This is a genomic window from Leptospira harrisiae (genome assembly GCF_002811945.1).
Lineage (GTDB): Bacteria > Spirochaetota > Leptospiria > Leptospirales > Leptospiraceae > Leptospira_A > Leptospira_A harrisiae.
This window is the reverse complement of the sequence record NZ_NPDX01000001.1, coordinates 980,172-1,037,842: the sequence shown is the minus strand read 5'-3', so window position 1 is coordinate 1,037,842 and position 57,671 is coordinate 980,172. Positions and strand designations below refer to the sequence as shown.

Below are 57,671 nucleotides of genomic sequence, written 5' to 3'. Positions count from 1 at the left end.
AACCACCCTTCCACTTCATATAGAAATGTTATACAATGAATTTGATTCCGTAGGTGCCTTTTCCTGCGCCACCTTACTAGTGTTCCTCTCTCTACTCACTCTCATCTTTAAATTGATTTTGGAAAAACGAACTGCGAGCAAGAAAAATGCCGATTGAAATAAATAATGTAAATAAAACCTTTGGGTCGTTCACCGCTCTAAAAGATGTCAATCTTACGATCCCTGATGGAGAACTCGTAGCCTTACTTGGTCCCTCTGGATCAGGAAAAACCACCTTACTTCGAATCATCGCAGGTCTCGAAGAACCATCTTCGGGAAAGGTGGAATTTGTAGGAGAAAACCTCTCCACTTCCAAAATCCAAAATGGAGAAGTGGGATTTGTTTTCCAACATTATGCCCTCTTTCGCCACATGACCATTGCTGAAAATATAGCCTTTGGTTTGGAAGTCAGACCAAAAAACCTGCGACCTTCGAAAAAAGAAATTGGGGAAAAAGTTTCGAAACTGCTCACCCTCATCCAATTAGAAAAATTCCATAACCGTTACCCTCACGAATTGTCTGGGGGCCAACGCCAACGAGTGGCCCTTGCCCGTGCCCTTGCGATTGAACCAAAATTTTTATTACTCGATGAACCTTTCGGTGCACTCGATGCCAAAGTGAGAAAGGAATTAAGAAACTGGTTACGAAGACTCCATGACGAAATCCACATAACAAGTGTTTTTGTAACTCATGACCAAGAAGAGGCTCTCGAAGTCAGTGACCGTGTTGTCATCCTCAACCATGGCCAACTAGAACAAGTGGGAAGTCCTGACGAAGTGTACAACAAACCCAAGTCTCCTTTTGTTTTTCATTTTCTCGGCGATGTGAATCTATTTCACGGAAGGATCGAAGAAGGAAAAACAAAAATTGGAAATTTGGCCTTAGATAGCACGGAACACCAAGATGTAAAAGAATCGGTGGCCGTGGCCTATGTTCGCCCTTATGATGTGGAAATTGTCAGAGAGTCTGACCAAGGGATCGCCGCCGAAATCCAATACATCCATTCCACGGGAAGGAATGTGCGAGTGGAACTGAAACGTGTGGACACGGGGACACTCATCGAATCAGTTCTCGAACAGGAAACCTACCGTCTTTTGAACCTTTTGCCTGGCGAGACGGTCTACCTAAGGATTAAAAAAGCAAAAGTATACGTAGAAGACTTCTCTATCTAGTATTTTCCGCTAATATAGTTTACAAATCGTCCAATATACAAAACATTGGACGGTAGGATTGGAAAAAAATGGGAAATTTGGAAGTTTTGACAGAAACCTATACCTCCCTCTCCCTGGAACAGGGATTACGACAACTCAGTCTGGACTTCTCCGGAAAAGTTGTTTTCACGACGAGTTTTGGATTGGAAGACCAGGCCATCACTCATGCGATTCTCGCAAACCAAATCGACATTCGGATTGCGACCCTCGATACAGGCCGCCTCTTCCAAGAAACCTATGATGTTTGGCAAAAAACAAACATTCGTTATGGGGCAAAAATTGAAGCCTTTTATCCAAACGAAAAAGAAATTCAAAACTTTGTGGAAGAGAATGGTCCGAATGCCTTCTATGATTCCCAAGATTTACGAAAAGAATGTTGTCGGATTCGTAAACTTGTTCCCCTCGATGCGATTTTAAAAAACACAGAAGTTTGGGTGACAGGACTCCGAAAAGACCAATCCGGATTTCGAACAGAAATGTCTATTTTCGAATCTGATCCTCAAAGAAATTTAATCAAATACCAACCACTACTTTTATGGTCCTTTGAAGATACTTGGAAGTATATCAGAGAACATAACATACCATACAACCTATTACACGATAAAGGTTTTCCAAGCATCGGTTGTGCTCCCTGCACACGTGCCATTGAACCTGGGGAAGACTTTCGTGCCGGAAGATGGTGGTGGGAACAAGAATCTAAAAAAGAGTGCGGCTTACACTGGGTAGACGGCAAACTCACACCGAAAAAAGGATAATACCAATATGACCGATTTACATCGACTTTCACACCTAGACCAACTAGAGTCGGAAGCCATTTATATTCTAAGAGAAGTAGCAGCCCAATTTGAAAGACCTGCACTTTTATTTTCTGGAGGCAAGGACTCCATTTGTCTCGTACATCTTGCACTCAAAGCTTTTCGACCAGGTAAATTTCCTTTTCCTTTAGTTCATATTGATACAGGGCATAACTTTGATGAGGCGCTTAAATTTAGAGACGACCTTGCCGAACGAACTGGCGAAAAACTAATTGTTCGTTATGTACAAGACTCTATCGACCAAGGAAAAGCGGTCGAAGAAAAAGGAAAGTTTCCTAGTCGTAATGCCATCCAAGCTGTGACACTTCTTGATACCATTGCTGAATTTAAGTTTGATGCTTGTATTGGTGGGGCTCGTCGAGATGAAGAAAAAGCTCGTGCCAAAGAAAGAATTTTTTCAGTAAGGGATGAATTTGGATCTTGGGATCCCAAACTCCAACGCCCAGAACTATGGAATATTTATAATGGAAAAATCCATGTAGGTGAAAACGTTCGAGTATTCCCAATCAGTAACTGGACAGAACTTGATGTTTGGGAATACATTCGCAAAGAAAAAATCGAACTCCCTTCCCTATATTTTTCACACCAAAGAGAAATTGTATGGCGAGAAGACTTAGTGTTTCCGGTATCAAAGTTCATCTCTTTAGACAATACCGACAAAGTAGAAACTAGAACCGTTCGTTTCCGAACTGTGGGTGATATGACTTGTACTGCGGCTGTAGAATCAGAGGCCAATTCCATCGATGATATCATTCGTGAAATTCAGATTTCTAGAACCACGGAAAGAGGATCTCGTTTGGATGACAAACGTTCTGAAGCCGCGATGGAAGATAGAAAAAAAGGCGGATACTTTTAATGGATATTTTACGTTTTATTACAGCAGGTAGTGTGGATGATGGGAAATCAACTCTCATCGGACGATTGTTATACGATAGTAAATCAATTTTTCAAGACCAATTAGAAGCCATTGAAAAAGCAGGACAGGTAAATGGTCAAATCAACCTAGCCCTGCTTACAGATGGATTAAAAGCGGAAAGAGAACAAGGAATTACTATCGACGTTGCTTATAAGTATTTTTCAACTCCAAAAAGAAAGTTTATCATTGCCGATGCACCGGGCCATGTCCAATACACAAGAAATATGGTAACAGGAGCCTCTAACTCGGATCTTGCGATCATTTTAATTGATGCGAGAAAAGGTGTGATCGAACAAACCTATCGCCATTCCTACATTGTCTCTCTACTTCGTATTCCCTATGTAGTCGTATGTGTAAACAAAATGGATTTAGTGGATTTTTCGGAAGAAGTATTTTTAAATATCCAAAAACAATATTTGGAATTTGCCAAAGACCTAGACCTAAAATCCATCCACTTCCTTCCTATCTCAGCACTGAACGGGGACAATGTGGTGGATTTATCAACGTCCATGCCATGGTGGAAAGGAAAATCCCTTCTCGGATTTTTAGAAGGAATCGAAATCCATACAGAAGAAGAATCCCCAGCACCTAGATTTCCTGTCCAAAATATAATTCGTCCTCAAACAACAGAATACCATGATTACAGAGGTTATGCGGGACAAATCCGTAGCGGCCACTTTTCAGTTGGTGATTCCATTACGGTTTTACCAAGTGGACTTAAGTCCAAAATCAAAGCCATTGATACCTATGCCGGTTCTATTAACACGGCGTATGCCCCAATGTCTGTGGCCATTCGATTGGAAGATGAAATTGATGTGAGTCGAGGAGATATGCTTGTTGTCACAGGGCAAGAACCAACCACCTCACAAGATTTGGAAGCCCATATCTGTTGGATGGACCAAAAAGCCATGACACCAGGTTCGAAGTACTTGCTGCGCCAAACCACGAATGCAGTGAAAGCATCCATTCGTTCTTTGGAATACCGAGTGGAAACAAGCACCCATGAAAAAAAGGAACAGACAAGTCTCGGACTCAATGAAATTGGAAAAGTGACCATCCGAACGGCAAAACCCGTGGCCTACGATCCTTATTCCAAAATCCGAGGGACAGGTAGTTTCATTTTAGTGGATGAAGGTACCAACCAAACTGTGGCAGCTGGAATGCTATTGTAGAAATATAGTCCAATATAACAGATTTTTTCTTGATTTAATACTGTCGGGTTCGTTAAGCTGACAGTATTATGAGCCAATCAACTGCTGTTAAAACACAATGGATCCGCAAATCATTCATCGGGGAGACGAAACTTCCCATTGTTTACGAACCTTCTGAAGATAAGGAATTACGAGACCTAACGCAGTGGGTTCAAAAAAACCAAAAGGAATGGCGAGAGGATCTCAAAACCTACGGTGCAATTCTCTTTCGTGGTTTTCCTGTGCATGAAGCAACCGACTTCCAATCCATTCTGTTTGCGACCGAAGAAAAAAAATTGGGGGAATTTTATTTAGGAACTTCTCCGCGGGACCAAGTCGTCAAACATGTGTTTACTGCAAGTGAACTTCCCCCGCACTACCCAATCATGCAACATGCTGAGATGAGTTTTCTAGACAATCCTCCTAAACTTTTATTTTTTTATGCAGAAAAAGCTTCAGAAACTGGTGGAGAAACTCCTCTCACGGATCTTCGAGAAATTTATAAAAATATAGATCCAAAAATAATAGAAAAAATAGAGAACCACGGAATTCGTTATAGAAGGCGTTACGATGGCCCATCCAAAAAAGCCAGGTTCTCCCTATGGAAAACGAAACGTTGGGATGAAATGTTTGGTACTACAAACTTAGAAGAAGTAAAAAAAATTTCTAATCAAAATAGATTTCAATTGGATTGGTTTGGAGAGGATTCCTTAAGCATAACCAATGAACAATCAGGATTTCGAGTTCATCCAGAAGCAAATACAATCGCTTGGCATAACCATTCACAAACTTTTCATTACCAAGCTGCCGTCAGTGAAGTATGGAAAATTTTTAAAAAACAAAAAACACTGCGTTCTTTTGGTGTGGCAATACTACTCACCCTCCTGACAACCATCAAAAGAATTTCAGGTCAAGAGTCACATGATGTGCATGTAACTTATGGAAATGGTGAAGAAATCTCGGCAAATGAAATGAAATCTATATCAGATGTATTTTGGAAAAATCTAGTAGCCATTCCTTGGCAAACAGGAGATGTCCTTATCATCGATAATCTTTCTGTTTCTCATGGTAGGCTTCCTTTTACTGGACCAAGACGAATTCTTGTAGGATGGTCAGATTAAATGGATATCAATTCAGTACGTCTTAATTTCAACAAAGACTCAGTATATTTGATCAATGCACTCATTGGTTTCATTATGTTTGGAATAGCTTTGGAATTGAAACTCCAAGACTTCAAACATTTGTTACGTAATCCCAAACCTGCGTTTGTTGGTCTTTTTAGCCAATACGTTCTTTTGCCACTTGCGACTCTTCTCATCATTTGGGTGATAAAACCCCATCCAGGTCTTGCCCTTGGTATGGTACTTGTTGCCGCATGTCCAGGTGGGAACATGTCCAATTTTTTTACGCATTTAGCAAAAGGTAATTTAGCACTTTCTGTAAGCCTCACTACCTTTTCATCAGCCTTAGCATTTATCTTAACGCCACTTGGATTTTTCTTTTGGGGAAATTTACTCCCTGTGACTCGCGAGTATCTCAAATCAATTTCGGTAAGTCCCTATGAGATTTTGGTTTCAGTAACCTTACTGTTACTCATTCCACTTGTCATCGGAATTCTCTTTCAAAAACTATTTCCGAAACTCACTCATACGGTGAAACAAGCTGTACAAAGGATATCCGTATTGTTACTTGGTTTTTTTATTATAGGAGCTCTTGCCACCAATTGGAAGTTCTTTAAGGAATACATCCACCTTCTCTTCGGACTTGTGTTTGTTATGAATTTGGCAGGGCTTTCTCTTGGATATTACTTTGCCAAACTATTCCGTTTGCCACAGAACGACCGAAAGACAGTTGCGATTGAAACAGGAATTCAAAACTCAAGTCTTGGTCTTGCCATTGTTTTTAATTTCTTTGATGGGCTCGGAGGAATGGCAATGATTTGTGCTTGGTGGGGAATTTGGCACCTAATTGCTGGTGCCGCCATTGCCACTTATTGGAACAAAACGACTCCATTGGAATCTTAATTTAAGATTCCAATTCGATTGATATAATCTCCAAAAGACTCTTTGGAATTTCTTTCTTTAGCGAATCTTCCAAAGAGACCATCCAATTCAGATAAGATGGCTGCCTCATCTAAATCTTCTTTATATTTACGATTGAGTCGGTATCCTTCGGCATCCGCACCTAAGTGCAAATTATATTTCCCGTAAGAAGTTCCAACAAGACCAATCTCTGAAATGTATGGCCTTGCACATCCATTGGGACAACCTGTCATCCGAATGGACACAGGTTCGTCTGCGAGTCCATGTTTTCCAAGGATGGGTTCAATTTTATCAATTAAACTTGGTAGGTATCTCTGGCCTTCCGCCAAAGCAAGCGAACATGTGTTTAATGCCACACAAGCTATGGAATTTTTACGGATTTGTGAAATTTCACTTGTTTTACGATGGATTCCAAACTTAACAAGAATGGATTCTATGAGGTCCTTATCTTTAGGAAAAATATCCGACAAAATAAGATTTTGGTTACAAGTAAATCGAAATGTAGCTCTTCTCGTTTTGGATACTTCCAAAAGAGCTGTTTTTAAATTATAACCGTGTTCATCGCAAACACGACCATTTTCAACAAAGACAGTATAATGCCAGTTACCTGCAACGTCTTGTCTCCAACCAAAATCATCGGATCTTTGTGTGAACTGGTAATCCTTCGCTGGTTCAAAACTGATCCCAACTCGTTTTTCCACTTCACGTTTATAAAATTCAACTCCTAGACGATCCAAAGTATATTTCAACCTTGATAATTTTCTATCCTCACGGTTTCCAAAATCTCTCTGGACGGTCACAATTTCATATACCACTTTTAAGATATCTTTTTTAGGTATAAAACCAAATACAGTTCCTACTCTTGGGTAAGTGTCTGGATTTCCATGAGTGGTTCCAAGACCCCCACCAACTGCTACATTAAAACCGAGAAGTTGCCCATTTTCAATGATCGCAATGAGTCCAATATCGTTCGTAAAAAGATCTACATCGTTATAAGGTGGGATCGCAATCGCAATTTTAAACTTACGCGGAAGATACACATCTTTATATAATGGATCTTCTGGTTCTTCTTTTTCTGCTAAAAGATTTTCATCCAGCCAAATTTCGTAATAGGCTCTTGTTTTTGGTAATAATGATCTGCTGATTTCACCTGCGTAACCAAACACTTCTTTGTGTAATGGACTTGTTGCTGGATTGGAAGTACACGTTACATTACGATTTACATCACCGCAGGCAGCAATTGAATCTAAAAAAACAGAATCAAAGGCTTTGATCGTTGGTTTGATTTTTGATTTTAAAATTCCATGGAGTTGGACTGTTTGGCGAGTCGTGATTTTGATAGTTCCTGTTGAATTTTCCCCTGCCACATTGTGTAAAGCTTCCCAATGCACAGGCCCAATCATTCCACCAGGAATCCGTAGCCGAATCATAAATGAATACAAACGTTCTAATTTTTTAGCCGCTCGTTCTTCTCTACGATCTCTATCATCTTGTTGGTACATTCCATGAAATTTTAACAGTAGTTGGTCATCAGAACGTAAAGACCCTGTATGTTCATCTTTCAAACTTAAAGATAACGATCCTCTTAAACCACGACTTAGGCGTTTTACTTTTTCTGCTATAGTTTCTTTTTTCTGTTCTGCCATGATTTCCTCAGTAAACGTCTTTAATGTAGCGACCGGCTTCTTCTAATTCTTTTAGATAATCGGAAGCTTCTTTTCCTGTTTCAAATGTTCTTTCGGATAAAATCTCAATGAGTTTGCGGTCGACATCTTTACTCATTGGATCTTTGGAACCACAAAGATAAATCACAGCGCCATTCTCAATCCACTTCAAAAGTTCTGCAGCATTTTCGCCCATCCGATCTTGTACATATACTTTCTGTTTTGTATCACGAGAAAAAGCAGTATTTAACTTATGTAAGACGCCCGTATCCATCAGTTCCAAAAGTTCTGTTTGGTAGTAAAAATCAGAGACAAAGTTTCGTTCTCCAAAAAATAACCAATTTTTCCCGTTCCCAGAATTTTGTTCTCTTTCAAATAAAAAACTTCGGAAAGGAGCAATCCCAGTCCCTGGCCCAATCATGATGATGTCTGTATCTGGACTTGGAAGACGGAAAGAATGATTTCTTTGAATGAAAAAAGGAACAATATCACCTTCTTTTAATTCTGCTAAATAACCAGAACAAAAACCTGTTTTGATTCCGGTAAAGGTTTCAATTTCAACTTCCGCTACAGTTAGGTGGACTTCCTCTTCCCCATGTGATGAAGGACTAGATGCGATGGAATAATACCTGGGAACTATTGGTTCTAAAATATCAACTAAGGATTGAAGTTCTATTAACTTTTCAGATGGATTTAATGTTAACAAAACATCTAAATCCAATTTCCCTAGATTTATTTCTTTTCCAATGAGTCCTGCATATTTTTGAATCACCCGATCTGGTAAAAAACGAACCGATACTTTTTTACGAAATAAATCATAAGCCATCCATGTTTCCCCTTTATAGGTAACACGCGTTTCACGGTCTGTTTTCAATAAAGATAATATTCGATTTACTTCTTCATCCCGATTGTATGCAAGAAATCCTGCACTGTCTCCGGGAAGATAATCAATTGGCACTGACGTTTTGATTTCTATATGTCTTGTGGATTTACTGGCACCAATATCATTTAATACAATATTAGTAATCACAGTACCTTCGTACACAACCTTACCACCGGATGTAGGTTTTGTAGTTTGGTTTTGTCCTGGTTTTGCACTTTGAGTGGTGGCTGTTTTTGAATGAGCATTGAGTTTCGAAATCAGTTCACTCATCCAAGGTTTTGAAACTGCCTCAAAATCTACATCACATTTGCCTAATGGTTGGATACGTTCTGCACCTAATTTTGCCAACATAGAATCAACGTCTTCACCTGTTTGACAAAAAAGTGGGTAACTTGTATCACCTAACCCTAGCACAGCGAATTTAACCTTTGCTAAAGAATCTTTGGTATCAGTTAAAATTTGGATAAAAGGTTTCGCAGCCTGTGGCGGTTCTCCGTCTCCATGTGTGGAGACTACTACAAACAAATACTCCTCTTCCTTCAAGTCTTTGGCTTTGTAAGTATCAGTGCTTTTTAACTTTGCAGAGACACCCAGCTCTTTTAATTTTTTGACAAGTTCTGTTCCTAATTTCTTAGAGTTACCAGTTTCTGTTCCGTACACAACGCTACATTGGATCGGCTGGGCTTTTAAATTTCCGTGTGAAGGGTCTGTTCCCGAATCAATACTCACTGGAGGTGTGAGAGAAACATCCACACTTCCACCAATGCTTGCCTGCGTGAGAGCAGACAAATACCCTGACATCCACACCCATTCATCTTTTGTGGATTCCTTCAGTAACTGTAAAAATCGATTGCGTTTCTCATCGGATAGCATAAAAACCTATATTTGATTTGGATTCCAGTAAAACATCCAAAAAGTCTGATAAATTGAATCTTTCCCCAGATATACACCCCAAGTAAATCAAAAAAATGGAGATTTTGTAGAAATAATTAGCCATTCACTTGACTATTTCTAGCAATATCGCAAGGTATAACAGATATGTCCTCCAATAAGACAGAACATGGATTTGTCAGTTTTGTGAGTGGTGGCCCTGGCCCCATTGACCTTTTGACCCTCCGCGGACGGAGTCGTATCGAAACCGCCGAAGTCATTCTCTATGATGCCCTCCTCGATCCCGGCTTTTTAGACATATTTCCCGAAGATGCTCAGATTCTGTATGTGGGAAAAAGAGCAAAGGAACATGCACGCACCCAAACAGAAATCAACAACCTTCTAGTTGAATTTGCCTCTGAAGGGAAACGGGTGGTTCGATTGAAAGGGGGAGATGCCTCCATTTTCGGTAGACTGGCGGAAGAAATAAGCAGCTTGGAAGAATTTGGAATCCCCTTTGAAGTGATCCCTGGAGTGAGTTCCGTGACAGCGGGAGTCGCTGAATTAGGTGTGTCGCTTACCGTTCGTGGCATCTCAAGGCAAATCATCGTTTTGGACGGCCACACCATTTTGGAAGATGAACGCAGTTGGATCGGAATGGAGAATTTTCTCGGAACCATTGTCATTCTAATGGGAAGTAAAAAGACAAAGGAACTGGCAGAACGATTGATCCAAAAAGGAATCAAAGAATCCACTCCCATCGTCCTTGCTGAAAATGTTGGGAGAGAAAATCCCATTTATTCTACATCCACTCTCGCAAAGACTGCATTAGGTGGGATATTAAAACAAACCAATGGACCAGGAATATTATACGTAGGCGAAGCAGTAAGACCATTACTCAATCGGAAAGAAAAATTGAATGCCCTCACTCTACAGAGTTTGTTTTTCGAATGAAATTAAAAAAATATCCAATCTTTTTAAATTTAGAAAACAAAAATATTTTAATTGTGGGCGGAGGGAATGCCTGTCTTGAAAAGTTAACTGGCCTTGAGTTTACAGGAGCCTATATTCATGTCATCGCCATTGAGTTTAGTGACGAAGTAAAAACTTTTTTAACAAAATACCCTAGTATCAAAGTTGAAAAACGTGCAGTCCAAGAAGAAGATTTAAACAATCGAGATATTATTTTTTTAGGTACCAGTGACCCCAATACAAACCAAAAATTCAGAGCCATCGCAAAAGGAAAAGGAATTTGGGTTAACTCAGTCGATGATCCAAAAAATTGTGACTTTTATTCCTCTTCAACAGTCAATGTTGGCCCTATTCAATTTGCCATTTCAACTGATGGAAAGTTTGCTGGAGTATCCTCGACTCTCCGCAAACTTTTCGAAGAGATTCTACCCGAAGAAGATCATGAATTTATGGAAACAGTTTTTGAAATGAGACGAAAACTAAAAGAGATCCTTCCGGATCCGGAAGAAAGAAGACTTGCCTTAAAGGAAATCATTCAAAACTTAAATTCAAAATACTTTCATAAACCCTAGTTCGAATCAGGATATATCTGAATCGTTGTTAACTGGTGTTCGTTTGCCCAAACTGAATGTAAGGGAATATTCACAATCATCTTTTCATTGCTATCTAACCTTGCTGTCCACTCACCCGGAGTTCTTGGATCGGCAAACTTTACTTTTTTAATTGGGAATGGAAACTGAATTTCGAATTGTATAAATTCAACTAATGTATTAAAACGAAGTAAGTCATCTCGTAGTTTTGCTTCGTTGAGAATAGAATTGATTTCTTCTTTATCAATTTCAAGTGCTAACAAAAGTGGAGATGTTTTACTTGTATCGATCACAAGTTGGATTTCATGAATTTGCTCTTCGGTAAACTCAATCAATCGAAATCCTGGAGGAAGAATATGTGTATAATCTTTAAAACGATACGCCCTTTCCTTGAAACGGATTTCAAGTTCTCCTGTTGCAACAAGCCCCGTTCCAAATGGCAATCCTGAAGTTTGTTTTGTGATCTTTTTCTGATACAAAACCAATTCCCCCGAACGATCTGGTTTGATCTTTATTTTAATATTCCCACCGGCGCAGGCACAAAACAATAGGCAGAAAAATAAGGTTAGTGGTATCAGTTTCATATCACCATTGGAAACTCTGGCACTCAGTTTACAGAACTAAAAAATGATTTATCCAAAACAGTTTCACGGAAAAGCGAAAGATATTTCGCTTGAATCCCATTTTTATACCCGTTTTTCCGAAGAAATTCGCATAAAATGTAATATCTATTATTCCATCACCCTTATCACTCCTGATGTACCAATGCGAGAAATCGACTTCCTCGTGATCTCACCCTATGGAGTGATTACGATCGAACTTAAAAATGGTAAGTGGAGACAGAAAAAAGGAGAATGGGAATTTTATAATGTAAGGGAAAGAGATTGGAAACCTGTAGAAGGAAAGTCTTATTCAAACCCAATCGAACAAGTGCAAACCCAAAGAGATTTGATCCGCGAATTTTTCAAAAACCACAACCAACTCACAGACTTGTTTCCAGTCGATTATTATGATAGTGCTATATTTTTTTTGAAAAACGAAAGAAAAGAATTCCACTTACCAAATGACAGGCATCTCTATGTATTTGGTGGCAAAGAAGTAGATGATGATGTAGATTTAAATTCTATATTAGAATCAGTTCTTTTTCGTTATAACCGAGAGCCATTGCCAGAATCTGTCTTAGTAAAAGCACACGAAATTATCAAAAAAAATCTAAACTTCTTTCAAACGTTTCGATCACAGAAAGAAAAAGAGGAAGAGAATTTATTATTTTTCACGAAAGAACAATTTCAACTTGTGGAAGGTATCAACAATTACCCTCGTAATATTGTTTTTGGTAGTACAGGTTCCGGAAAATCAATTCTTGCTGGTGAATTGGCATTACAAAATGCTAGAATGGGTAAAAAAGTTTTATTATGGCAAGGTGCCAAAGCACTTTACGAAATATGGAAAGATGAATTAACGAACATTCCAGAAAAAAACAATATCGAACTGATTACAAACACCAGCGAAATCAATCATAACAATTTTGATCTTTTGATCGCGGATGGAATCGAAGATATTTTAGATCAAAAGCCAGAAACAGAAGTATTATTATTTTTATCAAAATATTTTTGGGAAAATAAAAACTGGATTTTATTTATCTCACGCCAATTTAAATATATGGCTTCACCAATGTTAGATTACTGGAATTCTTTACCTGTTCATGTATGGGACATCAAACGAAACATCAGAAACTCGCCAGAAATTGTCAATTTTGCGAATGTATTACTCAATGATTTTTCTGAATCACCCTCCCAAAACCATCTTTCAGATATTCAATTTATAAAAAATGACGAAGACCTAACAGACCAGATTCGGTGGTGTTATGGATATGCAAAAAAAGTTTTAGAAGTCGAAAACGATGAAATAGTAGTTATCTATACTTCAGAGGAATATATAATACGAACGGGACTAAAACAATTTTTGAATGAGAATGGTATGCGCCATTATTCTTCAAATGAATTTATTGGAATGGAAGAAACCTGCGGAATTCTCATTGGATTTGAAAATTGGAATCTAACGGAAACTAAAACGGCAATTGCGGAAACCATTTTGAAAATTAGAAGTTTAGTTTGTGTATTTTTTCCACCTAACGAAGAAGAAGTGATACAATCGATTTTAAAAAAAGGTGACTCTGGCCCATAAGCCGGATTCTGTTCTATGCGACCATTTATCTGATGCTCTCTACCCACAACCTGGCGGGACATGCTCGTAACGGTTGTTTACTTGAGATTGCACATCGGAGGGTTTACCCGCCTCTATCCTTACAGATAGAGCGGTGGGCTCTTACTCCACCATTTCACCCTTACCTACCAAAGGCAGGCGGTTTCCTTTCTGTTGCACTTTCCGTCTTCCGAATTCCATTTCTAGAACCCAAAAGCCCAAGTGTTACTCGGTCCGATTGTCCCCTAGTGTCCGGACTTTCCTCCCCTTCCACTCCCAGAGGGGAGGAAAAAGGCGATCGCTCGGCCAGAGTCAGTTTCATTGGAAAGTCAGGTTCGATATCGTCTATGAGTATTTATTCCAATTGGCACAAATTATGCAACCTAACGGTCTTAGGGAGTCAGTGAGGCACCCATTGTATGATCAAATACCAAATTGCTATACTATTCATCATTTCCTTTGGTTTGCATGCAAATCCCATCTTAGAAGATTCTGCCGAAGATATCCTTCGGAGTACGAGGCTTTCTCGGATCCCATCGGTCATCGTAAGCCTGGAAGAACGTGCCATTGTTAAAATGGAGAGTAATGACTTACTCTCAGCTAGGGAAGACCTAAAAAAGGCCATACAATTAAAACACGCCATTGGAATGAAAGAGTCAGAAGGAAATGCAAGCCTCCTCTTACAGATTTCTAAGTTAGAATCTAGATTAGGGAATCGATGTGAAGCCAACCAATACTCACACTTGGCCAAACGAATCGCTCTTCGTATTGGTGTAAACCTTGGGGCAGTGGCTTTTGAACGACCCGTAGTCCCAGACAATAGAAAACCAGATGGCTGTGTCGAAGTTTCTTGGCTAAAAGAGTAAGTGACTTACTTTTTTCAGTGGGTATCGATTTCGAATTGTTTTCCAAAGTGAGTGCCGATCTTTGGAGTGCTGTTATCTTTTGAAAGTGATACGATTTCGAAAGTTAGTATCAAAAGGATACTGACTTACCAAATAAAATCAGTTTCCATTTCAATCGACTTTCTTTATAAATTAACTTGCAAAAGATACCAACTTTCCAATAAACATGAACTCCTAATACAGAGAGAATTAGTTCGGAACTAATTCATTCCTTTTGAAATTTTAAAGAAGCAGAATTCACACAGTAACGTAATCCCGTTGGTTTCGGACCATCTGGGAAAACATGACCAAGATGTGCTCCGCAGTTTTGGCAATGGATTTCTGTTCGAACCATACCATGGCTTTGGTCTGATTCTGTTGCCACTACTTCCTTACGAACTGGTTCATAGTAACTTGGCCAACCACTACCTGAATCATACTTAGCATTTGAAGAAAACAATGCTTCTCCACAACAAACGCAAAGATATGTGCCCTTCTCTTTATGTTCGTAGTATTCTCCAGTAAACGGTCGTTCGGTGCCTTTTTCTCGAGTGACTTGGTATTGTAAGGGAGTGAGTTTTTCTTTCCAATTTTCTTCGTTCATTATAAACCATTCCTTATTAATTGAGACTAGGTTTCAATATCATATTTTATTTTTTTAGAGACTGACAATCTTGTGACAGTTGGAACCTTGTATTTGATAGAATAAATTTATGTGGTCAAATCTGATTCTATTACATTCGAATGATCCCATAGGCAATCCTTTAGACGATGCAGGTTTAGAGATTTGGCAAACATGCCAAAGAAGCATTGCATTCGGCGACCGTAGAATCTTTCCCATCACGGAAACGGAACGATTTTACAAAGGATATGAAGTTTTTCACGGATATGAAGCTTATCGATTTTTGCTCGAAGTTGTTTCTGGTTTACGATCCAAACTCTTTGGAGAATCGGAAATCCAAGCACAGTTTCGCGATCGTTTCCGAGAGGAAAAAGTAACCGAGTCTACATTTGCACTTTCTCTCTTACGATTGCGAGACCAAATATTAGAACATACGAAACAAATCCGCTCCAAATACCTTACCGGTATCGGAAGACAAACTTATGGTAGTATCGCTGAATCTTATTTACAAAAACACAAATCAGTAACTTTACTTGGAACCGGAAAACTTGCCACCTCCATTCTTCCTTATCTGATTACAAAAGATAAGGAAGTTCGAATCGTTGGTCGAAACCATACAAAATTAGCCGAATTACAAAAAGATTTTTCAATCACTACTCATCATTGGGAAGACTATATACCTGGCGAAGAGGCTATTGTTATCGCATCAAGTTTTTTACCATTTAACTGGGAATCGATGATTGAGAGCTCTTCTTTCATTTTGGATTTTCGACAAACTGCAACAAACAATAAAAATTACCAAACATACATACCTCTTTCACAAATTTTAAGTGATCTGCATGAAACTGATGAACAAATTCAATCGGTAAAAATGGACTTACAATTTTTCCTTACTGAGCTGACTCGAGAACGGGAGGAAGAACAAATACATATTATGAATGGATGGGAAGATTTACTTGTCTGATATTGTCAAAATTGGAGGAAGGTCCTCTCTTCTCTCTCGAATTCAAATCCTTTCTGTAATCAAAGCACTCCAACAAAAAAACAAAACAAAAGAATTTCAAACTGTCTTTCGGGAATCTGCGGGTGATAAAGATCTAAAAACGCCTTTATGGCAATTTGCAGGGCAAGGTATTTTCACAAAAGACCTTCAAGAAGATTTATTAAATCATAAAATTGATATAGTCATTCATTCTTGGAAAGATATGGACTTGAGGGAACGTAATGACACTTTACTTGTCCCCATTTTACCTAGAGAAGACGTTCGGGACGTTTTATTATTCAAAAGAAATAAATGGATCTCAGCACCTACGGAAATTACAATCCTCACTTCTTCTCCACGAAGAGAACATCATATCCATGATTTTGTAAAATCATACTTTCCATCTCCCATCAATTCGTTCCATGTCAAAATAGAATCTGTCAGAGGCAATATCCAAACACGACTTAGAAAGTATTTGGAACATGAAAACGGAGGGATCCTCATTGCGAAAGCAGCCTTAGATAGAATTCTTAGTTTCGAAGATGAAGAAAATCAAATCCATGAACTTAGCGAAGTCAAACAACTCATCAGAGAAACTATTAATCTTTCTTTATTTATGGTAATGCCTTCGTCGATTTTCCCTAGTGCACCGGCACAAGGAGCTTTATGTGCCGAAATTAGAAAAGAAGATAAACATCTAGAATCCCTTTTAAGAGAAATTTCCAATGAAGATGCAGAGTTTACTGCCAACGAAGAACGAAAAATTTTATCACAATACGGTGGTGGCTGCCACCAAAAAATAGGTGTTTCAGTTTTAACTAGAGATTATGGAAAAATAACATTCGTTAGAGGAGAAACTGAAGGTGGAGAAAATTTACTTACAAAAGAGTTATCAGATAGCCCAAATATAAGTTTTCACCGTCATGAAGTTTGGCCTCCCAATGCAAAAATGGCTGCAAGACAAAGAGAACGTTTGACATATTCTATCCCAAAAGATGTAGACGTATTTGTTTCTCGAGGTTATGCATTCCCATTGGATTTGTCTGTCAATCCAACAAACCAAATACTTTGGTCAGCGGGCCTGTCTACATGGAAAGATTTAGCACTCAGAGGATTTTGGGTAAACGGAACCTGTGATGGATTAGGTGAAAGTGAACCACCATGTATAGATTTACTTTTAGGAAGAAGTCCAAAATTTGTAAAACTCACCCATATTGATTCAGACAAACATAATAGCATTTATCCGGTTGTCCCTACCTACTTTGTTTCAGCACCGGAAATTCCCGTACCTTTTGATATATCAAAAGTTAAGGCTGCCTACTGGCGCAGTGGCTCTGAATTTGATATTATCACGAAAAGGTTTCCTGAACTACTAAATGTCATTCATTTTGTTGGACCTGGTTCAACATTTAAAAAAATTAAACAGACGATAGGTGAAAAGGCAGCTTCCTCGCGAGTTTTTGTATCATTATCTTTTGATTCTTGGGTAGAAAGGTATATAAAACCATGAAAAAACAAACACTCCGATTACGTTCCAACCAATATTTAAGAAACTTAGGTGAGACAGGTTCATTGAACGTAAAAAAAATGATCCAACCACTTTTCTTGGCAGAAGGAATTACTGAAAAGGAACCAATCAAAGGATTACCTGGCGTATTCCGTGATACAGATAAATCAATATTAACGCAAATTGAATCTGATTTAAAATCCGGTGTATCACAGTTTTTATTATTTATGGTGCCTAAGGATAAATCAGATACTAGTTTTCCAAAAAACTTTTATCATTCGAATATCAATCTTATAAAAAAAACATTCCCAAATATGTTTCTCTGGTTGGATACTTGCATCTGTTCGGTGACAACTACCGGACATTGTTGTCACTTCCACAAATCTGGGACCATTGATCTCGATTTAACTTTAAGACGTTTATCCGACCTTGCACTGATTTATGCTGATGCAGGAGCCGACGGAATTGCGCCAAGTGATATGATGGACGGACGAGTGGGATCTCATCGAAAGATCTTGGATGCCAATGGACATACAATGATACCAATTATGAGTTATTCCACAAAATTCAAAAGTAACTTTTATGGACCATTCCGTGGTGCAGCAGATTCATCTCCTCAATTTGGAGACCGAAGTGGTTACCAACTTGATGTTCGCGACCGTGACACAGCAATCCACACTTCTATCCGAGACAAAGAAGAAGGAGCAGATTTACTCATGGTAAAGCCGGGAATGACTGCAATTGATCTCATTGGACCTATCAAAGAAAAAACAGGACTACCCACAGGTGCTTACCAAGTAAGCGGAGAATATGCGAGTCTTTTATATCTAGCCAACGAAGGATTTTTAAATTTTGAAGATGGATTAAAGGAAACTTGGGATGTCTTTCGTAGAGCAGGTTCTTCTTATTTAATTACATATGGTGCAAGAATTGCACAAAGGTTGTATTCATGAATTCAGAAGAACTTTTTCTTCGTTCCAAAAAAGTTGTTCCCGGCGGAGTCCATAGTCCTGTTCGATCCTTCGCATCAGTAGGTGGCACACCCATTTTTTTTAGTGAAGCAAATGGCGCCTACTTAAAGTCAGTTGAAGGAAAACAATATATCGACTATTGTTTAAGTTTTGGTCCACTACTCTTCGGCCATAGAAATCCAGAAATTCAAGAAGTAGTGGAAGATACAGTAAACAAAGCATGGTCTTTTGGTGCATGCGAACCCTACTCTTTGGAACTTGCTGAGTTCATTACTAGTCGCATTCCATGGGTCGAAAAGATTCGATTTGTAAACTCAGGAACAGAAGCCGTGATGAGTGCACTACGAGTGGCAAGAGCTGCAACTGGTAGAAGTAAAATATTAAAATTTGACGGATGTTATCATGGTCACCTTGACCAATTGCTAGTAAAAGCTGGTTCTGGACTTGCTGGTCTAAGTTCGAGCGATAGCAAAGGGATTGGTCCCGAAATCATCCAAAATACCCTTGTACTACCGTTAGATGATGAAATTGCATTAGAAAAACTGTTTCAAGAACACGGGAATGAAATCGCATGTTTAACGATTGAACCTATCCCTGCAAATTATGGACTTCTTCCCCAAAGAATTGAATTCTTAAAAAAATGTAGAGAACTCACAAGTAAATATGGCGCATTACTTTTGTTTGATGAGGTGATTTCAGGTTTTAGAGTATCCTTCCAAGGTATGGCAGGTCTCACGGGAATTGTGCCCGATCTTATTTGTTACGGTAAAATCATTGGTGGTGGATTTCCAGTCGGAGCTTATGCAGGAAAAAGAGATTTAATGGATTTGGTAGCACCAAATGGTCCAGTGTATCAAGCAGGCACTTTATCAGCGAATCCAATTGGAATGCGTGCTGGCTTAAAAACATTAACAAAAGCTTGGAACGAAAATCCTTATCCAGAGTTAGAAACAAAAACAAAAAAACTCACTTCCGGAATTCTAAAGTTATTAGAAGAAGCAGGTGAAAATGATTGGGAAGCCGTAACTTTTGGAAGTTTATTTTGGTTGAAAGGAAAAACAAAGGAACCCATTCGAACTATAGCTAATATTCCTAACGATCATAAGACAAAATTTGCAGTTTTTTTTCATAAACTTCTTAATACGGGAGTGTATCTAGCACCAAGCGGATACGAAGTTGGTTTTTTATCAACAGCCCATAGCGACGAAGTCATCGAAGAAACCTTAACAAAAACCAAACAAGCGCTACAGGAAAAAAAATGATAACGACTTTATATAGAAATGAAAAATTTGGAAATGCCATTCATCTAGTCCCACAATCCGTTCCTCCAATTTGGTTTATGCGCCAAGCGGGAAGATACCACTCTCATTACCGCAAAATGAAAGAAACATATAGCTTTATGGATTTATGCAAACAACCGGAACTTGCAGCAGAAGTCGCTCTTGGACCAGTCAAAGAATTTGGTTTTGATGTCAGCATTTTGTTTTCTGATCTACTTTTTCCTTTAGAGGCACTCGGTATGGGGCTAACTTATGATCCAGGTCCAAAACTTTCCTTTTCTCTCACTTCGGAAAATGATTTGAAACGTTTAAAATCTTCAGAAGAAGCAATCGAAGGACTTAAGTTCCAAAAAGAAGCAGTTATTCGAACCAGAGAAGTTTTACCGAATGATGTTTCGCTTATTGGATTTGTTGGTGGTCCATTTACATTAATGACCTATGCAAGTATAGGAAAACATGATGGGAACCTTTCCTTCATAAAAACGAATCAAAACTTTGTTGATAAGTTCTATTCGATTTTAGTTCCTCTGTTAAAGGAAAATATTGAATTACAACTGAAAGGTGGCGCAGAGGTAGTGATGATCTTTGATACAGCTGCTGGTATGTTAGATCCCTACAACTTCAATCGTTATGTAGTAGAACCAATTTCGGAATTTGCGAAAAAGTTTCCAAAACAAATTGGTTATTATGCTAAAAATACAACGGAAGAACAGTTAAGACAAATTTACGAAATTCCAAATCTTGTTGGTTTTGGTGTCGACCATCGTTTTTCTATCAAACAAACCTTAAAAACTTTCGGTGGAAAAGGATTTATCCAAGGTAACTTTGACCAAGAACTTCTATTTGCAGATCCGATCACTCTGAAACAAAAAATCAGAGAATATCTTATGCCAATCAAAGAATTAGATCCAGAAGAGAGAAAGGGATGGGTTTCTGGCCTTGGCCATGGAGTTTTACAATTTACACCTGAAAACTCAATCCACCTCCTTATTGATGAAACAAGAAAGGTATTTAGTGAATGAAACGTTTACTCGAAAAATATGATACACCTGCACCAAGATACACGAGTTATCCGACAGTTCCATACTGGACTGACTCACCCACATTGGATGAATGTATTCAATCATTAGATACATACCTTTCGCCTAAAGATTCTAAATTAGCAATTTATCTTCACATTCCTTTTTGCGAAACATTATGCACATTTTGTGGCTGTAATACTTCAATCACAAAGAATCATACTGTCGAAGAACCCTATGTCACTGCTCTTAAAAACGAATTACAATTATATTCAGAAAAGGTACAAAGTTTAAACGGGAAACAATTAAGCGAACTTCACTTAGGTGGCGGAAGCCCCACTTACCTATCCGATTACAATCTACAATCAACTATCGAATATATTTTAAATAAATTAAACCCGACGGAAGAACCACAATATTCGATTGAAGTGGATCCAAGAAGAACAAGAATTTCTCAACTTAAACTTTTGCAGAAATTAGGATTTCGAAGGATTAGTTTGGGAGTTCAAGATTTTGATCCAAAAGTGCAAAGATTAGTCAACCGAATCCAACCTTTTGAACTCACAGAAAATATTACCTTAGAAGCTAGATCTCTTGGATTTGATTCCATCAATTTCGATTTAATTTATGGTTTACCTAAACAAACTTTAGATTCCATGCAGTATTCCATAGAAAAAACTTTGGAATTAAAACCTGATCGAATCGCATTTTATTCTTATGCCCATGTACCATGGATTAAAGCTTCACAAAGATTATTCACTGAAAAAGACCTCCCTGAACCCACTTTAAAACGGGATCTCTACGAAATGGGTAGAACATTGTTAGAAAAAGAAGGTTATCGCGAAATCGGAATGGACCATTTTGCTTTGCCTCATGATAAACTTTGGAAAGCGTTTAATACAAACAAACTCCATAGAAATTTTATGGGTTATAGTGATTCAAAAACTGATGTGATGTTGGGACTTGGCTCCTCTTCCATTTCTGAAACTCCAAATTTATTTTTCCAAAATCAAAAATTAGAAATGAAATATCGTAAATCTATTTTGGATGGAACCATTCCCATACTTCGAGGACATAAATTAACCCAATCAGACCAATCAAGAAAGCAGTTAATTTTAGATTTAATGACGTCTTGGAAAGTAAACGTTCCAAGTGAAATGAAATCTCACGTTTTTCAATTCTTACAAGAAATGGAATCTGACCAATTGGTTCATTGGCAAGGTGAAACATTGACAGTAACAGATTTGGGAAAACCTTTTTTACGAATTGTGGCAATGGCCTTTGATGAAAAATTGCAACTAAGCCAACCAACAAAACCTGTATTCTCAAAAGCAATATGAGAGAACATATCCATATTATTGGCGGTGGAATCACTGGGTTATTCCTAGCATATCACCATACAAAAAAAGGTGACTCAGTAACTTTATATGAACAGTCAGAAAAGTTAGGTGGAGTGATAGGAACAAAAACTGTTGACGAAGGTTTAATCGAATTAGCAGCCAATGGCATTTTACTTACAGATGAAATGAAACCAATGTTAGATGATATTGGATTAACCCCCGTTTTCCCTAACAAAGCTGCCAAAAGAAGATATTTTTGGGTAAATGGAAATTTATCCAGATTACCTATTTCCATTATAACTGGTTTAAAACTTTTATATGTTATTTTTTTTAAAAAAATAAAGTTCAGTGAAACTCAAAACTTCGAAACCTGGGCAATCCAAATGTTTGGTATATCGGTAACAAAAAATATCATTGAACCAGCTATAGGTGGAGTTTACGGAACAAGACTTGATTCACTCCAAGCAGAATCGATTTTTTCTCATTGGGACGGCTCAGGAAAAAATACAATCTTAAAAGAAATCAAAAAGAAAAAAGGAAAATCACTCGGAACTATATCCTTTCCTAACGGGATGGGTGATCTTGTATCCCATTTGGTCAAATACTTAGAATCAAAAATAGAATTCAAAACAAACTACCAGATGCAGACTTTCGATGAAATCTTAGAATGGAAAGGTAAAATTAGATTTTGTATTTCCTTAAAAAATCTAATCCCATTTCTAGGAAATCGAATCCAACCAAATGAATTGCCCAACCTACTTTCAATAACAACCATTACCAGATTTGGAAACTCTCACCTAACAAAGAAACCATGTTTTGGAGTCTTATTTGCCAAAAACGAAGGTATCAGAGCACTCGGTGTTTTATCCAATTCGGATATTTTTCCAAATCGCACAAAAAATGGCCTCCACTCCGAAACATGGATTTATCCAGAAACTGCGAAAGTTTCCGATAAAGAAACTTGGGAATCCATTTTAGAAACTGATCGTGAACAAATCACAAAATTACCTGAACCACCGAAAGCAGTATACGTTACTTCGTGGAATGGTGTATTTCCGGCTTACGATGGAAAATTATTCGAATTCAATCAGCGAATAGATGTTATAGAAAGAGAATTATCATCGAAAGGAATCAATATTCGTTTTTTCGGCAACTATCGAAAAGGAATCGGACTTAGATCACTGTTTGAATCGACAAGTAGAGAGTGATTCCCCACCCATTTTTTTACATAAACATTGACTGATAGATTTATCTACCAACAATACTCTCTCAGCTAAATACTCCATAAAAGGCGGATAAATACCAAATGCCGGAATTCGAATAAATGATTTTGCTCCTGATTCTAAGGCAATTTCTTTAAATTGTTCACCTATTTCTTCTAACGTTTCTAAGTGATCACTAACAAAACTAATAGGAAATACAGCGATTGATTTTCCTTCTTTTCCTAAGGTTTCTATCATGTTTATGGAACTTGGTGTGGTCCACTTTGCCGGCCCAACTTTACTTTGATAAGATATATGCGATTTTCCAACGAAACCATGGGACCTCAGTTCTTCTGTGATCCCCAAAACAGAAGATTCAATTTCCTGCATATACCGATCCCCTTTCTGAATCAAACGCATAGGAACTCCATGAGCTGAAAAAACTATGTCTAAATTTCTCCAGTCGGCGGTCTGTTTTTGTTTTGGGAAATGCAGATAGTCAGTTTCTTGTAAATTACCTGAAAAAAAATCAAGGATAAACCTAGCAGAGATTTGGTGGTATTTGGGATCGTCTGCAAAGGTTGGAACATATCCTCCACTACCAACAGGGCATTCATGGAATTTTTTTTCTAAATGGTTTAGGGTAGAAAGAACTGTAGAACGAGAATATTGAGGGTATAACGGAAGATAGATCGTATTAGAACTTGGTTTTTCAAATTCAGGATTTCTAATATGCGGGAAACCACATGTCATTGCCACTTTGACTGTCCAATCGATTGTTGTTTTTTCGTTTAAGATTTTTTCCAAAACCTTGGCTTGTTTTTCTGTTTCCGAAACCAAAGGAGAACCACCGCCAAATCCCATGGATTCATATGTTCTTTTCACTTTAGGAGTTCTTTTTTTGGCAATGAATCGAGCCAGAGATAAGCGTAAAAATTCTGGCAAAGGCAAATCGAAAACAAAAGGATCTGTGAATAAATCCGTTAAAAAAACTTCGATTTCATCTGTGGTCCGAGGCCCACCCAAATTCACAAGGATGAGCGTTTTCTTTTCTTTATGATTCATAGGTGATGTAGTCACAATGCGGGTATCGTGAGCAAAAATAAATGGTTTTTCCTTTTTTACCAAGTTTAGTTTTTACTGAACCTTCCTTACAAACTGGACAAATTTTTATATTCGTTTGGCCAGGAAAAGGAACACTAGAATTTGGATTTGTTTTCATTTTTTTTGATGGAAGTTTTTGGTTTGCCGAAAGAGGATCCTTGGTAAAAGAATTTTTTTCAGCATTAGAAGATGAGAGAAAATTGTTTTTTATTCTTGGACTTCGTAATAACCGAATCAATTCATTATAAAAATTTTGAATTAAATTGATTCTTGATTCTTTGTTTTCAGTGATTTGGTCTAATTTTTGTTCTAAGTCTTTGGTAAAAGATTCTCCAATCAGATCGTGAAAGTTTAAAAAAAGATAATCATCCACTTTCAATCCAAGGGCAGTTGGTCCAATAGACTTCTGGTATTCTACAATGTATTTCCTGGTTTTTAAGGTTTCAAGAATGGTTCCATAAGTGGAAGGTCTACCGACTCCTGTATCTTCCATCTTCTGCACCAATTTACCTTGCGTGTAACGAACCGGCGGTTCTGTTTGTTTTTCCTCTATCGAATATGACTCATATAAAAAAGGATCTCCAACTTTCCAATTTAACATTCTCGAAATCTTTTTCGAAGTATTTTTCCCAAATGATTTAAATCCGGAATCTGATATAAATTCATTTTTAAAAATAAAAACAAATTCTCCTTTCTGAAATTCATAAATAAATTCTTCACCTAACTCTGGATTCATCAAAGAAACCAAAAATCTCTCCCAAATCAAAGTATATAGTTTCAGTTCATCTGCAGATAAATAGGACTTAATTGAGTTTGGCTCAAAACCTGGATTTATTGGAATGACAGCTTCATGCGCATCCTGTGAATATTTTTTTTGTTTTTTAATACTGGTCTCACCCGAAAACACAAGTCCAGGGTATTCATTTTTTAAATAATTTTCTCCTAATCTACGTTTTTCATCAGATACTCGGGTACTATCTGTACGCATATAGGTAATTAGGCCGATTCTTTCTCCAGAACCAATTCGTTTTCCCTCAAATAACATCTGGGCAATTTTCATAGTTTTTTTGGAATCAAAACCTAAAACACGAAAACTCATTTCCAGTAAACTTGCAGTAGAAAATGCAGGAGGAGGATTTCTTTTGATATTTTTCTTTTTGATTTGCGATATTAGAAGTTCTTTTAACCGAGTTGGTTCAGGTATGATTTCTATATCAGTAAGAACTTTTTGAATCGATTTAGAATCTAACTTATCTTTCGTTTGGTGGTCTAACTCTACAGATTCGCCAAAAATGTTTCCTTGCAATTTTAACTGATAGTAAATTTCTTTGGTGAAGTTTTGAATTTCTTTTTCTCTTTCACAAATCCAGTGTAAGACTGTGGACTGGACTCTTCCCGCAGATAAAGAAGAAATTTTCAAGTGTTTCCATAAATCAGGCGAAACTTCAAATCCAAAGATGCGATCAACAACCCGTCTAGCAATTTGTGATTCAATTTCCGCCGAATCCAAACCAAGTTTTAGTTGGATCTGACGACCTACTTCTGCTTTGGAGATTTCTTTTAATCGAAGGCGAAACATCGGTTTTTTCAGTTTTACAAGTTCATCAAAACAATGTTTGGCGATAATTTCCCCTTCTCGATCAGGGTCACTTGCGATATAGATAACAGATGCAGATTTTGCTTGGGTTTTAATTGCGGAAAAAACTGTTTTTTTTCCTTTTAACCACTCATATTCAGGTTCAAATGAATTTTGAAAATTGATCCCGTAGGATTTAGCAGGAAGGTCTTTGATATGACCCTTAGTAGCAACAACAACCCAATCCTTATCTAAATAAGAAGCAATTGTTGTTGCTTTTGTCGGCGATTCGACTATTAAAAGTTTGGTAATCTGAAAATCCTATTAAACGAACAAACCTTCAACGGATAAATATCTTTCTCCTGTATCATAACAGAAAGTAAGAACCTTCGAACCAGCAGGAATTTCTTTAAGTTTTTTTGAAACTGCGGCAAGACTGGCACCAGACGATGTTCCAATAAAAATTCCTTCCTTTTTGGCAGCAAGAACAGCCATAGTGAATGCTTCATCTTTGCCAACTGTGATGATTCCATCGAGTAACTCTGTTTTACAGTTTTTAGGAATGAATCCTGCACCGATTCCTTGGAGAGGGTGTGGGCCAGGTTTACCACCACTGAGAACTGGAGATCCTTCTGGTTCCACAGCAAAAACTTTCAGTTTTGGAAATCTCTTTTTTAAGTTTTCAGCACATCCAGTGATATGTCCACCAGTACCAACTCCAGTAATGATATAATCCAAACCATCAGGGAAATCTTTTGCAATTTCTTCCGCAGTTTTTTCTCTATGGACTTGGATGTTGGCTTCGTTTTCAAACTGTTGTGGCATCCATGCATTGGGATTGGCTGCAACAATTTCTTGAGCTTTTGCAATCGCACCTGGCATTCCTTTTTCTCTCGGAGTGAGTTCGAACTTAGCACCATAAGCTGCCATAATTCTTCTTCTTTCTACAGACATATGTTCTGGCATCACAAGCGTGATCGCATAACCTTTAACAGCTGCTACCATTGCAAGGCCGATACCGGTGTTACCTGAAGTTGGTTCTACTATAAAAGAGTCTTTTTTTAATTTTCCTGATTTCTCTGCTTCTTCAATCATCGCAAGAGCAATCCGATCTTTGATAGATCCACCAGGATTTTGTCTTTCGAGTTTCATATACACTTCATGGTCGGTACCAAAAAGTCGTGACAAACGTACGTGAGGTGTATTCCCGATGGCTTCTAGAATGCTATTTATTTTCATAATTTCTCCGCTCTGTCACATTTTAGTGGAAAAAGCGGATTTGTCCACAATGAAAAATAGAAAACTTATGGAGTATGAAAGGAAACGAGAAATTGGTAATCTGATTTCATTTGTTTTAAAACCTTAGAGTCATTCTCAGACTGAATCACCTTTTCTAAGTAAGGTGCAGAGATACTGAAGTCCAATCGGCGAAGAGCATCTGACGCCTTTCCTCGTACCTCTGGATCTTTATCAGTGAGAGATTCCAAAACAGATTTATAATTTTGGTTTGGCAATCGTTCCAACCCAACCATGGCCGAAAGAATCGAAATTTTGGAATAAGGGACGGTTTCTTTTCCCAAAGCATCCACCAAACTTGGTAATGACTCTTTTTTTCCTGCAAGATACAGGGCATCGGCTGCGGCACTACGTAGATAAAAATTAGGACTCGTGAGAGCAGATTTGATTGTTGATTCTGACTCAGGAGTGAGAGGCAAAGAACCTAAGGCCCGTAAAATTTCACCACAAGCCAATGTGATGGGAATATCGCCATCCTCATAAAAATACGGACTGGAAGGAGAACTGCTATCAGCCACTCCGTCCTTCCAAGTTCTGCGGATTCGTGGGTTGTGTTCCGGAATATTTGCTGATTCTTTTTGGTAAGTTTTAATCAAATAAGGAATGGCGATTTTGTTCCCTTTTTTCCCGAGGGCTTGTGCTGCGTAAAATTTAACAGCTGGAGCATTTCCGGGACTTGTCGGAAAATTCGGAGAACCTTCCATTGCGGCAATGATATCACGAATCCCTTGGTTTGATTTAACAAACGTAAGTTTGTCAATTGCATCACGTATTTCGAATACATTAGAGGAAGAAAGTCGAGTGCGTTGGATTTCAAAAAAACGATCGTCCGTTTCTGCAAACAAAACTGCAGGGACCAAGAGAATACAAAATAACAAAAAAGACTTTCGAATCATTCTAAACCGCCTTTAGGTTGGGACGGATTTTCTCTTCGTTTTTCGTCAATTTTCCTTCAATTTTTCTGCGACTTCTTTTAATTTTTCAGAAAGATCACCAAGGGTAGCTTTGTCTTCTTCCAAAATGGATTGGCTGAACTTTTCCAAATCTCTTTGGATTTGTTCTTTTTTTTCACTGGCTCTGGAAGCCATTTTGCGCAAAAGATCTTCACGGTAGTGGCTAAAATCTGCCTCTTTGAGTTCACCAAGTTCCACCATCGAATTTACGATTTTTTCCAGTCGTTCCGAAGTCAGATAATTGGCCCCAATTCCACCGAGAATCAAACGTTCAAAAAGACCGGAGACATCACGCCCAGTTTCCCGAATGAGGGAGGTTAACATAAAGTTAGAAAAGTCTTCGTTTCTTTGCCCGAGACTCACCTTAAGAAAAGTTTGTCCCAAAATTTTAGGAGTGATGTCTTCTCCTGTCATATTGTCTTGGACTTTGATTTCATCTCCCCCGATGATCATCTTTGCCACATCTTCCAGTGTGATGGTGGAGCTTGTTTCTGGATCATAAAGTCTTCGGTTTGCGTATCGTTTGAGGAGCTTCATCGGAGATGTTTTTTAAAATGACTTTCAAGCCTAGGGGGTCAACTAAAATACAATCGTAATGGACACTCTATTCGGTGCTGTTTTGACACAACTTCCCGACACAGAAAAAAACCTGATTGTAACATGGTTACAAGTTCAAGGTTTCGTCGTTAAAGAATGTACAGGGAAAACTTGGAAAGACCATCCAGATTCAATTCGACTTTTTTCAAAACCAACACCAGAAATTGCAAAAGAATTATTGGATTGGAGCATTGAACCAATATTATGTGGTAGTTTTACAAAAGAAGAAAAAGAATATTATAAAGACAATGGTGTTTCTTTGTTATGGGAAAATCCATTTACTAAAATACATACTTTACCATCTAAGTCCTTACCTTTGTCAAAATTGACCTGGGTCATATACACAAAAGACCAAAACTTCGACAAACATCTGTCAGTTTTTTTGAGAACTATGGGCCAAACAGTGTATACGGAAGGTAATTTAGAATTTCTTCTCAAAAGGATCCAAACTGGACCGTGTCATTTTCTTATTTTGGATTGGGATGTGATTGATCCACATATTACAGTCCCAGGTCTTTCCAAACTCAAAAGTGAAAAACAGTTTTTATCCATTGGAATCAAAGATTTTATGAAAGAACATCTCTATAGAGATTTAAAAACAGGAATCGGGAACATTTCAGAAGTGTTGGTTTCTAAATCTGATTTTTGGAACGTACTAATCCATAGTTTTCCTTTGGCCGAAGAATCCAAAATCCAAACCAATTGGAAAGAAACAACAAAATCAGTTTCAAAGTTAAGTTTTACCTTCCAAGAAAAAAAAATTCCCGTTTCCATGCAACTCACAGATACTACCATCATCAAAAATGAAATGGTTTTCCCGGAAACAGAAAATCTTTTAGGATTATTTAGTTGGTTTATGTAACGAAGTGAAATACAAATTATTCAAAAAGTAACATATCATCACTAGAAAGTTCACCTGCACCACGATTGGGGAAAGCCTGCTCAAAAAACAAGGCTGCTAGCAAATCAAAATCTTCGTCTTCTGTCCGATTTTCCAACTCCCAAAATTCATTTCTGCGTTTGATGAGTAACGAAACGGTTGCATCTTCCAATGCAAATTCGATCTTCAATCGGTTCAGAGTGCGGATGAAAAAATTTAAATTATAAATTACATAGTCTCTGAAATAAGTAAGGCCTGCAATGGTTGGTTCATATTTCAAAAGTGCTTCCGTTAAATAACAGGCAGTTTTTAAATCTTCTGTCGCTCCCGTTTCTTTATAGGCTTTAAAGATATGATGTACGGTTTCATGCATGGATATCGTAGAATGATAGGAATCTTCAATGAGCCTAATGGCTTCGGGGTGGGATTCCATATAAGCAAATACATCTACTATTTCACGATTGGCAGAGGCTCGTTTTCTTTCCGCATCACAAAGCTCATCCGTAATGGTTGGATCTACGAGAAGGATAAATAGATATTTGGTTTCAAATGCAAACCTAGATTCTTTTGGAATGTAGTATTCGATCCAAATTGGTTCTTTGTAGTAATCTAGTGATTCTTGGAAACTGAGCTCAGGTGTGACCTTGAGGGATTTGAGTTTTTTTACGTCATCAGTGATGACCTTTTTTCCTTCGACCCGAGTTTTACTGCGTTTGATTTGTCGGAGTTCCGACTTGTTCAAAAGCGGTTTGGGTTTGAAAGAAGAATCCATGTTATATCATCGACAGTTTAAAAAAAGCGCAAAAGAAAAGTTCGCAACCAAAACCCAAGCGGGCTTAAGATTCCCGTATCCGAAAACACCACCTGTCCCTCTTCGTTCAGAAAAACAGTCGTAGGATAAGCAGAAATCCTCCATTCCTTTAACATTCTGTAGTCGGCTGCATAAATCGGATGTTTTGCATCTGGGGTGAGTTTTGTCAAAATGTCTTTAGTTTCTTCAGAGTCTTCTGCTTCTAAAACAGAGAGAAAGATGATGGATTTTGGTAAAAACTTTATATTAGCATCTAAGATCGGGCCATAAGCTTTGCAAACAGTGCACCAGGTCGCCCAAAAATACACAACCTTGGGGTGACCCTTCCATGAATTGGCTTCCGTCGGCGTAGTGGCAAGGATTTCAATGGGAACACCGGGATGTGTGTCCCTCCCCTTAAAGTAAGCAAAACAAAGGGTGGTCGAAAAAAAGAAAACAAAGGCGGAGACCACCTTCCATCCATACGGTAACTGCTTCCAAATTTTCATAGTCTCTATTGTAAGACTGGGGTATGGCCCGATATGTTCCCAAACATTAAAAATAAGATGAGGAGTAACCAAATAAACCCAGAAACAAGAACGCTGACGTCCGTGAGAATGGCCTTAGTTGGGTTATGACCCATGTTCTTAATATAAATGATATAGAGAGAACGAAAGATAGCATACACAACAATAGGAACAGTATACACCATATAAGGTGTTCCTAAACTTTTTGCAGTTTCGGGACTGACTGCATACATCACATAACTCACAAGAGTTAAGGTGGCCACCACAGCCATCATCAAATCCAAAAACTCTATAGAATACTCTTCCAAAATCTTTCTGTGTTTGCCTGCGTCCGTTTTTAGGATATTGATTTCTCCGCGACGTTTGGAAAATCCCCAGAAAAGGGCCAACATAAATGTACAAAGTAACAACCAATGAGAAAATTCCACACCAATCACTACTGCGCCTGCTATAGCACGTAACACAAATCCAATGGAGATACTCATTACATCCAGAATTACTATGTGTTTCAAAACCTTACTATATAACATGTTAAAGAGTAAGTAGAAGATCGTTAGGTAAAAGAAAACAGGTGAAAGTTTATAAGCACCGATGAGCGCAACAGGTAGGATGACTCCGGTGATTGCCAATGCAATTCCTGAATCCAATTCTCCACTGGCGAGTGGCCTATGTTTTTTTTCAGGATGTTTGGCATCTTCTTTTTGATCCAAAAAATCGTTGAAAACATATTGGCAACTTGCCACTAACGAAAAACAAAGGAAAGCCAAACAAACTTTTGTTAACGAAGGAAGTTCGAAGATTTTTTTAGAAAAAATCAATCCGGCAAAAAGGATAATATTTTTTACCCACTGAGGGACACGCATCAATTTGAGGTATAGGTAGATCATTTTTTCTTCACTTTATGGGCTTCAATGTATTTCATTTTTAATTTGATCGTTTTTGCATCCGTAAGGATTGGAAACACCAAATGGATTTGTGGATCTTTACCAGTGGTCACCATCTCCACCAGTTCACCTGGAGTTTGTTTGCCTGCCGTTTTTATATCCAAAATCTGCAAATAATCTTGGTAATCTTCCGGTAACATACTAGAACTTACGACAAACTTTTTTTGATACAACTCTTTGCCTTTTGAATCCAAAATAGTGATTTGGTCTAAGGTAAATCGAATTCCTCTTTGTTCCAACGGATCGATCCTAAGGCCACCAAATGCAGACATAGATTCAGGTAATGTCCATTCATACGCAACCCAACTGCCAATGTCTTTTTTCAAAACAGGTTGGGAAACCATCAAAGATTCTGAAGTCTCTGGTTTCTCCTTACTGATAAAACTATACAATTTGATGGATTGGTCTTTCATCTGTGGGAATTTGAATTGGTAGTAGATGAACCCCAAAATAGAAAAAGAAAAGAATGCACTGAGTAATAAAAATCGAATTTGTTTGATGAACCGAAACTGGTCTAAATTTGTAAGGTAACGAGTTTTGAATTCTTTTTTGGATTCATACAAAAGATATTCAAAAGTATCAACAGCAGAAGACAAAATCTCATCCATTTCCTTATCACTAAAATTTGGAACTTGGTCTAAAGATTTGATAAATCCGAATGGTTTTAGTTTTCGATCTGATTCAGGAATTACAAAACCGTTTAAATTCCCATCCAAAGGGATTTCCTTTTGGTTGGTTCGTCTTAATTGAAAGGAAACTAAGTCGAAGGCCAAAACTCGGAACAGAAGTTTTGCATCTTCTAACTTCTCATTTGACAATAGAAGTTCCACCGACTCCAATCGAGACTCGATCTGGGTCAGTTTTATTTTCTGAGATTTTTTCTCTTCCTCAAACTTTAGTTCCTCATGCTCCAAAACTGGAGCTTTCCAAGGCGAAAACAAAAGATCTCGAATGCTTAATTTCACAAATACCAAGTCTTCTCTATCCTCAAAATACTAAAACTGATTTTTATGTCCATTCTAACCGACTTGGATTTTCACACCATCATCCACAGTTCCCATTTTAGGAACTCCGGAGTGGCCTGTCGCTGCAATGAGGACAGTAAAAATTCCCACACGGCCCACATACATCACGGCAGCATAAAAAATCTTTTCAATGTCTCCCAGTTGGGATGTTAAGTTCAAACTATAACCAACTGTGGAAAAAGAAGAAATCAGTTCAAAAAAGATTACATGAAGTGAATGTTGGTTTTGGTCCAAAATCCCTAGGAAAATAAAAACAAAAGCCAAAGCAATGGTGGCAAGAAAGTAAACACGAATGGCGACAGCAACAGAGTTTTTGGAAACTGTTTCTCCAAATAACATTACTGGTTTAGAAGGTTGAATTACATTTTTTAAATAGGCAAGTAACAAAACAAAGGTGGTAATTTTAATACCACCGGCAGTTCCTTGAGGGCCACCACCAATAAACATTAAAACGGTAATGATAATGACGGTAGCATCATTCAAATGCCCCAAATCCATTGTTGAAAATCCTGCTGTACGAGAACAAACGGACATAAAAAATGCATTGGAGATTTTATCAACGAGAGCTAACCCATGAAATGTATGCGGATTTGATTTTTCTAAAAAATAGATCCCAACAAAACCAAACAATAACAATGCGAAAGATCCATAAACGAGGACTTTGGATTGGATCCTTGTGGTTTCCCCCCTCAAATGTTTGTTATAGTCTCCGATACGATTTTCTAAAAATGCGGAGAACTGCGCTGGCAGTAACAAAAATCTAGGAACATTCCCAGTTTTTAATGCTTTTTCCATCATCAAAGTTTCGGCCATCACTTCAATGCGGTATACAATCCGAACAAAGACTGTTAGGAGGAATTTTTCCAAAAGGATGATCACTGGGAATCCAATCCCTCCAAAAATTACAAGGCCAGAAACAATGTATAAGGAAAATGGATCCAGTCTTAAAGCGCTGAGATCATCCGTGACCGAAAAACCGGCGTTATTAAAGGAAGAAATTGCAGTGAATAAAGAAAAGAACCAACGAGTATTCCCGCCTTCCACCCCATCGGGCATATGCAAATACAATCCGATGGCTCCCAAAATTTCTAACGTAAAAGAAATATTGATAATAGAGAGTAACATCCGATTGACTTCGTTTGTAGCAAGAGATTCGGTTTCGGCTTGGGTGTCAATGGCTGCTCCCACAAAGGCATTGAAACGAGCATTTCTAGAAATTCCTTGGGTAATGAGAAATCCAACAATTACGGTAAAACTGATGATCCCAAGTCCCCCAAGTTGGATGAGAAAAAGCATAATCCAATGGGTGGAATGTTCTAAACCAGAAAGGGGAACGGGAGAAAGTCCTGTCACACAAATCGAAGAAGCCGAAAGGTAAAAACTATCCACATAGGAAAGCTCTCCCAATTCGGAAATATAGATGGCGAAGGAACCAAGGAGGATGGCGGCAAAAAACCCCAAACAAACCACTCGGGCAAAGGACAATGTTCGAAAAAATCGATTGAAGCGCGCTAGTGGCATATACCCTGAATCTCTAATTTCTCCAGGATTTTCCCTTTGACCAAAAATCCCAAGTACTTTACAAACGCAGTCCATTTCAGATTTTGGTAGAATCAATTCAACTCTAACCTTATTTTTGAGGAAAATATGACCTCTGCGACAGAAACCAAACGCGACCCTAAAATGGAAAAAATCCGTAACATCGGAATTTCCGCACACATTGACTCGGGTAAAACAACCCTCACTGAACGTATTTTATTTTATACGAACAAAATCCACGCTATCCACGAAGTACGTGGTAAAGATGGCGTGGGTGCCACTATGGATAGTATGGACCTCGAAAGAGAAAGAGGGATCACAATCCAATCGGCAGCAACTTATGCTACTTGGAAAGACATAACCATCAACATCATTGATACTCCGGGCCACGTTGACTTCACGATTGAAGTAGAACGTTCCTTACGTGTACTTGACTCTGCCATTATGGTTCTTTGTGGTGTTGCTGGTGTTCAGTCACAATCCATCACAGTTGACCGTCAGATGAAACGTTATAGCGTTCCGCGTGTTGCTTTTATCAACAAACTTGATAGAACGGGTGCAAACCCATGGCGCGTGATCGAACAACTTCGTGAAAAACTCCACCTCAATGCTCATGCAGTACAACTTCCTATCGGTCTCGAAAACGACCTAAAGGGAATCGTTGACCTAGTGGAGATGAAAGCGTATTACTTCGAAGGTCCAAACGGACAAGATATCAAAATCACTGATATCCCAGATGAGTTAAAAGAACTAGCAAACGAAAAACGAGAAGCGCTTCTTGATGCCGTTTCTCTTTTCAGTGATGAACTCACCGAAGAATTGTTAGAAGGTGCTCCTTCGGAAGCACGAGTGAAAGAAGCCATTCGTCGTGGTGTTCTTGCACTTAAATTTGTTCCTGTATTTATGGGTTCTGCTTTCAAAAACAAAGGAGTCCAAAGACTTCTTGATGGTGTGGCAGATTACCTTGCTTCTCCTTATGATGTTGAGAACAAAGCAAAAGAAATCGGAAACGAAGAAAACGAATTCAACTTAGAATCCGATCCAGAAAAACCATTGGTTTGCCTTGCATTCAAATTAGAAGACGGTCGTTACGGTCAGTTAACTTATGTTCGTGTTTACCAAGGTAGACTTGAAAAAGGTATGACGATTTACAACTCTTCTAACAACAAACGCCATAACATTGGTCGTCTTGTTCGTATGCACTCAAACGATATGGAAGATATTTCAAAAGCGGAAGCTGGAGATATCGTAGCTCTATTTGGTATTGATTGTGCATCAGGGGATACATTCACTGATGGAAAAGCAAAAGTGACTCTCGAGTCCATGTTTGTTCCAAACCCAGTAATCTCTCTTACAATTGAATGTAAAGAATCGAAACAACTTCCAAACCTTGCGAAAGCTCTCAACCGTTTCACTAAGGAAGATCCTACCTTCCAAACAGAAATCGATAAAGAGTCTGGTCAAACCATCATCAAAGGGATGGGAGAACTCCACCTCGAAGTTTATATCGAACGTATGAAACGTGAATATGGTGTAGATCTAGTAACAGGAGCACCGCAAGTTGCTTATCGTGAAACGATTACTAAGTCAGCAGAATTTGATTACACGCATAAAAAACAAACGGGTGGTCAAGGTCAATTCGCTCGTGTGGCTGGATTCATTGAACCAATCCCACAAGAAGAAGGAAAGAATTACGAATTCGTTGATAAAGTTGTCGGTGGTTCCATCCCTCGCGAATACATCGGATCTTGTGATAAGGGTTTCCGTTCTTGTTTAGAAAGAGGATCTCTCATTGGATTCCCTATCATTGGAGTTCGTTGTGTGATCAATGACGGTGCTTACCATGATGTGGATTCATCGGATATGGCCTTCCAAATTGGTGCTCGTTACGGATTCCGCCAAGGATTTGGAAAAGCAGCTCCAATCATTCTCGAACCTATCATGAGAGTGGAAGTAGAAGGACCAACTGAATTCCAAGGTGCGATCCTTGCTTCAGTCAACCAAAGACGTGGTATGATCTTAAACACTAGCGAAGAAAATGGTTATGCTAAGATTGAAGCAGAAGTTCCACTCGCGGATATGTTTGGTTACTCTACAGTGCTTCGTTCTTCTACCCAAGGAAAGGCAGAGTTTGCTATGGAATTTTCCAAGTATGCTCCAGTTCCAAGAAACGTAGCGGACGAACTGATGAAAAAATACAAGGTCAACAACAAAGAAGAGGAATAAACCCTTCCTCCTTTGGTTTGATTTTGGAAAAGGCGGGTCAACCCGCCTTTTTTATTGCCCTCTCTCTTTTAGCTGTCGATACTTCTAAAAGGGACAGAGAATGCGAAACCTTCGATACTTTCTATTTTTTTTGGCCATGCTCTTTGGAACTTCTATTGTATCCAAGCAGAGCCCAAAGTCTGAAATTCCCTCTTCCTACCGAGTGACCAAAGGCGATTCCTGGTTTGGGATTGCAAAAAAGTTTAAAATTTCTGCAGAAACCTTAGCCAAGTTAAACGGTCGCACCACAAAAGAAAACCTTTACGAAAGAGAACTCCTTCGCATCCCAAAAGGGAATGAAACCGTAACTCTTTCTCCAGAATCTCTGATCAAAGAAAAACCTTCTTACCCCTTAATACAAAAAGAACGAATCACAAAGAAGTTTTCCGAACTGACTTATGACCCCCATAAAGGCATTCAATTCCAAAGAGGCAGTTCTTCTCTCGTTCGAGCAAGCCTACCCGGAAAAGTAGTTCACGTAGATTATATGGATGGGTATGAAAACTTTGTGATCTTAGAGCACCAGAACGGACTCTACTCTGTCTATGGAAACATGGAACGAATCCAAGTCACCGAAGGACAACAAGTGAAATCAAAGGATCGACTTGGAATTTTATCCAAAGACAAGGGCCTCTACTTCCAAGTGAACAAACAAAAACAAAACCTTAATCCCGAACGAATTTTAGAGGGAGGAATGTAATGGTTAACTCCGTCTTATTCCAATTTGGGACTGTGTATCGAAATGGAAAGTTAGAGAATTTGGATCTTTTGATGGAAGGTGAAAAAATCTCTGCCATCGATACAAACCTCTCTCCTAAACCAGATTCATTGAACCTATCGTTAAGAGGGAAAAAACTCTATCCGGGTTTGATCAATTCCCACGACCACTTACTTGCTAGTTTCCTTCCAAAAGTAGGAGGAAATGAAAAACACAAATCCTGGTTGTCTTATGACAATTTGTATAAAAGCTCAGGAGTTTTTGCAGAACGCCAACAAGTAGATCCAGAAATTTTATATTATTTGGGTGCCTATAAAAACTTATTTGCGGGAGTCACAACGGTTTTTGATCACATACCTCATTACATTCAAAATCCATTTCGAGGAATTCTCCCTGTCAAACTAATCTCAGATTACACTCTCGCTCATTCGATTGGAAATTATAGTTTAGGTTGGGGAGAAGGACCGGCATTAGAATACCGAATGGCAGAACATGCAGGTTTACCATTTGTCACACATCTTGCAGAAGGATTAGACGATGAGTCCAAACAATCTCTTCGAATGTTAGAAAAGTTGGATGCACTTGGCGAACATTCCGTACTCGTCCACTGTTTACCTTTTGGACCAAAAGAGGTAGAAAAAATATTAGAAAAACGTGCATCTGTCGTTTGGTGCCCTACATCGAACCTTCATATCTTTGGAAAAACTACCAACATCAAACTCTTTTTAGATATGGGAGTTAACGTTTGTTTGGGGACGGATTTTTCACCAAGTGGATCCATCAATCTTTTAGAAGAATTAAAAACTGCAAAATCAATTTACTTTGGGTTGTATGGAGAAGAATTACCTGAATCTACATTACTCAAAATGGTCACAGAAAATCCAAGAAAAGCATTTCGATTAGGAAATCCAAATGCACTCATGCCAGGCCTTTCGGCAGATTTACTTGTAGTCAACGATGGTAAAAATAAATCAGAAATCAATGTTTCGGATTTATCTTGGAAACACATTGACCTTGTAGTGATTGATGGATACCCCATTTATGGGTCAGAAGAATACAAGTCACTCTTTCTTCATTTCGGTTTAGAAACAGAAGAATTTTCCATTGATGGTAAAACTAAACTGATAGCTGGTTCACCAAAAAAACTCCTGAAACAAGTTTCTGACAGTGTCGGTTATAAAAAGAGTTTGGCTTTTTTACCTAATTTTTGAAAATGAAGCGCAAGCGAGGCATGAGTTGTCAGGTCCCATAGTACGTAATTACAAAGGAGGTTCCATCGTCTACTTCGAGAAAGACAAGGCGGAGGATATCTTTGTACTACAAAAAGGTCGTGTTGTACTAACTTACACGAATATCAACGGTGTGGAACTGAAAGAAGATGTAAAACTCGGTGAGTTTTTCGGAGTGAAGAGTGCCATCGGACGTTATCCTAGAGAAGAGACCGCACAAGTCATAGGAGCCGCTACAGTTCTTGTCTTCAAAGTCCCTGAATTCGAGAAATTTGTCTCAGACAAAACCCATCTCATCATCAAAATGCTCAAAGTTTTCTCAAGCCAACTCCGGCAGGTGCATCGCCAAGTTAGGGAAATCCTCGGTCAAGGGGAAGCCAAGAACCCAGCCTTCGAACTCATGAATGTGGCCGAAGTTTTTTACAAAAATGGAAACTTTGAACATGCCGCTTATGCTTTTGAAAAGTATTTACAACACTATCCGGACGGAATGTACGTAGACCGTGCAAGACAACTCGTCGATTTAGCTCGTAAAAAAACACCTTTCCCACTCACGATACAAGAGTTAGTTTATAAACCGGAACCTGGAGTCCATGCAGGTAAACTGCAAGAAATGTTAAAAACGATGGCAGTTCCATCACAAAACTCCAGTTCTAGCGTGGATCCCAATTCAATTCTTTCCCAATATGACAAAGCATCAACTCTAATGAATGCGGGAAAGTATGACGATTCTATTGATCTGTTTAAAACAGTTTCAGAAAGAACAGATTCTGTTACTCAAGAAGAAGAACAGTTTGTAGAAAATTCACTTTTTTATATGGGAAAATCTAGTTTCAAAGCTAAAGATTACCCAGGTGCCATTACTCATTTTTCTAATTTCATAAAAAAATACCCCAAAGGCCTTTTACTCAAAGAAAATCTTTATCACCTAGCGCTTGCTACAGAAGCATCTGGGGAAAAAGAAAAAGCAAAGCAGTTATTCCAAAAGGTAACTCAAATGCCACCTTTGGATGATAGTATCTCTGAAGATGCTAAATCCAAACTCAAAGGAGGCAAATAGTGAACGACCAAATGTTAGAAGCTATGTTTGGAAAGTTTGGAAAAGTTTTCCAACCAAACGAAGTTTTATTTTGTGAATATGAACCAGGAAACGACTTTTACCTCATCAAAGAAGGAAAGGTAAAAATCACAAAGACCATTGGAACCAGTATCAAAACCTTAGATGTATTGGAAGCTGGGGATATTTTGGGAGAGATGGCCATTTTAGAAGAACAACCTCGTTCTGCCACTGCTATTGCGGTGACAGAAGTGAAAGCTCTGAACTTCAACCGAGCCAATTTCGAAATGTTAATGACCAAAAACCCAGCCCTGGCAATGAAACTCCTTCATATTTTTTCCTTTCGGATTTATGACCAAAAACGTCGCCTTATGATCCTTCTTATGGATGATATCATTGGAAAAGTCTGTGACGTCTTTGTAATGTTATACGAAAAGCAGTATAACAATGATGTTTATAATGAAATTATCCTTTCTGCTACTGTGGATGACATTGCCAATTGGTGTGCCCAACCTGTTGGAGAAGTCCAAAAGGTGCTCATGCAGTATGTAAAAACAGGCAAACTAGATCTCTATCCGGATAAAATTGTTATTCACAATATCTCCGATTTCCAAAGGATAGTGAATCAGAAACGTAAACCTACGTAAAAGCTCCCATAGCTCAGGTGGATAGAGCACTAGTTTCCTAAACTGGGGACACAGGTTCGAATCCTGTTGGGGGCAAAAATTATGGCGGAACAACCAGGAACCCTTCTATATTATCTCAAACGATCTACAGAATTTCTAGAGAAAAAAGAAATTCCAAATCCCCGCGTGGACGCAGAATGGATCCTTTCCGATCTTTTAAACCTACCCCGCATCAAACTCTATTCCCAATTTGAAATGCCTCTCGGACAAAAAGAAATTGATCTGTACAGAGAACGAATTGTAGAACGAAGCAAAAGAAAACCAGTCGCTTACATCACTGGCAAAAAAGGTTTTCATAAATTTGAATATTTTGTTTCGGAAGATGTTCTCATCCCTAGGCCAGAAACCGAAGAACTTGTGGATTACCTTTGGAAAAGAAGGGAAGAACTTACACTCACTGAACCTAGTCCTTTACAAATTTGGGACCTATGTTCGGGGAGTGGTTGTATTGGCCTTAGCCTTACACAACTTCTACCAACGAGTGTTGTGACGCTTACTGACCTTTCCGAAAAAGCAATCGATGTGAGCCGGCGTAATGCGGAAAAATACAACTTAACTGACAGAACCAGTTTTTATGTTTCTGATTTGGATTTAGCACTCCCCAAAGAATTATTATTTGATTTGGTTGTTTCCAATCCCCCTTATATCCCGGAATCAGAAAAACCGGAAATTATGCCTGATGTCCTCGACTATGAACCACATTTAGCACTCTTTGTATCAGATTTTAACGAATTCCACAAACAATTGTTAGATGTCACATCCAAACGCCTGAAACCAGGTGGAAAATTGATGTTGGAAACCCATCCCTTGTATATCAGGGATTTAGAAAAAATGGCAACCAGTTTAGGTTTGACAGATACAAAAATCGTTTTAGACAGTTCTAATAAAGAACGATTTCTTTTTGCTAAAAAACCTATCGGTTGAGAAGTTTCATTATGTTTTTTGATTCGCAAATTGTATGGAAGATTGAATTTTAAATAAAAGTAAAAAAAGATCTTTCTCGTCTACATCCGTTAGTTCCTTTCGAAAAATTTGATCCGCGGTAGTGACAACAGGAAGCCCCTTCTCCCAAATCTCTTTGCCTTTTTTTGTGAGACGTAAATGGTAATTGCGTTTGTCTGAGTCGGAAACCACTCGTTTCACCCAAGACTTTCTGACCCAGCCATCCACAAGACGGGAAACGGTAGTTTTATCTTTAGCCAAACGAAAACTTAATTCTTTTTGATTTATATTTTCTGATTCAGTTAAAGGTAGCAGTAACATCCATTCTTCAAACCTCATTCCAATTTTGTTTTTTATAAATTCATCAGAAAGAAACCGCCTCATAAGAAGTAAGGTTTCACTCATATAAATCCCCAGATAACCTGCGATTCCTTTCCCTTTCACAACCTCAGTCCATATGATTTTTGAAAATACTGCAAGGCTTTTTTAGTTGCAAATGTAAACTATATAGTTGTATATTGCAACTATATAGATATATTAAAAAACCCAAGGAAATGTTATGGAATGGATACACCAAACGATCGAAAGAGAGGGATTTACCCTCCAAGTTGCAATAAATAACACAGAGGGCCCGCCTCTATTTTGGATTGGAAGTGCTTTGTATTATCCCAGAGTCATCCCGAAGGAAATCACGGAAAAATACCAAATCACAGTGGTGGATCACCGTGGGTTTGCCAAACGAACCAGTTCTATAAAAGAAACAAAAGAAGATTATACTTTGGAGAAACTCTTAGAGGATTTTAGTTTTATACAAACGGAATTAAAAATACCAACCTGTCCTGTAATTGGCCATTCCGGGCATGGGTATATGGCTCTGGCTTATGCAGCGAAATATCCAGACCAAGTCACAAACCTTGTGATGGTCTCCACTGGCCCAAGCCATGGAAGTCCTATGTTAGAGGCTGAAGTTTATTTTCAAAAACATGCATCTGATCTCCGCAAAGAAGCACATTTGGAAAACCTAATCCAATTTCAAAAAAATATCGAGGAATCTCCTTCGGATTTTTTTATCCATTACTGCGTCAGTTTGGAGGCAAAAGGTTTTTACCAAGTCCCCTTTCCTTCTAGAAAATTTTGGGAAGGAATCCATACAAACAAACTGGCTTTTGATTACTTATTTGGTGAAGTGTTCCAAGACATTGATGTATCTGAATTCTTCCAAAAACTTTCCATACCGATTTGGATTTGTATGGGGAAAGAAGACTATCAGGTGGCACCTTATTACACTTGGGATCCGTTTCTAAAAAAGTTTTCAAATATCAAAATGACTGTGTTGGAAAACAGTAGCCACTTACCTTTTTTGGAAAGACCGAAGGAATTTTTAAATGAATTTCAAAAACTGTTCCTTGGTTCGTAAGAAATAAAAAAAGCCCGCTACCTTTTGGGGAGCGAGCTTTACTACAAACAAACCAGTCTTTAAAGAATGAATTCTCTAAAGACTAAAAAGGTTTTAACCTAACATGTCTTTGACTTCGTTTCTTTCTTCTTTCAACTCGTTGTGAGTGATGTCAAATTTTTCCTTTCCGAAGGCATTGATTTCAAGACCAGTGACGATCTCTACTTTTTTACCATCAGACTTGAGTGGGTATCCAAAGATAAGACCTTTGTCCACACCATACTCTCCATTGGAGTGGCAAGCAGCACTGAACCAATCACCAGGTTTTGTAGGAGTCACAATGTTATGCACTGTGTCGACAACTGCGTTTGCTGCTGATGCCGCAGAAGAGGCACCGCGTGCTGCGATGATGGCAGCTCCCCGTTTTTGAACAGTAGAGATAAAATCACCTTTTAACCATTCTGTGTCAGAGATCAAATCAGTAGCTGGTTTTCCTTTGATTTTTGCATTATAGAAATCAGGGTATTGCGTTGCCGAGTGGTTTCCCCAAATCGCAACATTCGAAACATCTTTCACAAGAACACCAGCTTTCTGCGCCAATTGTGTTTTTGCACGATTTTCATCAAGACCAGTCATCGCAAACCATCTGTCAGATGGAACACCTTTTGCATTGTTCATTGCAATGAGAGCGTTTGTATTACATGGGTTACCCACAACAAGAACTCTTACATCACTCGCTGCATTCTTTTCGATTGCTTTTCCTTGTGTTGTAAAAATTCCACCGTTGATTTTAAGCAAGTCTCCCCTTTCCATTCCCGCTTTTCTTGGAACAGAACCAACAAGGAGTGCCCAGTTGATGTCACGAAACGCCTCATCAATGTTAGAAGATACAGATACTTTTTCCAAAAGAGGGAAAGCACAGTCATCCAATTCCATAATGACACCTTTGGCTGCAGGAAGAGCTTGTTCTAATTCCAATAATTGGAGTTCCACTGCAGTGTCAGGTCCAAACATTTGTCCTGAAGCGATACGAAATAGTAGTGCGTATCCGATTTGTCCGGCAGCACCAGTAACAGCAACTTTTACTTTTTTGCTCATATAAATTTTCCTTTAATTTTATAATTTATGATTATTGTTTTAATTCTTTTTGGATGATCTCATCAAAGTTTTCGAAAGGTAATGCTCCCGAAACAAAGATTCCATTGATAAAAAATGCAGGAGTACCACTCACACCGACTTTTTGACCGTCTTGGATGTCCGCATCTATCTCGGCTTTTATATTAGAAGCATTTCTCATACAAGATTGGTATTTATCTCTTGAAACTCCAGCTTTGGAAATCAATGCATCAACATTTGATTTCCCTAAGTTACCGCTGTTTTCAAAAAACAAGTTAAACACATCCCAATACTTTCCATCTGAAACGGAACAGTTGGCAGCCATATGCGCATACATTGCATCTTGGTGGAATGGAAGAGGAAAATCACGGAAAACCCAACGAATTTGGCCTTTGTACTTTTCACGGAGTTTTTGGTTCACTTCTTGGCTTCGTTTACAGAATGGACATTCAAAATCAGAAAATTCGATGACTGTAATTTTTGCATCTTTTGGTCCAATAGAAGGGTTATTTTTTTCTTCCACTGTCACTCTTACGGCAGGTGGTTCTTTGATTAAAAACTCAACCGGATATTTGGTTACGATGTCTCGGTAAACAACTCGACTGTGTTCCTGTTCTTGTTGGCTTTTCAAAAATCCAATAATTTTATCCTTAGTTTCATCCAAAGATTTTCCACCTAACTGATCCTTGTTGGACATATACACATTGAGGATATCTTCTTCTGATGGTTCGGTTGGACTAAAACCTTGTTTTAAAACTTCCGAAGGTTTGATGTTTTTATCTTTTGCAACAAGTTCAAATAATTTGTCCTGAGCAAACTCACCTAATGTGTTTTTGATCAAACTTTTGTATTCCGATTGGAACTTAGAATAAGCAATGGGGGAAGTTTCTTTCACATCGCTCAGGTCATATTTTTTTCCGCCGATACTGACCGCATCTTGGGTAATGTATTCCTTAACAAAAGAAGGAACACTGACAACAAAAAGAAGGGCGAAAACGAAATTGGTCGCTAGGACGATTTTGGAGATGGGATTTTCCATCCACTTTTTAAAAATATTTTCCATCCCTGCCAGCTTCCCGGCCATAAAGCGGGCAATCAAACGGAAAAAACCTAAAAAAAAATCGATTTTCACTAAAGCCCAGTGGGAAATGTCCGAAAATCTGAGGGAGGGAAAAGGATATTTTTTCTCAAGAGAGCAGATCCTGAACACGGAGGTTTGGGAAAAATGAACACAATTAACATTCAAGGAAACTCACTCACATCGCTTCCCCCTACAATTCCAACCCAAACAGGGAAACAATCGGAGGAAGGAAAGGAATCCTTCTCTGAAAAGTCACCCAAGGTTCGAAAGTTGGAGAAGGCAGAGACAGATTTAGAAACAAAAGTGAAACCAGAAGATTTGGTATTAAAACCAACTCCGGCATCTTTGGAAGAGAAATTAAACCAAATCATCTCACCAGAAGAAGTGAAAGACTTACTTTCTTTAGTCACACGCACCCCACTACCGTCCCTCAAAAGCCATAAGGTAGATACAAAAAGGTAAGTTTGTTTCTTAGTATTGCCATTCTCGATAGTTTCATCCTAGTTCTTAGCGGAGTGTTGACCGTTGCCGTTTTGGGACTAGGACTAGTTGTGTACAACCAATTCATCCACCCTGTCATTTCCAGAAAAGATTCTGACCGGTTTATCCCTGTCCAAACAGGAGACAAATACGATCTCGTCGTTGACGAACTGAGTCGATTTGCAAGTTTCCATGTCGGAAGCAAAACCGGAAACCTTGCCACTCGTTGTAATGCCATTACCGAAGACCACCTGATCTTTCAGTTCAAAAAAAGTCGCGATAGCGAAGATTATACAATTACTGTTTTAAAAAATGGACCAAGTTTTTACAAACCACCACGCATGGAACATTATGGAAAAATGGAATCAAAGGAAAGTTTTGAATCCTATGAAATCATTGGCCACCCTGCTGAATTTCGTATCTCAGATAAAATTTCCAAAGAACGAATGGTAAACTTTATTGAAATCTCTCTCACCTCTTCCTTTTATTTCAACCGATCAGGAAAGGAAAGAATGAAGTTTACTTTTGAAGTGGGAAAAATCCAACCTGGAATTAACAGAAAAGTTCGGTTTCGTGGAGATGTATACGGATTTGGAAAAGAAGAAGGAGCGGACGAAGATTAAACTGAATTCTATTTGAATTGAATCCTTACACCGAGTCCATCCGGTTTCACTCGTTTGAATGAATACGGAATTTTTGCCTCTCCCATCACCGATGAAATTGTTTTTTCTAATTCGACTTGTTTATTTTTTACAACCTTTCGTTCTAAAAATACAAGTAAACTTGGACCAGATCCTGAAAGACAATAACCGATCCCTGCTTTCGTAAAGGCATCCGCCAAAGGGAATAAAGGAGAAGATTTAGGAATTCGGTATGGGGTGTGCATCTTATCTTCTAATCCTACAAGCAAATCACCAAACTTTCGTTTGTCTAAGAAATGCATCCAGGCTCCAATCCGAGATAAATTAAAAATTACGTCTGCTGTGACATACGATTTTGGAAGGGATTTCCGAGATTCCTCTGTGGAAACATGGAACTCTGGAGTTAAAACAAAAATAGCAACCGAATTTGGAAATTTTTTTCGGAAATATCTAAGTTTCTCACCAAATGTTGAATAGGCGAAAACAAACCCACCCAAATAAGCCGGCAAAGTATTATCAGGATGACCTTCAAATTCTGCCAAATATTGGATAAAGTCTGACTCTGCTGGCACAGATGTCGGATCTATTCTTTTATGAACTTCTCTGGCTAAAGTAAGACCTGCCACAATGGCGGAAGCACTTGAACCAAGCCCACCTTTAAGAGGCAAAGAAAGATTCATTTTACAGTGGTAAGGTGGTGGATTGCCAGTTGGTAAAAATTTTTTAAAATAAGAAAGATAAGACTGATACACTAAATCTTCATTTTGAGAAAACGGCAAAGGTTTGCCGTTTTTTAATTCTGTTTTGGATTCAGTGATTTCTTTAGAAAAACTAAATTCAAATTCATTTCGAAGATCGAGAGCAAGGCCCATTAGGTCAAAACCAGGGCCCAAGTTGGCAGAAGTACCTGGCACTTGGATCAGAATCTTAGGAAGGCGAATCATCGTTTCGCCCAGGCTCTACGACCTGTTTTCAAAATCAACCTCTCTTTCGTTCAAAGAATTGTTCTACCGCATGAAGCCCACCTAGAACCACTGCCGGAATGCCCTGCCCTGGGTAAACGGTATCACCCGTAAGAAGTAAATTTGGTTCTTCTGACCGGTTACTCAACATTCGAAAAGGATTCAAAAAATAGGAACTAGGAATCCCTCCCACTCTCCCGAATTTCCTTCCGATCCAAGTTTTCCATGTAACAGGTGTTGCAGAATGTTTAAATAAAATCGTTTCTCTTTGGAACCAAGGAAATGTTGTTTCTAAAGTTTGAATCAAGATGGATTCAATTTTTCTCTTTTTTTCTTGATAAAAAACATCTCGAACCCAAGTTTCTGGATTTTCTATATGGGTTGAAAGAGACAGGATACGAATACCGTTAGGTGAACGAATCAAATCTTCTGGATGGGAAAGAGAAATAAAAATGGAATTCCCTCCGCCAAAAGGCAAACCATTTTTTAAGTGGATTTGGTGGTGGAGGCATTCGGATTTGGTCCACTCTTCCTTAGGATTGGTTTGAATGACAATTCCCATAGTAAATGCACCCCAAATTCCTTTTTCGAATTTCTTTGTTATTTTTTTTAGTTTGGGTAAATCTTCGGTGATCTCAGTGAGATTCCATATGGGAAGATTTGAAACAACCAAACGAGCACGAAATTGAGAGTGCTTTCTATGTTTGGTATGTAACTCCCAAATTGTTCCTTTCTTTCCATTAGAATTTGGAATTTTATTTAAATGAGTGACTTCTTGCTGATAAAGAATTTTTCCTCCATTGGTTTCTATCTTTTGTAGAATGGTTTCAGCAAGAGAGACCATTCCACCTTTCACAACATAGTTTTGTAATTGAGGATAAGTAAGACCTGCAGATGCAAAAATCAAAGGGACCTTTACAGACGCTGTTTGGTTTGTAATCAAAAGTTGTTCTTCTAAAAACCGAATCCATTCCTTGTTCTTTGTTAGTCCCAAACATTTTAGAGTCGTCTTTAAAGAAATAAAAGAAAAAATTAAAACAATCAAATCAAGAGGACGGAATGATAAAATTGATTTCCACACATCCAAAAAGTTCGTAAATGGAAAAAATTTATACCTAGCAGACAAATTCCAAAGAGAATCAGAAAGGAAAAAACAAAGTTTCCAAAATACGTCCATTCGCAATCCACCACCAAACACACGTTTCGCCTCACCTATCCATTGAGTGTGATCCTGAAAACGTTCAATTGTTTTTCCGTTCATATGGACCACCATTGAACGATTTAATGAAAAAAGAGGAAATTGGATTTGGAATTCTTTAGAAAGCGTATGTAAAGGAAGGCCTGGTTCAAAACCTACAAGAGTGGTAGCACCGGATTCGAAAACATAACCATTTTTTTTGAAACTAGAAGCGCAACCGCCAGGTGAGGTGCCTTTTTCTAAAACCAAAACTTTTTGGCCTTTTTCAGATAAAGACAAAGCAGAACTCAGACCTCCAAGTCCAGAGCCAATCACCACTACATCCCAAATTGTATCCATCTTCTTGTAGACCAATCAACGAAGGAAGATGGACACAATTAAAAAGATTTGTTTATTCGGACCAAAGTTTTTTCAAATCGCTTGCTATGTTTTTTTGCATGGCTTCGTTGGTTCCACCTCCAATACTGAGTAAAATGGCATCCCTATGCAAACGTTCCACAGGATATTCACGGCAATATCCATACCCACCTAACACTTGTATTGCATTTCTTGAAACACGTTCGGCCATTTGAGTGGCAACAAGTTTTGCTGAAGCAGCACCAAGTGAATTTCGAACATCCGGTCCTAGTTCACTGGCTACATGATACACAAGGGCACGAGCTGCTTGGTAATCAGCATAGGATTCGGCGACCATTCTTTGGATTTGTCCAAACTCCAAAAGTTTTTTTCCGAATGCTTCTCTGTGACGGACAGTATAATCACACATGATATCAATACATCGACGAGCGATTCCGAGTGATTGAGCAGCAAGAGTCACTCGTTCAATCTCCAAATTTCTCATCATATGAGTCACAGCTCCATTTTCAACACCAAGCAAATTTTCCTCAGGAACTTCCATATCTTCGAATACCAGTTGTGTTGTTGGAGAGGAACGCATGCCCATCTTTTCTTCTTTTTTCCCCACCGAAAAACCTTTGTAAGACGATTCAATTACAAAGGAGGTCATTTTTTTACCTGTTTTTTCTAACTTGGTATAAAGAACAAAAACCTGACCAATGGATCCGTTCGTAATGTATTGTTTGACTCCATTGATAACATAACGATCACCCTTCTTCACTGCATGTGTGGTCATTCCAAGTACGTCGGTACCTGCACCAGGTTCTGTCATTCCCATCCCACCAATCCATTCACCAGTGATGACCTTACTCAGATAACGGCTTCTTTGAGAAGGACTAGAACTATAGAAAAAATTATTCACAAAAAGAACTTCGTGAGCTAAATAAGATAGAGTAAATCCAGGATCAAAGCGAGACATCTCTTCATGAATGATGACAGAGGCAAGAGGATCAAGTCCATGTCCACCATCCGCTTCAGGCACTGTGATTCCAAAAATTCCAAGCTCAGAACCAAGACGTTTGAAAAGCATTGTATTAAATGTTTCCTTTTCATCGTTTTCCTTTGCTTGTTCGTCCATCTCACGTTCTGCAAAAGATGACACAGACTCTCGCAGTGCCAGGTGGTCTTCTGTCGGATTGAATAGATCCAGTAATGATTTTTTTGTCGTTACGATACTCATAGAGATAATTTTTTCGTACTTTTCCTGAGCCTGTAAACGAAAAAACCAAAGGGAATTGCCTAACAAAGATTGAATTCGCTACAAAAACGAACAGTTTTTCACTAGCGCAAAGTAGAACATCTAAGGACAAATTTCAAACCACTAACGAGAGTTATTTTATTTTAAGAACATTGACACAACTATAGTTAAGATAATACAAATTCCACATGCAACAATAGATTCACTACTAAGAACTAGTAATTACCCTAAGAGGAAATTCCTATAAATCAAAAAGTAATATTAAAATCTAAGGAATGATTTACTTTTTATCGATTCTATATAAACATCACCATAACATAAGGAAATAACTTTCGTCGTATAAGCCAAAATTACCATGAGCACTAACGATACAAACATAGTACCTAGAGAAAAGCTCGCCAAATTTGAGTTAACTGAAGAGTCTTTAAATAGTTTCCGTAAAAACAACAACATTCCTCTCGATCTTTATAACAAAGACGGACAAATCCTTATTCACAAAAAAAGAAATCCTTCGGAAGCAGATTTCGGAAAACTCCTAAAGTTTGAAATGCAAGGGGTTTATTTTCTAATCTCTGAGCTTAAAAAAACCAAACAACAAGTGAATGGAACGCAATTTTTAGAGCCAGGCCGCACCACAAAATTATTTGACCAAGAAAAAACAGCAAGGTTTGCAAAACAATCCCAAGCACTGATCGAAGACCTTCGTAAAACATCTTTTTCATCCGAACAAGCAGTCTTCGTACAAAACTCGGTGAATGAACTTCTCACTGACTTTACAAGTAATCCTGACTACGAACTTGGAATTTTTAATATATTAGAAATCCTTGGGGTCGCAGGAGTTTCTGTTGAATCAGAGCTTATGACAAAACGCACCGTTGTTGCGATGGGAATGAAGGTTCGTACCAAAAAAATTGTCAACGAAGGCAAAGAAGAATCCAACAAAAAAGACCATTTGAGTCTGATGATGGCAAGTTACTTAGCGGATGTAGGATATTCTAGATTGGATATCAAAAACAATCCCAAACTCACAAAAGAGGAATACACGGTTGTACAACAACATCCAATCATCAGTTATTTGATGACACTTCCTGCGCCAGAAATTGATTCCCATGTTCGCACTTTAATTTTAAACCACCACAGACCATACCGTGGAAATGGAGTGAACAATAACTTTCCTGATCCCAGATCTCTTTTCACCAAACTCATGTCAGTTCGTGACAAATATAACAAAGAAGTTGGAAAAGAAAGAATCATCCAGGACATAGAACTCCAACTTCATTTACAAGAGAACAATGTAACCTCTGCAAGTTTTGAAGAGGACATTGCCATCCTTTCGCTTGCAAGTGAATATGCATCCCTCACTTCCAACCAACCGTGGAGACCAGCATTTAAATCTTCTACCGCCCTAAAGATGATTCTGAATGATTCTTTTTTCTCTTACAGCAATAAAAACATCAGGCATCTCTTAGATTATGTAGGAAGTTCACTTACCAATAACGAAAACATTGTGAACTTTGGTGACTTTGTCATCACAGCTTCTGTGGATTCCGAAAGACGTGCACACTTTGATATTTGTATTGTTTTGGATGTAGGCCGTTACCAAACAAGACCCAAACTCCAAAGAATTTGTAGCATCAACCCAGTATTCCAAAAAGGAAACAAATTCAAAATTGCTGATTTTGATTTGCATAGCATTAAAATCGATCGCAGAAAAGCCATTATGGATTTGGCCCTTCAAGCTGGGACTTCACGTGTGATTTATATCATTGATCCAGAACTAAATCCAGCACTCCACGAAGCTGTATATAAAATCAATATGGCCTCCTAAGACGGGTTTGGTGCATAGAGATGGATTTTTTGTTCTCTTCCTGTAAGAGTCACTCCTTCTTTTTTATCCCATCCGGTTGGAGAGCCAATCTCCAACCAAACTGTTTCTGAAATTAAAAAAGTAACTCCTAAGTCTTTACAAGCAGACTCAATCCGAGACGCGGTATTCACTGTATCCCCAATCACTGTGTATTCCATCCTCTCTTCCGATCCAATGCTTCCACAAAATACTTCTCCAGCATGAATTCCGATTCCAATTTTAATCTCAGATTCTCCGTTTTTTTTTCGTTCATCATTCCAATTTAAAAGTTCCGTTAACATGGAATTGGCGGCAAGAACTGCATTTTTTGAATCTTCCCCAGGATTCTCCGAAGGGGATGGAGTACCAAAAGTGGCCATTACAGCATCACCAATAAATTTATCCAAACTGCCTCCAAATCGAAAGATCGCTCGCACCATACGCCTACGAAATTCTGTTAAAAAAATAGATAGCTCTTCCGGATCCATAGGTTCTGAAAACTGAGTAAACCCACGGATATCACTAAAGAGAACCGTTACTTTTTGGCGTTTGCCTTTTGCAATCACTTCTGGTTCGGATACAATTTCGGAAACTAAATCAGGGGAAAAATACCTTGATAAGGTAGTTTTTTGTGACTCGGCAGCAGCAAATTTTAATAACATTCGAAGACTACGAAAGATAGCGTAAGAAATCGCAAAAACCAAAATTAAATATACTGTAGGTTTTGTTACTGCAGCATCTGATAAAATAATATGATCACCCAAAACATATTGGTGCCAATCAAAACTACTTACTGAATTTTTATCCACCAGTGCATAAATCAAAAAACCATAGTAGCTCAGCAAAAAACAAACAAAGGAAAAATTAACAAGAGAAAACCGATATTGAAACAAACTTAAAGACAATGGTAAAAGATAAAATACAACCAAAGGAGTTTTGACTAGGAAATTTGGGTTACCATCACCCTTTAAAATATACCAATTAAAAATGGTTACTGTAACAAGTAGGTTATCGATAAACAAACTAATGTAATCGTATTTAGTTTTCCAATGCCCACGACTCTTTTTTAGAATTTGAGAATGAACGAATGTATTGATAAAATAAAATGCAATTGCTACATAATTGGTCAAATATCCGTAAATAGAATCGGTATTACTGAGATTGGCGACTGCACTGGCAACAAGAGCTAGTCCGATCACATAGCGAAACCGAACTGCAAATAATGCACCCATTTGTTCTTCTTGGAATAGGAGTTCCGACATATACTTTGGAAACTGATCGCGAATGCAGTATACGGAGCGAATGGCTTTGACAACAGAGTGGAACATAGGCTGATATTGGATCACTGGAAGTTTTCATGGCAAGGGAATTTTCTCTTTGCCAAATCAGAATCCATTCATTATCAATGAATGATGTTCCAAAACGGATTCTTAGTTCGAATGGGAAAACTTGGTTCCTTCCTTGCTTTGGACATCCTTATCTCCCTTTTTGCCAATCTTTCTTTTTTCTCCCAATATCTAAACGAGAAGATCCGCCCCACACTATTACTCTTTTATATGAGCTCTGTTTGGGCTTTGTATTTGGCAGATCATCTTTGGGATTCCCAAAGAGAAAAGAAACCTATATCCGAAAGGGGAGATTTTTACAAAAGACTACACCAAACTATTGTTACCTTTATAGGTTTACTTATTTTGGTTTCTCTATTGGTTGGAGTTATTTTTGAGTCCTCTTTTCTTTGGGAACACATTCCCTTACTCCTATCCTTTTTGTTTTGTATCGGCCTTGTGGTAAAAGGAAACTCACCGGTCCCCAAGGAAATTTTGGTTTCTGGATTTTATACACTCGGGGTATTTGCCCCCTTTGGTTCGTTTGGTGGATTAGATGGACTCAGTTTTGTCTTTTTTATCCATGTGATTGCCAATGTCCTTCTCACTTACAATTTTGACCGTAAGTTTGATGAAAACCTCAATACCTACACCCTCATCCAATTTCTTAGTCCCAAAAACGTAAGATTCGTTGTCCTTTGTATTTTGGGAACTGGCGCTACTTTCCTCTTTTTTTTGTGGATCACGGGAAAACTCAGTGCCCCTTTCTTTTTTGGGATGGGACTCGCCTATCTTTGGTTGGGTGTTTGTACCCTCTCCAGAAGGGAAATTTTTCAGTTTAAGTCCCTTTGCGAACTTTCTTACCTTCCTCTCTTCCTTCCCCAGATCATTTTTTTCTTCTCCCTACTTCCTTAAAATTTAGGGTGGGTTTATGTGGTTACTCATCATCCATTCGCTTGCACTTTTCCTTTTTGTATTCCTTTACTCTTTCCGATTTCGAAATTTGGTGCCAAATCCCGAACAAAGTATTCTTATACAAATCCAAGCGGCCACAAAGGACTGGAAATCCACTCCGAATTTGGTCCTTCTCATTGCCTTCTTGCTTTTTCTCCTCTTCCCACTCACCTTAGGATTTTCCTTCTACCTCCAGAGTGACGCAAACGTGGTGGTTGTCATTCTCTGGATCATTTGGGCTTACAATTGGAGCAAATACAGTTTCTTCCGAGAATAAATTACTTCCCTTATCACTTCCCTCTCGTTTTCTGGTCTAAGGTAATCCACGAAAACGGGGTTAAGGAATGAAAATTGTTGTTCTAGTTAAACAGGTTCCGGACACGGAAACCAATATCAAAGTCGGCGACAAATCGATCAACGAAGCTGGCGTAAAATGGATCATCTCTCCTTATGATGAATTTGCTATCGAAGAGGGAATTAGAATTCGTGAAAAAAGCGGTGGAGAAGTCATCGCAGTTTCCCTCGGTCCAGACCGTGCAGTAGAAGCACTACGTACTGCTTACGCTATGGGTGTAGACAGAGCTGTTCATGTAAAAGTGGATGACTACGTAACTTTTGATTCTACATACACTTCCGAACTTCTTGCAAACCTCATCAAAGCAGAAAATGCAGATGTAGTGATTGGTGGACGTCAATCGATTGATACTGACAGCTCACAAGTTGTGGTTCAAATTGCAGAAAGATTGAATGTTCCTCATGTTGCTATGGCCCTCAAACTTGAGTTTGATGGAAACAAAGTAACAGCAACTCGCGAAATCGAAGGTGGAACTGAAGTTGTAGAAACAACAGCTCCTCTAGCAGTCACTGCTCAAAAAGGTTTGAACGAACCAAGATACCCAAGTTTAAAAGGAATCATGTCTGCGAAGAAAAAACCAGTAGATGTGAAAAAACCGGAAGAACTCGGAGCAACTGGATCTAAACTCGAAGTTGTATCTCTCGAACCACCTCCTCCACGTATCGCTGGTCGAAAACTGGAAGCAGCAGATGCACAAGGTTTTGCATCTCAACTTGTAAAAGCTCTTCGCGAAGAAGCGAAGGTCATCTAAGGAGACGAACATGGCTGATGTTTTAGTAGTTGGTGAATTAAAAAACGGCGAACTTAAAAAAATCTCAAAAGAACTCACTTCTGCAGCTCGCAAAATCGCAGACTCCATTGGTGGTAAAGTTCATACTGTAATCATTACTGAAAACGTGGATGCGTTTGCAGGTGATTTGAAAGCGGTTGGTGCTGATACAGTCATCGGTGCAAACCTTGGTGAATTTTCTCCTGAAGGATATGCAAATGGAATTTTTGCAATCATCCAAGAGAAAAAACCAGCAGTGGTTCTCATTCCACACTCGGCTCAAGGAAAAGAATACTCGGCAAGAGTAGCGATCAAAGCTAATGCTGGAATCGTTGCTGATGCAGTAGGTCTTTCTGTTGACGGTGGTAAAGTGGTTGCTAAAAAACCAATTTACTCTGGAAAAGCGTATGCAAATTTCAAAGTCACTTCTGACATCCAAATCTTTACAGTACGTGCTAACTCCCAAGAAGTAACTCCAAAAGACGGAGCAGGTGCAGTAGAAAAATCTGGTGCAGCAGCTGGTGAAGTAAGAACTAAGTCTATCTCCAAAGATCTTTCTGGTGGAAACAAAGTGCAACTTGCTGATGCTTCTATCATTGTATCTGGCGGGCGCGGAATCAAAGGACCAGAAAACTGGCCTATCATCCAAGATTTGGCTGACACTCTTGGTGCAGCTCTTGGTGCTTCCCGTGCGACTGTGGATGCAGGATGGATTTCTCACTCACACCAAGTAGGACAAACAGGAAAAACTGTCTCCCCTAACTGTTACATCGCTTGCGGTATCTCCGGAGCCATCCAACACTTAGCGGGTATGGGATCTTCTAAATACATCGTTGCCATCAACAAAGATGGAGATGCTCCTATTTTCAAAGTAGCAACTTACGGTGTCGTTGCCGATCTTTTCGAAGTAGTGCCTGCACTTACTTCTGAGTTCAAAAAAGTATTGGGTTAATTCCCAATACGAACTTTCGTCCTTTGAGGAATTTCCTTCCTAAATTTTCGATGGTTCTCCTTCTCTCTGTCCAAACGAGTATCCTTTGGGCAGAGGATGGACGTGACCGCCTGAATGCCGTCATCGGCAGAATGAACTCCCTGGAAAGTTTCCGTGCTTCTGTCACCATCAACGGTGGACTGACCGGAGTCGTTTCCTTCAAAAGCCCAAACCAACTCCACGTCAGGTTCAGTGATGGACGGATCATATCCTCCAACGGAAGAATTTTGTGGTTTTACAATCCAGATTCATCGATTGCAGGCAAACAAGACCTAAAAGGTGTTTCCGGTGGCCTTGGTGGACTACTTTCCGGCTATGAAAATGTGTCAGTTAGTGGAAGAACTTTTCGTCTAACTTCCAATACCAAGCGATATAATGAAATTATCTTGGTCGTATCTGATAACGACCTCCCTCGTGTACTCAAAATGAAACGTTCCGATGAAGAAATCACCGAAGTGGCCTTCTCAGGCATAGCGACCAATATAGGTCTCGGAACTGGACTATTCAACTTCCAACCTCCCACAAGCTCACAAATTGTTGAGAACCCTCTCAACCAAAAGGAGTGATTGTGACTCCGGTCTCCCGTACAGAAGCACATAGAGTTTTTGCCGACTTGTACCGTAAAACGCGGACACCGGAACACCAACAACTGATTGATGAAGCCATCTTAAAATCTAACGACGTCTTTATACGCATTGATCTCATTCGTAAAGTGGATGAAGACTATGAAAGCAAAAACAAACCCAAAAAAGATGATGGTCGGGACCGCGGCTTACCAGAACGCGAACAACAAAAAAGAGAAAATCCCAAACCACAGTCACAAAACACGGAACCAAAACCAAAACGCTCCAGTGATTTAGTGACAATCGACTCCGCCAAACAAAAACAAAACCCAGCAAAAAAAAGGGCCATTGAACAAAGACAAGGTGGAGGATTGCTTGCAGGATTATTTGGTGGTGGAGCTGGTAGTGTTAATAATTCTATCAGCAAATTTGGAAAAGAAACTGGCACAATTGACATTGGACTTTTTGGCAGAAACCCAACGATTTCCAATAATGTGGAAAAACTCTTTCGCGGAATGAAAGAAGATGTTCTGATTCCTACCATCCAAGCACTTCGTGTTTCCGAACAACAAGGTTGGAGGATTTGGACTCCACTTGTTTACAATATCATCAACAACTTCAATAAGTTTTATAACTCATTTGCTTCTTTGGATGCTTTGATTTTAGATAAAATTTCTGCAGATATATTTTTAGAACGATCTCTTAAAATGCAGATGTTTTACGTAAGGTTTCTCCAGAGAAGTGACGCAAACGACATCATCCTTTCCAATCTTCCTGACATTGTCAAAATGGATGATAAACTCACACCCAAACTCGGAAAAATTATGGAAGGTGTGAATTATGCTCTCAACTTAGAAAACACCAAACCAAGGTTATCCGACGCAATCACAGCTTTTTATATTGTAGCAAAAAAGAAAATGTTTACCTGGCCTGAGATTATAGCCGATTTACGTGTTCCCGCCATCCAAGAACATAAATTCCAAGCGGCACGTGAAATTCAAAAAGAAGTGGAGATCACTGTTGCAAAAATTTCTGATGATATCAATACAAGATCATTTAAAAAAGAAG

55 protein-coding genes, 1 tRNA gene, 1 other RNA gene and 1 pseudogene (2 of these 58 cut by a window edge) are annotated in these 57,671 nt (G+C 38.6%); 36 read left to right on the top strand and 22 right to left on the bottom strand.

The features are described from left to right. The 7 genes from cysW to CH364_RS04780 form a co-directional block, all read left to right on the top strand. On the top strand, window positions 1–157 hold the final stretch of the coding sequence (cysW, locus tag CH364_RS04810; RefSeq protein WP_100742439.1) for a sulfate ABC transporter permease subunit CysW. It extends 659 nt beyond the left edge of the window; 157 of the gene's 816 nt are visible here — the last part of the coding sequence; its start codon lies beyond the left edge, outside the window; it ends in the stop codon at window positions 155–157. Beyond that, a complete protein-coding gene (locus tag CH364_RS04805) occupies window positions 147–1,211 on the top strand; it encodes a sulfate/molybdate ABC transporter ATP-binding protein (RefSeq protein ID WP_100742438.1) in 1,065 nt (354 codons plus the stop codon). The genes cysW and CH364_RS04805 overlap by 11 nt, the downstream gene beginning before the upstream one ends. 68 nt (window positions 1,212–1,279) lie before the next feature. Further along, on the top strand, window positions 1,280–2,005 hold the full coding sequence (locus CH364_RS04800; RefSeq protein WP_100742437.1) for a phosphoadenylyl-sulfate reductase: 726 nt from the start codon (window positions 1,280–1,282) through the stop codon (window positions 2,003–2,005). A gap of 7 nt (window positions 2,006–2,012) precedes the next feature. Beyond that, complete coding sequence (gene cysD, locus CH364_RS04795; RefSeq protein ID WP_100742436.1) at window positions 2,013–2,921, top strand: sulfate adenylyltransferase subunit CysD; 909 nt, start codon at window positions 2,013–2,015, stop codon at window positions 2,919–2,921. Next, the gene (locus CH364_RS04790; protein WP_100742435.1) at window positions 2,921–4,153 is read left to right on the top strand and encodes a sulfate adenylyltransferase subunit 1; all 1,233 of its coding nucleotides are present in this window, start codon (window positions 2,921–2,923) and stop codon (window positions 4,151–4,153) included. Before cysD ends, CH364_RS04790 begins: the two co-directional genes overlap by 1 nt. A 68-nt stretch (window positions 4,154–4,221) precedes the next feature. After that, window positions 4,222–5,292 (top strand): TauD/TfdA family dioxygenase, encoded by a 1,071-nt coding sequence (locus CH364_RS04785; protein WP_100742434.1) that lies wholly within the window; start codon window positions 4,222–4,224, stop codon window positions 5,290–5,292. Next, entirely contained in the window at window positions 5,293–6,195 is a 903-nt protein-coding gene (locus CH364_RS04780; protein ID WP_100742433.1) for a bile acid:sodium symporter family protein, read from the top strand. On the opposite strand, the gene CH364_RS04775 is transcribed toward CH364_RS04780, so the two are convergent. Next, window positions 6,192–7,859 carry an NADPH-dependent assimilatory sulfite reductase hemoprotein subunit gene (locus CH364_RS04775; RefSeq protein ID WP_100742432.1) on the bottom strand — a complete coding sequence of 556 codons (1,668 nt, stop codon included), beginning with the start codon at window positions 7,857–7,859 and terminating at the stop codon, window positions 6,192–6,194. The genes CH364_RS04780 and CH364_RS04775 overlap by 4 nt on opposite strands. 7 nt (window positions 7,860–7,866) lie before the next feature. Continuing rightward, window positions 7,867–9,633, bottom strand: coding sequence for a diflavin oxidoreductase (locus CH364_RS04770; protein ID WP_100742431.1), 1,767 nt, complete (start codon window positions 9,631–9,633; stop codon window positions 7,867–7,869). 165 nt (window positions 9,634–9,798) lie between these two features. Here CH364_RS04770 and cobA point away from each other — a divergent pair, with 165 nt between their 5' ends. Further along, window positions 9,799–10,584 (top strand): uroporphyrinogen-III C-methyltransferase, encoded by a 786-nt coding sequence (gene cobA / locus CH364_RS04765; RefSeq protein ID WP_100742430.1) that lies wholly within the window; start codon window positions 9,799–9,801, stop codon window positions 10,582–10,584. Next, the gene (locus CH364_RS04760; RefSeq protein WP_100742429.1) at window positions 10,581–11,174 is read left to right on the top strand and encodes a precorrin-2 dehydrogenase/sirohydrochlorin ferrochelatase family protein; all 594 of its coding nucleotides are present in this window, start codon (window positions 10,581–10,583) and stop codon (window positions 11,172–11,174) included. The genes cobA and CH364_RS04760 overlap by 4 nt, the downstream gene beginning before the upstream one ends. Here CH364_RS04760 and CH364_RS04755 read toward each other — a convergent pair. Then, a complete protein-coding gene (locus tag CH364_RS04755; RefSeq protein ID WP_207762209.1) occupies window positions 11,171–11,776 on the bottom strand; it encodes an LBF_1134 family protein in 606 nt (201 codons plus the stop codon). The two genes, CH364_RS04760 and CH364_RS04755, sit on opposite strands and share 4 nt — an antisense overlap. Window positions 11,777–11,819: 43 nt before the next feature. Between CH364_RS04755 and CH364_RS18915 the strand changes: the two are divergent. Beyond that, window positions 11,820–12,161: pseudogene (locus CH364_RS18915) on the top strand (nuclease-related domain-containing protein); the annotation flags it as partial. Window positions 12,162–13,360: 1,199 nt separating this feature from the next. On the opposite strand, the gene rnpB reads toward CH364_RS18915, so the two are convergent. Beyond that, window positions 13,361–13,711: RNase P RNA component class A (rnpB, locus tag CH364_RS04745), an RNA gene on the bottom strand. A gap of 105 nt (window positions 13,712–13,816) precedes the next feature. Between rnpB and CH364_RS04740 the strand changes: the two genes are divergently transcribed. Then, on the top strand, window positions 13,817–14,263 hold the full coding sequence (locus CH364_RS04740; protein WP_100742427.1) for an LEPBI_I1174 family sigma 54-regulated protein: 447 nt from the start codon (window positions 13,817–13,819) through the stop codon (window positions 14,261–14,263). A 244-nt stretch (window positions 14,264–14,507) separates the two neighbouring features. Here the strand turns inward: CH364_RS04740 and msrB are convergent, their stop codons facing one another. Next, complete coding sequence (gene msrB / locus CH364_RS04735; RefSeq protein WP_165779478.1) at window positions 14,508–14,885, bottom strand: peptide-methionine (R)-S-oxide reductase MsrB; 378 nt, start codon at window positions 14,883–14,885, stop codon at window positions 14,508–14,510. A 109-nt stretch (window positions 14,886–14,994) separates the two neighbouring features. Between msrB and CH364_RS04730 the strand changes: the two genes are divergently transcribed. The 7 genes from CH364_RS04730 to CH364_RS04700 are packed head-to-tail and all read left to right on the top strand — an operon-like array spanning window position 14,995 to window position 23,210. Further along, window positions 14,995–15,867, top strand: a complete 873-nt coding sequence (locus CH364_RS04730; RefSeq protein WP_100742425.1) for an NAD(P)-binding domain-containing protein — start codon at window positions 14,995–14,997, stop codon at window positions 15,865–15,867. Then, on the top strand, window positions 15,860–17,395 hold the full coding sequence (gene hemC, locus CH364_RS04725; protein WP_100743416.1) for a hydroxymethylbilane synthase: 1,536 nt from the start codon (window positions 15,860–15,862) through the stop codon (window positions 17,393–17,395). The genes CH364_RS04730 and hemC overlap by 8 nt, the downstream gene beginning before the upstream one ends. Continuing rightward, complete coding sequence (gene hemB, locus CH364_RS04720) at window positions 17,392–18,345, top strand: porphobilinogen synthase (protein WP_100742424.1); 954 nt, start codon at window positions 17,392–17,394, stop codon at window positions 18,343–18,345. The genes hemC and hemB overlap by 4 nt, the downstream gene beginning before the upstream one ends. Beyond that, window positions 18,342–19,625 (top strand): glutamate-1-semialdehyde 2,1-aminomutase, encoded by a 1,284-nt coding sequence (gene hemL / locus CH364_RS04715; protein ID WP_100742423.1) that lies wholly within the window; start codon window positions 18,342–18,344, stop codon window positions 19,623–19,625. The genes hemB and hemL overlap by 4 nt, the downstream gene beginning before the upstream one ends. Then, window positions 19,622–20,665: a uroporphyrinogen decarboxylase family protein gene (locus CH364_RS04710; protein WP_100742422.1), complete on the top strand. Its 1,044-nt coding sequence runs from the start codon at window positions 19,622–19,624 to the stop codon at window positions 20,663–20,665. Before hemL ends, CH364_RS04710 begins: the two co-directional genes overlap by 4 nt. Then, on the top strand, window positions 20,662–22,002 hold the full coding sequence (hemN, locus tag CH364_RS04705; protein WP_100742421.1) for an oxygen-independent coproporphyrinogen III oxidase: 1,341 nt from the start codon (window positions 20,662–20,664) through the stop codon (window positions 22,000–22,002). The genes CH364_RS04710 and hemN overlap by 4 nt, the downstream gene beginning before the upstream one ends. Further along, complete coding sequence (locus CH364_RS04700; RefSeq protein ID WP_100742420.1) at window positions 21,999–23,210, top strand: protoporphyrinogen/coproporphyrinogen oxidase; 1,212 nt, start codon at window positions 21,999–22,001, stop codon at window positions 23,208–23,210. The genes hemN and CH364_RS04700 overlap by 4 nt, the downstream gene beginning before the upstream one ends. On the opposite strand, the gene hemH is transcribed toward CH364_RS04700, so the two are convergent. From hemH to CH364_RS04675, 5 genes are all read right to left on the bottom strand, one after another. After that, window positions 23,181–24,269: a ferrochelatase gene (gene hemH, locus CH364_RS04695; RefSeq protein ID WP_100742419.1), complete on the bottom strand. Its 1,089-nt coding sequence runs from the start codon at window positions 24,267–24,269 to the stop codon at window positions 23,181–23,183. The genes CH364_RS04700 and hemH overlap by 30 nt on opposite strands. Then, the gene (gene topA / locus CH364_RS04690; RefSeq protein ID WP_243401311.1) at window positions 24,259–26,151 is read right to left on the bottom strand and encodes a type I DNA topoisomerase; all 1,893 of its coding nucleotides are present in this window, start codon (window positions 26,149–26,151) and stop codon (window positions 24,259–24,261) included. The genes hemH and topA overlap by 11 nt, the downstream gene beginning before the upstream one ends. A 57-nt stretch (window positions 26,152–26,208) precedes the next feature. Next, window positions 26,209–27,123 carry a cysteine synthase A gene (gene cysK / locus CH364_RS04685; RefSeq protein ID WP_100742417.1) on the bottom strand — a complete coding sequence of 305 codons (915 nt, stop codon included), beginning with the start codon at window positions 27,121–27,123 and terminating at the stop codon, window positions 26,209–26,211. Window positions 27,124–27,188: 65 nt separating this feature from the next. After that, window positions 27,189–28,076: a HEAT repeat domain-containing protein gene (locus CH364_RS04680; protein ID WP_100742416.1), complete on the bottom strand. Its 888-nt coding sequence runs from the start codon at window positions 28,074–28,076 to the stop codon at window positions 27,189–27,191. 45 nt (window positions 28,077–28,121) lie between these two features. Next, the gene (locus tag CH364_RS04675) at window positions 28,122–28,670 is read right to left on the bottom strand and encodes a polyhydroxyalkanoate synthesis regulator DNA-binding domain-containing protein (protein WP_100742415.1); all 549 of its coding nucleotides are present in this window, start codon (window positions 28,668–28,670) and stop codon (window positions 28,122–28,124) included. Between the two features lie 58 nt (window positions 28,671–28,728). Here CH364_RS04675 and CH364_RS04670 point away from each other — a divergent pair, with 58 nt between their 5' ends. After that, window positions 28,729–29,592 carry a hypothetical protein gene (locus tag CH364_RS04670; RefSeq protein WP_100742414.1) on the top strand — a complete coding sequence of 288 codons (864 nt, stop codon included), beginning with the start codon at window positions 28,729–28,731 and terminating at the stop codon, window positions 29,590–29,592. Between the two features lie 16 nt (window positions 29,593–29,608). Here CH364_RS04670 and CH364_RS04665 read toward each other — a convergent pair whose 3' ends face one another. From CH364_RS04665 to CH364_RS04645, 5 genes are read right to left on the bottom strand one after another with little or no spacing between them, the layout of a single operon-like run. Next, the gene (locus CH364_RS04665; protein ID WP_100742413.1) at window positions 29,609–30,382 is read right to left on the bottom strand and encodes a hypothetical protein; all 774 of its coding nucleotides are present in this window, start codon (window positions 30,380–30,382) and stop codon (window positions 29,609–29,611) included. A gap of 17 nt (window positions 30,383–30,399) precedes the next feature. Continuing rightward, window positions 30,400–30,909 (bottom strand): TlpA family protein disulfide reductase, encoded by a 510-nt coding sequence (locus tag CH364_RS04660; RefSeq protein ID WP_100742412.1) that lies wholly within the window; start codon window positions 30,907–30,909, stop codon window positions 30,400–30,402. Window positions 30,910–30,914: 5 nt separating this feature from the next. Next, complete coding sequence (locus tag CH364_RS04655) at window positions 30,915–31,814, bottom strand: decaprenyl-phosphate phosphoribosyltransferase (protein WP_100742411.1); 900 nt, start codon at window positions 31,812–31,814, stop codon at window positions 30,915–30,917. After that, complete coding sequence (locus CH364_RS04650) at window positions 31,811–32,845, bottom strand: hypothetical protein (protein ID WP_100742410.1); 1,035 nt, start codon at window positions 32,843–32,845, stop codon at window positions 31,811–31,813. The genes CH364_RS04655 and CH364_RS04650 overlap by 4 nt, the downstream gene beginning before the upstream one ends. 45 nt (window positions 32,846–32,890) lie before the next feature. Continuing rightward, on the bottom strand, window positions 32,891–34,417 hold the full coding sequence (locus tag CH364_RS04645) for a potassium transporter TrkG (RefSeq protein WP_100743415.1): 1,527 nt from the start codon (window positions 34,415–34,417) through the stop codon (window positions 32,891–32,893). Window positions 34,418–34,543: 126 nt separating this feature from the next. Between CH364_RS04645 and fusA the strand changes: the two genes are divergently transcribed. The 7 genes from fusA (at window position 34,544) to prmC (ending at window position 41,314) form a co-directional block, all read left to right on the top strand. Further along, window positions 34,544–36,661, top strand: coding sequence for an elongation factor G (fusA, locus tag CH364_RS04640; RefSeq protein WP_100742409.1), 2,118 nt, complete (start codon window positions 34,544–34,546; stop codon window positions 36,659–36,661). A 100-nt stretch (window positions 36,662–36,761) separates the two neighbouring features. Continuing rightward, window positions 36,762–37,400 carry an LIC_10271 family cell wall hydrolase gene (locus CH364_RS04635; protein ID WP_100742408.1) on the top strand — a complete coding sequence of 213 codons (639 nt, stop codon included), beginning with the start codon at window positions 36,762–36,764 and terminating at the stop codon, window positions 37,398–37,400. Further along, a complete protein-coding gene (locus tag CH364_RS04630; protein ID WP_100742407.1) occupies window positions 37,400–38,629 on the top strand; it encodes an amidohydrolase family protein in 1,230 nt (409 codons plus the stop codon). The genes CH364_RS04635 and CH364_RS04630 overlap by 1 nt, the downstream gene beginning before the upstream one ends. Window positions 38,630–38,654: 25 nt before the next feature. Continuing rightward, window positions 38,655–39,707, top strand: coding sequence for a tetratricopeptide repeat protein (locus CH364_RS04625; RefSeq protein ID WP_100743414.1), 1,053 nt, complete (start codon window positions 38,655–38,657; stop codon window positions 39,705–39,707). An 11-nt stretch (window positions 39,708–39,718) separates the two neighbouring features. Further along, entirely contained in the window at window positions 39,719–40,351 is a 633-nt protein-coding gene (locus tag CH364_RS04620; protein ID WP_035983956.1) for a Crp/Fnr family transcriptional regulator, read from the top strand. A gap of 2 nt (window positions 40,352–40,353) precedes the next feature. Further along, window positions 40,354–40,426: transfer RNA gene (locus CH364_RS04615), tRNA-Arg, on the top strand. A 6-nt stretch (window positions 40,427–40,432) separates the two neighbouring features. Beyond that, on the top strand, window positions 40,433–41,314 hold the full coding sequence (prmC, locus tag CH364_RS04610) for a peptide chain release factor N(5)-glutamine methyltransferase (RefSeq protein WP_100742406.1): 882 nt from the start codon (window positions 40,433–40,435) through the stop codon (window positions 41,312–41,314). Between the two features lie 9 nt (window positions 41,315–41,323). On the opposite strand, the gene CH364_RS04605 is transcribed toward prmC, so the two are convergent. Further along, the gene (locus CH364_RS04605) at window positions 41,324–41,737 is read right to left on the bottom strand and encodes a MarR family winged helix-turn-helix transcriptional regulator (RefSeq protein ID WP_100742405.1); all 414 of its coding nucleotides are present in this window, start codon (window positions 41,735–41,737) and stop codon (window positions 41,324–41,326) included. A 154-nt stretch (window positions 41,738–41,891) separates the two neighbouring features. Here CH364_RS04605 and CH364_RS04600 point away from each other — a divergent pair, with 154 nt between their 5' ends. Continuing rightward, window positions 41,892–42,749: an alpha/beta fold hydrolase gene (locus CH364_RS04600; RefSeq protein WP_100742404.1), complete on the top strand. Its 858-nt coding sequence runs from the start codon at window positions 41,892–41,894 to the stop codon at window positions 42,747–42,749. A gap of 93 nt (window positions 42,750–42,842) precedes the next feature. Here the strand turns inward: CH364_RS04600 and CH364_RS04595 are convergent, their stop codons facing one another. Beyond that, entirely contained in the window at window positions 42,843–43,826 is a 984-nt protein-coding gene (locus tag CH364_RS04595) for a malate dehydrogenase (protein ID WP_100742403.1), read from the bottom strand. 31 nt (window positions 43,827–43,857) lie between these two features. Then, window positions 43,858–44,907, bottom strand: coding sequence for a DsbA family protein (locus tag CH364_RS04590; protein WP_100743413.1), 1,050 nt, complete (start codon window positions 44,905–44,907; stop codon window positions 43,858–43,860). Window positions 44,908–45,069: 162 nt separating this feature from the next. Here CH364_RS04590 and CH364_RS04585 point away from each other — a divergent pair, with 162 nt between their 5' ends. Then, entirely contained in the window at window positions 45,070–45,387 is a 318-nt protein-coding gene (locus CH364_RS04585; protein WP_100743412.1) for a hypothetical protein, read from the top strand. Window positions 45,388–45,389: 2 nt separating this feature from the next. Further along, entirely contained in the window at window positions 45,390–46,028 is a 639-nt protein-coding gene (locus CH364_RS04580) for a hypothetical protein (RefSeq protein WP_100742402.1), read from the top strand. An 8-nt stretch (window positions 46,029–46,036) separates the two neighbouring features. Here the strand turns inward: CH364_RS04580 and thrB are convergent, their stop codons facing one another. The 3 genes from thrB to CH364_RS04565 are packed head-to-tail and all read right to left on the bottom strand — an operon-like array spanning window position 46,037 to window position 49,782. Next, window positions 46,037–46,990, bottom strand: a complete 954-nt coding sequence (gene thrB / locus CH364_RS04575) for a homoserine kinase (RefSeq protein ID WP_100742401.1) — start codon at window positions 46,988–46,990, stop codon at window positions 46,037–46,039. Window positions 46,991–47,024: 34 nt separating this feature from the next. Further along, window positions 47,025–48,545 carry a phytoene desaturase family protein gene (locus tag CH364_RS04570; protein ID WP_100742400.1) on the bottom strand — a complete coding sequence of 507 codons (1,521 nt, stop codon included), beginning with the start codon at window positions 48,543–48,545 and terminating at the stop codon, window positions 47,025–47,027. Between the two features lie 52 nt (window positions 48,546–48,597). Then, the gene (locus tag CH364_RS04565) at window positions 48,598–49,782 is read right to left on the bottom strand and encodes an acyl-CoA dehydrogenase family protein (RefSeq protein WP_100743411.1); all 1,185 of its coding nucleotides are present in this window, start codon (window positions 49,780–49,782) and stop codon (window positions 48,598–48,600) included. Between the two features lie 373 nt (window positions 49,783–50,155). On the opposite strand from CH364_RS04565, the gene CH364_RS04560 reads away from it, so the two are divergent. After that, window positions 50,156–51,628, top strand: coding sequence for an HD domain-containing phosphohydrolase (locus tag CH364_RS04560; protein ID WP_100742399.1), 1,473 nt, complete (start codon window positions 50,156–50,158; stop codon window positions 51,626–51,628). Here the strand turns inward: CH364_RS04560 and CH364_RS04555 are convergent. Then, window positions 51,625–52,974: an adenylate/guanylate cyclase domain-containing protein gene (locus tag CH364_RS04555; protein ID WP_100742398.1), complete on the bottom strand. Its 1,350-nt coding sequence runs from the start codon at window positions 52,972–52,974 to the stop codon at window positions 51,625–51,627. The two genes, CH364_RS04560 and CH364_RS04555, sit on opposite strands and share 4 nt — an antisense overlap. Before the next feature lie 84 nt (window positions 52,975–53,058). Between CH364_RS04555 and CH364_RS04550 the strand changes: the two genes are divergently transcribed. The 6 genes from CH364_RS04550 to CH364_RS04525 all read left to right on the top strand — a co-directional run. Continuing rightward, window positions 53,059–53,886, top strand: a complete 828-nt coding sequence (locus CH364_RS04550; RefSeq protein WP_244280396.1) for a hypothetical protein — start codon at window positions 53,059–53,061, stop codon at window positions 53,884–53,886. A gap of 16 nt (window positions 53,887–53,902) precedes the next feature. Beyond that, a complete protein-coding gene (locus CH364_RS04545; RefSeq protein WP_100742397.1) occupies window positions 53,903–54,202 on the top strand; it encodes an LIC10362 family protein in 300 nt (99 codons plus the stop codon). Between the two features lie 67 nt (window positions 54,203–54,269). Further along, window positions 54,270–55,031, top strand: coding sequence for an electron transfer flavoprotein subunit beta/FixA family protein (locus CH364_RS04540; RefSeq protein ID WP_002971965.1), 762 nt, complete (start codon window positions 54,270–54,272; stop codon window positions 55,029–55,031). Window positions 55,032–55,041: 10 nt separating this feature from the next. Beyond that, window positions 55,042–56,001 carry an electron transfer flavoprotein subunit alpha/FixB family protein gene (locus CH364_RS04535; RefSeq protein WP_100742396.1) on the top strand — a complete coding sequence of 320 codons (960 nt, stop codon included), beginning with the start codon at window positions 55,042–55,044 and terminating at the stop codon, window positions 55,999–56,001. A 50-nt stretch (window positions 56,002–56,051) separates the two neighbouring features. Beyond that, complete coding sequence (locus CH364_RS04530; protein ID WP_243401249.1) at window positions 56,052–56,606, top strand: LolA family protein; 555 nt, start codon at window positions 56,052–56,054, stop codon at window positions 56,604–56,606. A gap of 2 nt (window positions 56,607–56,608) precedes the next feature. Further along, window positions 56,609–57,671, top strand: partial view of a hypothetical protein gene (locus tag CH364_RS04525; RefSeq protein WP_100742394.1) — the 5' portion only. It continues 905 nt past the right edge of the window; 1,063 of the gene's 1,968 nt are visible here — the first part of the coding sequence; its start codon is at window positions 56,609–56,611; the stop codon falls past the right edge of the window.

Coding starts and splice junctions, on each gene's coding strand:
- CH364_RS04535 (WP_100742396.1), top strand. CDS start 55,042: ATGGCTGATGTTTTAGTAGTTGGTGAATTAAAAAACGGCGAACTTAAA.
- CH364_RS04585 (WP_100743412.1), top strand. CDS start 45,070: ATGAACACAATTAACATTCAAGGAAACTCACTCACATCGCTTCCCCCT.
- hemN (WP_100742421.1), top strand. CDS start 20,662: ATGAAACGTTTACTCGAAAAATATGATACACCTGCACCAAGATACACG.
- CH364_RS04660 (WP_100742412.1), bottom strand. CDS start 30,909: ATGAAAATTTGGAAGCAGTTACCGTATGGATGGAAGGTGGTCTCCGCC.
- CH364_RS04790 (WP_100742435.1), top strand. CDS start 2,921: ATGGATATTTTACGTTTTATTACAGCAGGTAGTGTGGATGATGGGAAA.
- CH364_RS04530 (WP_243401249.1), top strand. CDS start 56,052: ATGGTTCTCCTTCTCTCTGTCCAAACGAGTATCCTTTGGGCAGAGGAT.
- CH364_RS04780 (WP_100742433.1), top strand. CDS start 5,293: ATGGATATCAATTCAGTACGTCTTAATTTCAACAAAGACTCAGTATAT.
- hemB (WP_100742424.1), top strand. CDS start 17,392: ATGAAAAAACAAACACTCCGATTACGTTCCAACCAATATTTAAGAAAC.
- CH364_RS04755 (WP_207762209.1), bottom strand. CDS start 11,776: ATGAAACTGATACCACTAACCTTATTTTTCTGCCTATTGTTTTGTGCC.
- CH364_RS04635 (WP_100742408.1), top strand. CDS start 36,762: ATGCGAAACCTTCGATACTTTCTATTTTTTTTGGCCATGCTCTTTGGA.
- CH364_RS04600 (WP_100742404.1), top strand. CDS start 41,892: ATGGAATGGATACACCAAACGATCGAAAGAGAGGGATTTACCCTCCAA.
- CH364_RS04700 (WP_100742420.1), top strand. CDS start 21,999: ATGAGAGAACATATCCATATTATTGGCGGTGGAATCACTGGGTTATTC.
- CH364_RS04595 (WP_100742403.1), bottom strand. CDS start 43,826: ATGAGCAAAAAAGTAAAAGTTGCTGTTACTGGTGCTGCCGGACAAATC.
- thrB (WP_100742401.1), bottom strand. CDS start 46,990: ATGATTCGCCTTCCTAAGATTCTGATCCAAGTGCCAGGTACTTCTGCC.
- CH364_RS04670 (WP_100742414.1), top strand. CDS start 28,729: ATGGACACTCTATTCGGTGCTGTTTTGACACAACTTCCCGACACAGAA.
- CH364_RS04620 (WP_035983956.1), top strand. CDS start 39,719: ATGTTAGAAGCTATGTTTGGAAAGTTTGGAAAAGTTTTCCAACCAAAC.
- hemL (WP_100742423.1), top strand. CDS start 18,342: ATGAATTCAGAAGAACTTTTTCTTCGTTCCAAAAAAGTTGTTCCCGGC.
- CH364_RS04645 (WP_100743415.1), bottom strand. CDS start 34,417: ATGCCACTAGCGCGCTTCAATCGATTTTTTCGAACATTGTCCTTTGCC.
- CH364_RS04590 (WP_100743413.1), bottom strand. CDS start 44,907: ATGGAAAATATTTTTAAAAAGTGGATGGAAAATCCCATCTCCAAAATC.
- CH364_RS04800 (WP_100742437.1), top strand. CDS start 1,280: ATGGGAAATTTGGAAGTTTTGACAGAAACCTATACCTCCCTCTCCCTG.
- cysD (WP_100742436.1), top strand. CDS start 2,013: ATGACCGATTTACATCGACTTTCACACCTAGACCAACTAGAGTCGGAA.
- CH364_RS04775 (WP_100742432.1), bottom strand. CDS start 7,859: ATGGCAGAACAGAAAAAAGAAACTATAGCAGAAAAAGTAAAACGCCTA.
- CH364_RS04740 (WP_100742427.1), top strand. CDS start 13,817: ATGATCAAATACCAAATTGCTATACTATTCATCATTTCCTTTGGTTTG.
- CH364_RS04675 (WP_100742415.1), bottom strand. CDS start 28,670: ATGAAGCTCCTCAAACGATACGCAAACCGAAGACTTTATGATCCAGAA.
- cysK (WP_100742417.1), bottom strand. CDS start 27,123: ATGAAAATAAATAGCATTCTAGAAGCCATCGGGAATACACCTCACGTA.
- CH364_RS04655 (WP_100742411.1), bottom strand. CDS start 31,814: ATGATCTACCTATACCTCAAATTGATGCGTGTCCCTCAGTGGGTAAAA.
- cobA (WP_100742430.1), top strand. CDS start 9,799: ATGTCCTCCAATAAGACAGAACATGGATTTGTCAGTTTTGTGAGTGGT.
- CH364_RS04545 (WP_100742397.1), top strand. CDS start 53,903: ATGTGGTTACTCATCATCCATTCGCTTGCACTTTTCCTTTTTGTATTC.
- CH364_RS04550 (WP_244280396.1), top strand. CDS start 53,059: ATGTTCCAAAACGGATTCTTAGTTCGAATGGGAAAACTTGGTTCCTTC.
- CH364_RS04570 (WP_100742400.1), bottom strand. CDS start 48,545: ATGGATACAATTTGGGATGTAGTGGTGATTGGCTCTGGACTTGGAGGT.
- fusA (WP_100742409.1), top strand. CDS start 34,544: ATGACCTCTGCGACAGAAACCAAACGCGACCCTAAAATGGAAAAAATC.
- msrB (WP_165779478.1), bottom strand. CDS start 14,885: ATGAACGAAGAAAATTGGAAAGAAAAACTCACTCCCTTACAATACCAA.
- CH364_RS04760 (WP_100742429.1), top strand. CDS start 10,581: ATGAAATTAAAAAAATATCCAATCTTTTTAAATTTAGAAAACAAAAAT.
- CH364_RS04560 (WP_100742399.1), top strand. CDS start 50,156: ATGAGCACTAACGATACAAACATAGTACCTAGAGAAAAGCTCGCCAAA.
- CH364_RS04805 (WP_100742438.1), top strand. CDS start 147: ATGCCGATTGAAATAAATAATGTAAATAAAACCTTTGGGTCGTTCACC.
- CH364_RS04605 (WP_100742405.1), bottom strand. CDS start 41,737: ATGAGTGAAACCTTACTTCTTATGAGGCGGTTTCTTTCTGATGAATTT.
- CH364_RS04540 (WP_002971965.1), top strand. CDS start 54,270: ATGAAAATTGTTGTTCTAGTTAAACAGGTTCCGGACACGGAAACCAAT.
- CH364_RS04680 (WP_100742416.1), bottom strand. CDS start 28,076: ATGATTCGAAAGTCTTTTTTGTTATTTTGTATTCTCTTGGTCCCTGCA.
- CH364_RS04630 (WP_100742407.1), top strand. CDS start 37,400: ATGGTTAACTCCGTCTTATTCCAATTTGGGACTGTGTATCGAAATGGA.
- CH364_RS04730 (WP_100742425.1), top strand. CDS start 14,995: ATGTGGTCAAATCTGATTCTATTACATTCGAATGATCCCATAGGCAAT.
- CH364_RS04770 (WP_100742431.1), bottom strand. CDS start 9,633: ATGCTATCCGATGAGAAACGCAATCGATTTTTACAGTTACTGAAGGAA.
- hemH (WP_100742419.1), bottom strand. CDS start 24,269: ATGAATCATAAAGAAAAGAAAACGCTCATCCTTGTGAATTTGGGTGGG.
- CH364_RS04665 (WP_100742413.1), bottom strand. CDS start 30,382: ATGGATTCTTCTTTCAAACCCAAACCGCTTTTGAACAAGTCGGAACTC.
- CH364_RS04785 (WP_100742434.1), top strand. CDS start 4,222: ATGAGCCAATCAACTGCTGTTAAAACACAATGGATCCGCAAATCATTC.
- CH364_RS04555 (WP_100742398.1), bottom strand. CDS start 52,974: ATGTTCCACTCTGTTGTCAAAGCCATTCGCTCCGTATACTGCATTCGC.
- CH364_RS04565 (WP_100743411.1), bottom strand. CDS start 49,782: ATGAGTATCGTAACGACAAAAAAATCATTACTGGATCTATTCAATCCG.
- prmC (WP_100742406.1), top strand. CDS start 40,433: ATGGCGGAACAACCAGGAACCCTTCTATATTATCTCAAACGATCTACA.
- CH364_RS04710 (WP_100742422.1), top strand. CDS start 19,622: ATGATAACGACTTTATATAGAAATGAAAAATTTGGAAATGCCATTCAT.